This window comes from Brevundimonas intermedia, assembly GCF_027922165.1.
Classification (GTDB): domain Bacteria; phylum Pseudomonadota; class Alphaproteobacteria; order Caulobacterales; family Caulobacteraceae; genus Brevundimonas; species Brevundimonas intermedia.
The window spans coordinates 766,960-822,195 of record NZ_BSFD01000011.1 but is presented as its reverse complement, the minus strand read 5'-3'; the positions used below and the strand labels follow the sequence as shown (position 1 = coordinate 822,195).

The window sequence follows — 55,236 nt, the reverse complement described above, 5'->3', positions numbered from 1 at the left end:
CGGACGGTTCACAGCATAGTCACGCTGTACGCGAATTAAAAGGTGTTCGGCCTTAACCCCCTGAATACGAGCCTCTGGCATTATGGGGTTCTAGTTTGCGTAGGATGGGTTCGACGGCGTTATGGGCGGTCGCTTTTTGACAGATGTGGTGCGCTGGGGCGCGAGGGAATGGGCGATGACCGCCTTGGCCTTCGTCGTCATATGCGCTGTGGCGCTGTTCGCGACGCGTGGTTTCGCCTGGGGCGCCCAGGGTGATGTCCTGGGAATTCGCTTCGGCGCCGATGGCGACCGCACCCGGGTGGTCATCGATCTGGACAAGTCGACGCAGGGGCGGGTGATCGACGCCGGCGCCGACGGCCGTGTCACCCTGGCCTTGAACGGCGTCGCGCCGGGCCGGGGTCTGAACGGCGGCGGGTCGGGCCTGGTCCGGTCTTATCAAGTCAGCGCGGCGGGCGGCGCCTCGCGCGTTCAGCTTGAGCTGGCGCGTGGAAGCGAGATCGAACGCCGCTTCCTGCTGCCGCCGGGCGACGGGGTGGCCCACTATCGTTACGTCGTGGATCTGAAGGCCGTGGGCGGGGCTGTGCCTGCGCCTCGAGCCGCGCCGCGTTCGACGCCGACGCCGCGTCGGGCTGAACGGCCGCTGATCGTCATTGACGCCGGCCATGGCGGACGCGACCCCGGCGCCAGCGGCGCCAAGATCAGCGAGAGCCAGGTCACGTTGGCCGCCGCACTGGCCCTTAAGGCCGAGCTCGAGCGGACCGGCCGTTATCGCGTGCGTTTGACGCGCGAAACCAACACCTATGTCGATCTGTACCGCCGCGTATCCATCGCGCGTCAGGCCGACGCCGACCTGTTCATCTCTCTGCACGCCGACGCAGGGAGCGATCCGGCCGTGCGTGGGGCCAGCGTCTATACTCTGTCCGAACAGGGCGCCGGCCGGGCGGTGCGTGAGTTCACGCGGACCGACAACTGGCACCGCGAATTGCACCTGCCGGGCCGCGATCCCTCGGTAGACCGGATCCTGCTGGACATGACCCAGCGCGCCACTCAGAATCGCTCGGCCCAGTTCGCGCGCGTCCTGCTGACCCATCTGGAAGGTTCGGACCATCCGCTGCTACGTCGTAGTCACCGCGATGCGGGCCTGGCTGTGCTGCTGGCGCCAGACGTGCCGGCGGTGTTGCTGGAAATGGGCTTCATCACCAATCCAGAGGACGAGCGGCTGCTGACGGACGAACGCGCCCGTCGTCGTCTGATGAAGTCGGTCGCCGACGGCATCGACCGTTATTTCCGCGAGCCGGCGGCCCCGCTGATGACCGCATCGAACGATGGAGCGGGACAGCCCTGAGGGCGCCCCGCTCGACCTGTTCGGGATCGGGCTTCAGGCGGCGATGACGCCAGCGTCTGTTCTTTGGGCGACCGGTGTTGACAGGCTTCGGATCGCAGCCCTTGGCGTTTCGATCCAACGTTCCAACATGGGGAGAACGTCCGGGCAGGTCTCCTGGTCGAACTTGCGCGCGAACAGGGATGGGCTGGCCTTCAACGCCGCCGTATCCGCGATCGTGTAAGTCCGCGGCCGCAACTTGATGTCGCCGTCTGGAATCCAGTCGATCATCCGCATGTCGTCGTTGACCATCGGCCCGTGGACATCGGTGTTCTTCATCACGGTCTGGAAGAAGCCCTCGTCGGCGATGAAGGTGTGGCGATAGAAGGCCTTGAACCGGTCCACCGCCTTGTCGTGGCAAACGAATTCACAGAAGCGCCGGCTGACCATCATCCACTGATTGCCGATATAGGGGGTCGCGCCGCGCAGGAACGGACGGCGCAGCAGGGTTCGGACAATGCCCTTGGGGCGCTCGAAGACCAGATTGCGCACCCGGTTCATGGTGTCGGGCCGGACCTTCTTCTGATCGACAGCGCGAATGAACTCCTGACCGGGATGGCGAGCCAGGAAGGCCTTGATCTCTGCCTGGGACTTGAGGGGGAAGTCCTGGCCACTCAGGTTGATGAACACCGACCAGTCGTCGCTCATTTCCAGTAGGCGTTTCATCCCACGCAATTCGGCGTCGATCAGGCTGTACCCGCCCCACAGGGCGCGGCGGCTCTCGATCACGGCGGCGTTGGCGTAGGGCGCCAGGAGGTCCCGAATCTGCTGTTCCAGCTCAGGGCCGGAGTTCCGATCCACGTGGACGACATACTGGTTCGCGGGGTCATAGACGGCTTCGAACAGGCGTTTGAACTGTTCGGGATAGCGGTGGACCAGGATCAGATAACCGATCATGCGTTTTCGCTCCCCTCGGATGAAAGAGAAAGCGCCGTCGCGACGTGCGTGACGGACAGCTCGATGAGCCATGTCATGGGGAAGGCTGGTTTCGCATGGTGGTCAAACCGGATCCGATCAACCGCCTGACGGCGGTTCGCGCCTCGGCGACCATCCTCCTATTTGGGAAGTCCTGGCGAAAACGCCATGGGCGAGAACGCGGCTCGGCCTCATTTGCCGGTCGGGCGGCTGTTAGGGTGGGTCTTTGAACAGGAAGACCGACCCGCATGAAAGAGAGCAAGGGCAAGACCAAGAAGGCGGCGCCGCCCAAGAAGAACGCGTCACAGCCCAGCCTGAAAAATCTGACGCCCGTGCCCGGGCGACCGTCGAAATAGGCGCGACGCCGCCTTAGGCCAGTCCGGCCTTCTTCAACGTCTTCCAGGCCTTGATCACGCGTTGAAGCTTGGCCTCGGCGCCGCGGTCGCCACCGTTGGTGTCGGGGTGAAACCGTTTCAGCAGGTCGTGGTACTGGGCCTTGATCTTGACCTTGTCGGCGCCGGGGTCGAGATCCAGGTCGGCCAGGGCGGCGCGTTCCAGCTTGCCGATTCGGCGGTCCTCGGTCGGCGATTGCGGCGCCTGGTCGCCCCGGCGGCCGAACAGGCCGAAGCTGTCGCGCCAGGAGCCGGCACCGGTGTTGTTGGCCGTGCCCATCTTGGCGGAGAAGGCGGCGGCTTCGCGCGTGAACTTGCCGGCTTGCATCTCCCAGGTCGGGCGGCCGCCGGTCATGGCTTCGTTCTCCTGAAGAGTACGGACCTCGCCCTCGCTCATGCCGGCATAGAAGTTCCAGCCCTTGTTGTACTCGCCCGCGTGGGCCTGGCAGAATTCGTAAAAGTCGTTCAGCCGCTCGCGCGACTTGGGGGCCTTGGCCGTTGCGGCCTTGCGGCAGTCAGGCCATTGGCAGGGTTTTTCGCCGGGCTTGAGGTGCAGGACGTCGGCCTTGGCGGCTTCCTCCTCGGCCTTCGGCGGTTTCACCCGGATGTCGGTGAAGCGCGGCTTGTATTGAAAGAAGGCGGACATCACACGAAGTGTAGTGCGGATTTGGACCTCTTCAAGGAAACGATCATGTCAGACGGCCCCGTGGCGAAGATTATCCGCGAAAAACTGAGCGCCGCGCTATCGCCGCAACGGCTGGAGATCGAGGACGACAGCTGGCGGCACGCCGGCCATCACCATGAGGGCGGCATGGACGCCCAGCCGGGAGGGGAAACCCACTTCAATCTGACGGTCGTGTCCGCCGCGTTCGAGGGGCAGTCCAGGGTGCTGCGGCAAAGAACGGTCAACGGACTGCTTAGGGATGAACTGGCGGGGCCGATTCACGCCCTGTCGATCAAGGCGCTCGCGCCGAGTGAGATTGTCCACAGTGCGTGATTGCGCAAAAACCAGCGTTCACTCCGTCTTAGAACCTTCGCCCTAGCGTCATGCGACCAAACAGAACGTGGGGACGGCTGGGACATGGTGGAATCTGACGGGGTGGCCAAGGCCTTTGCCGGTGATCGACGCGCGGGCGACCCCGCCCAGGCCCTGACGGCGATCCTGCAGACGCAGTATCTGCGCTACATCATCATCGCCACCTGGGCCCTGGGTTTGCTGGGGACTGTGGCATGGTGGCAGGCGATGCTGTGGTTCGTCATCACAGTCGCGGCTGGTTCCATCCGTGGCGTCGTCGAACATAAGCTGAGCCACAGGGTTGATGTCGGTTGGGGCATGGTTTTCCCCGCCGTCGGCGCCGCTACGACCGCGGCATGGGCCATCGCCCCATTGATGGCCTGGTTCTCCGACGCTGCGTTTGGCCGTCCACTCGCCATTGCCCTGATCATTTCGGGCTTCGTGCTGGTCTTCGCCCAGTTACGCAGTTCGCCTCGTCAGGCCATGATTATCTCGTCGCCCTATGCCGGCGCAGCGGGGATAATCCTGCTCAGCCTGTGGGGCAAGCCCGAGTTCTGGTCGATGCTGGCGGTGTTGCCATTCACGGCGGCATGTCTGTTCGTTCTCGTCACCATGACCATGCTGAGGGAAGGGCGGATTGACGCCTTCCAGGCCCATCAGGCCCATCTGATCGAGGAGTTGGAGGCGGCGCGTGACAAGGCGAACGCTGCTAATGACGCCAAGTCGAACTTCCTGGGCGTCATTTCGCATGAACTCCGCACCCCGATGAACGGGGTTCTGGGCGCCGCCCAGTTGCTCAGCGCGACCCGTCTCGAAGGTGCGCAGCGCGAATATCTGTCGATCATCCGCAATTCGGGCGACAATCTTCTGTCGCTGCTGAACGACATCCTCGACATGACCAAGATCGAGGCAGGCAAGATGACCTTCGAGGTCGTCGATGTCGTCGTGGAGGATCTGCAGCGCCGGATCACCGGTCCGTTCGAAGCCCAGGCCGAGGCCAAGGGCCTGACCTTCGTTTCAGAATGGGAAGGCGAAATCCCCTCGGTCGTGCGCGGCGATCCCCTGCGAGTTTGCCAGGTGGTGCAGAACCTTCTGTCCAATGCGGTCAAGTTCACGGACGTCGGCGAGATTCGCTACGTGGTTCGAGGGCATCGCATTTCCGACCGTAGGGTTGGTTTCGAGTTTTCCGTAAAAGACAGCGGCGCGGGCATATCGCCGGCCGATCTTGAGCGGCTGTTCCAACCCTTTACCCAGGTCGATGCGTCCTCGACGCGCCGGTTCGGCGGCACCGGGCTGGGCCTTACCATTGCACGGCGAATGGCCAACATCATGCACGGCGACATCGCTGTGACCTCGACGGTCGGCGAGGGCTCATGCTTCACCCTGACTGTGGAAGCGGACGTCGTGGAATGGGCCCGTCCCGCAGCCGCCGAAGTCATCGAGGCCCCGGCTGAATGTGTCGAGCGCCTGCGGGTGCTGGTGGTTGAGGACCACCCGGTCAACCGCATGATCCTGGAAGCCTGGATGAGCACAGCGTCTCATGTCACCGTTACGGCGGAGGACGGCCGGCTGGCTGTCGAGGCGGCGCAGACGCAGCCGTTCGACCTGATCATCATGGACGTCAATATGCCGGTGATGGACGGCCTGACGGCGACTCGCCTGATCCGGGAGGGCGGAGGAGCGAACGCCGAGACGCCGATTGTCGTGCTGTCCGCCTCGGCCCGCAAAGAAGACCATCAGGCGGGGTTGAACGCCGGTGCGGACGCCTATCTGACCAAACCCATCGATTTCGGCGCCCTTGCTGAAATGATGTGCCGCGTCCCCGGCGGAAGAGAAGCCGTGGGCCGTTCAGGCTCGAGCACGGAGCAGTCGGTCGCCGCCTGATTGAGGCCGAAACCCGGTCCTGGTCTGAACGGGAGGCGACCCGGACGGTTCAGCCCAGCCTCAGTCGTGGATCTTCATAGTGCGGGCAAGTCGAATGGTTCGACCGCAGATGGAGACATCACGATGAAGAAGATCCTCACCGCCACTATGGCCGCGGTTCTGGCCACCACAACACTCGGCGCGGCCGGCGCCGCATCGGCACAGTCCCGCGATGATCGTCGCTATGAGCAGCGTCAGGACAGACGCGACGATAGGCGAGATGATCGTCGTGACGAGCGGCGCGACTATCGCCAGGAGCAGCGCCAGGAAGCGCGTCAGGATCAGCGTGCTTATGCGCGCTGGCAGCAGGCCCAGCGCCGCTACAATGCGCCGCGGTATGCGCCTCCCCGGGGTTATACGGTCCGGACTTGGAGCTACGGCCAGCGGATGCCGTCCTACTATCGCACCAACGCCTATGTGGTGAACGACTACGGCCGTTACGGTCTGCGCGCGCCGCCGCGCGGCTATCAATATGTCCGCAGCGGAAACGATGTGGTGCTGGCGGCGGTCGCCGGCGGTCTGATCACCGCCGTTATCGCCGGTCTTTTCAACTGATCCTGGTCTGATCGAAGACGCCCCGAAGGGAAACCTCCGGGGCGTTTTTCGTTCTGGGTGACGGCGACGCTGCGGACGCCCAAGATGGACCATCATGCGCGCTTTCGCCGAGCTTCTGGATCGTCTGTCGCTGACCGCATCGCGGAACGCCAAACTGGTGCTGCTCAGGGATTACCTCAGGGCGACCCCCGATCCTGACCGGGGCTGGGCCTTAGCGGCCTTGACCGGGGACCTGACCTTCGACGCGGCCAAGCCCGCCATGATCCGAAAGGCGGTCGAGGCGCGGGTGGACGGGGTGCTGTTCGGTTGGTCCTATGACTATGTCGGCGATCTGGCGGAGACGGTCGCCCTGATATGGCCGGCTCCGCCCGACCTAAGGCCAAACCGCGAGCCGGAACTGGCGGAGGTGGTTGAGGCTTTGCGCACGGCAGGCCGGTCCGAGGTCAAGGGACTGCTGGAGGGCTGGCTGGACACGCTGGAGCCGAAGGGCCGTTGGGCGCTGCTGAAGCTGATGACCGGCGGCCTGCGCGTCGGCTTGTCGGCGCGGCTCGCCAAGACGGCGGCGGCGATGATCCGGCCCGCGGAAATTACCGTTGCTCCCTCCCCGGATGGGGCCGAGGCGACTGTGGTTCTCGATCCGGTCGATGTCTCGGCCATCGAGGAGGTCTGGCATGCGGTCCCGCCACCCTATGGCGACCTGTTCGCCTGGCTGGAGGGCAGGGCGGAACGGCCCAGCCCGGATGCGCCGGGACGTTTCCGGCCGGTGATGCTGGCGGTCGCTGTGGACGAGGCGGTCGATTTTCCGAAGATGAACCCGGACGACTATGCCGCGGAATGGAAGTGGGACGGCATCCGCGTTCAGGCTGTGGTCGAGGGCGATGTTCGCAAGCTCTGGTCCCGCACCGGCGATGAAATATCTGCCGCCTTTCCTGATGTGGTTGAGGCGCTGACCTTCGAAGGCGCGCTGGACGGCGAACTGGTGGTCTGGCGCGAAGGCGTGATCGCGCCTTTTGGCGATCTGCAGCAGCGGCTGAACCGCAAGACGGTTGACGCCAAGGCCATGGCGGCCTTCCCGGCGGCGGTGGTCGCCTACGACATCCTGGCCGAGGGGGCCGAAGACCTGCGGGCCTTGCCTTTGCGGGCTCGGCGGGCGCGCCTCGAGGCGCTGGTCCAGGGGCATTCCGGAACGCGCCTACACCTGTCGCCCCTTGTGCCTTATCAAGACTGGGCGAAGCTGGCCGGGCTGCGGGCCGATCCGCCGGTCGGGGCGGCGGCCGAAGGCCTGATGCTGAAGCGTTGGGACAGTCCCTATCTGGCGGGACGTCCCAAGGGGCCGTGGTTCAAATGGAAACGCGATCCTCACGTCATTGATGCCGTGCTGATGTACGCCCAGCGGGGGCACGGCAAACGATCCAGTTTTTATTCCGACTACACCTTCGGCGTCTGGACCCCGGAGGGCGCGCTGACTCCGGTGGGCAAGGCCTATTTCGGGTTCACCGATGAGGAACTGAAGCAGCTGGACAAGTTCGTGCGGGACCACACGGTCGAACGGTTCGGACCGGTGCGATCCGTTCGGGCCGCGCGCGACTTCGGCCTAGTTCTGGAGATCGCCTTCGAAGGCTTGCAGAGATCGACACGTCATAAGTCAGGCGTCGCCATGCGCTTTCCGCGGGTCAGCCGGATCCGCTGGGACAAGCCCGCGCGCGAAGCGAACACGATAGAGGACGTGATGGATCTGCTCGACGCCATAGAGGGCGGCGGCGGCCGGATCGCCAAGGCCTGAGGTTTAGTCCGGGCGAACGACCATACAGGTGACGCGGCGTTCGGACAGGGCGTCGCAAGCGGCCTTGGCGGCGTCCTCGGTGAGACCCGTGAAGCGCGACCGGTACCAGTCGCCGGCCGTCTGCACATTGCGTTCGGCGCTGGCGAACTGGGTGCGGAAGCGGCGATTGACCTCGGTCAGCCAGTCCGTGGCGACTTTCTCATCCCTAAAGGCGCCGACCTGGACCGCCCAGCGGCCGGCGGGGCGGGCGGTGCGGGCCGGCTCGCGTGCGGGCGGGAGCGTCGCGCGGCGCGGAGTGGTGGAGGCGGCCACCGCGGCGCCGGTGGGGGCCCCGTTCAGAGAAGCGGTCACATTGGCGGGTGCGCGCTGGGTCGTTCCGGCCGCCTGGGCCGTGGCCGCCGCACGCTGGCTGGCGGCGGCGCTGCGTTCGGACGGGAAGGGGGTGACCCGTGTGGGCAGAACCGTCGGCGCCGCAGCCGCCGTATAGGCGACGGCGCTGGATTCCGCCCCCATGCCGTCCTCGTCGTCATTGGCGAGCGAAGCATAGGCGATCGGCGCGCTGGTCTCGCCCAGGCCGAAGCCGCGTTGCTCGAAGAAGGACTGGGCGATCTGAATATTTTCGCCCTGGCTGCGGCGGCGCTCGACCTCGAAGCCCGTGTCCATCAGCTCCGCGACATGGGCGTTGCGGCTGGCGCTGGAGCGACCGCCCAGCACGATCGTGATCAGGCGACGGCCGTCGCGCACCGCCGAGGCCGCCAGATTGTAGCCCGAGGCGTTGGTGTAGCCGGTCTTCATGCCGTCATAGCCGTTTCCGGTCGGCAACAGGCCGTTGGTATTGCGATAGTTGCGACCGTTGTAGGCCCAGTCGTGCAGGCCGAAATAGCTGTAATACTGGGGGAAGTCCCGCATGATGGCCCGCGCCAGGATGGCCTGGTCGCGCGCCGTCGTGACCTGCCGTGCGTCGGGCAGGCCATTGGCGGTGTAGTAGCGGGTCTGGCTCATGCCCAACTGCGACGCCTTCTGGGTCATCAAGGTGGTGAAACGGGCTTCCGACCCGCCGACATGTTCGGCGATGACGACGGCCATGTCGTTGGCGGACCGCACGGCTGTGGCGCGCATGGCGTCGTCTAGGGTGATGGTCTGGCCCGCCGCCAGTCCCAGTTTGGACGGCGGTTCCGAAGCCGCTCGTGAGGACACGGTCAGAACGTCTTCCGCCTTGACCTTGCCCTGAGAGAGAGCCTCGAAGGCCAGATACAAGGTCATCATCTTGGTCAGGGACGCCGGATAGCGGCGGCTGTCGGCGTGGCGTGCAAACAGGACTTCGCCCGAGGCGGCGTCGATGACAATGGCGGCGTAGCGGCTGTTTTCCTGCGACTGCGCCTCGATCGAACGGACGTTGGCGCCCAGGGCTATGGAAAGCGCGAGCAGGGCGAATAGGCCACGACGGACGAAGGAAATCATGGGCGGTTACGACCCTCGCTTGAACTCAGGGTGCGACAGGCCCCCCGGCCGACGCGATTGAAGACCTAACATAAGAACGTGGGGTTTCATGGTGGTTAACCGGTCGTCAACGCGAATTTGAAGCGGAGAACGGGGTTATCGTTGTTCATATGTTGCGGCGCACAAAATTAACTTGATTGGTCTTCGCGCTTGCAGCATAAAGCGGCCGAACGAGGTTCGCCTCGTGATTGAATGCCGCCGTGCCTTATTCCCCTGCAGGCTCATAACTCTGGAGACACGACCATGGCCGACAGCGCCGAAACCGTGAAGAAGACCGTCGAGCAGACCGCCGCCAAGGCGAAAGCCCAGGCTGAGACCTTCCAAGTCGCCGGCGCCAAGGCGCTTCGCGAAGGCATCGACAAGTCGGTGGCCTCGCTGAGCGAGTTGAACGCCCACGGCAAGAAGAACCTGGACGCCATGGTCGAGTCGGCCACGGTCGCTCAAAAGGGCGCAGAAGCCCTTTCGCAGCAGGCTCTGGGCTTCGCCAAGACATCCTGGGAAGACGGCGTGGCCGCCAGCAAGGAACTCTCGACGGCCCGCTCTGTGCAGGAGTTCTTCGAGCTCCAGACTAACTGGGCCAAGAAGTCCATGGAACGCTACATGTCCGAGCTGACCAAGACGAACGAGATCCTGACTTCGACGGTTAAGGACAGCCTGAAGCCGATCAACGAACGGGTGACCGAGTCGGTCGAGACCTTCCAGGCCGCCCGCTGATCGCCGCATCGCCGACTATCTGAAAAGCCCCGGGGTTCGCCCCGGGGCTTTTTTCATTTTGGCGACAGGGGTTTGGGTTTCACGAAACCTGTGACTGGACGCCGCTTCAATTCAGGCCATCATTCCCTATCTGATAGCCAAGACGACTCCCCGATTACGGAATACGAATGCCCATACAAAGGCCCGGTGAAACCGGGGGCGGCGCAGGCGCCGCCACCATCACTGAAACAAAGCCGAAGCTTCAGAAGCCCTCGTTGTACCGGGTGCTGATCCTGAACGACGACTACACGCCGATGGAATTCGTCGTCTATGTGCTGGAGCGGTTCTTCCAAAAGAGCCGGGAAGAAGCCACCCGCGTCATGCTGCATGTGCATCAGCACGGCGTGGGGGTGTGCGGCGTCTTCACCTACGAGGTCGCCGAGACCAAGGTCGCGCAGGTCATCGAAACCGCGCGCCGCCACCAGCACCCGCTGCAATGCACGATGGAAAAGGACTGAGAGGAACCTTCCGATGCCTTCATTTTCCCGTCCTCTCGAAGAAACCCTGCACCGCGCCGTCGGCTACGCCAACGCGCGCCGGCATGAGTATGCGACGCTTGAGCACCTCTTGCTCGCGCTGATCGACGATCCTGATGCGTCAGGCGTCATGCGCGCCTGCAACGTGGATTTGACCGCCCTGAAGGCGGCGCTGACCCTCTATGTCGACAATGATCTCGCCGCCCTGGCCACGGCTGACGGCGAGGACGCCAAGCCCACGGCTGGATTCCAGCGGGTCATCCAGCGCGCCGTGATACATGTTCAGTCTTCCGGTCGCGAGGACGTCTCCGGCGCCAATGTGCTGGTCGCCATCTTCTCCGAGCGCGAAAGCCACGCCGCCTACTTCCTGCAGGAGCAGGACATGACCCGCTATGATGCGGTCAACTTCATCGCCCACGGCATCGCCAAGAAGGCGGGGGCGGCCGAGACCCGTCCGGCAAAGGGATCTTCGCCCGAAGAAACCGAGGACGCCACGGCCGTTAAATCCGGCGGCGAAGCGCTGGAAGCCTATTGCGTCGACCTCAACGAGAAGTCGCGCCAGGGCAAGGTCGATCCCCTGATCGGTCGTCAGGCCGAGGTCGAACGTTCGATCCAGATCCTGTGCCGGCGGACCAAGAACAACCCGCTTCTGGTCGGCGATCCAGGCGTCGGCAAGACTGCGATCGCCGAGGGCCTGGCCCGCAAGATCGTCAACGGCGAGGTGCCCGACGTCCTCAAGGACGCCACCATCTATTCGCTGGACATGGGCGCCCTGCTGGCCGGTACGCGCTATCGCGGCGACTTTGAGGAACGCCTGAAACAGGTGGTCAAGGAGTTGGAGAACCACGAAAACGCCGTGCTCTTCATCGACGAAATCCACACGGTGATCGGCGCCGGCGCGACCTCGGGCGGCGCCATGGACGCCTCGAACCTGCTGAAGCCGGCCCTGGCTTCGGGTTCACTGCGGTGCATGGGTTCGACGACCTACAAGGAATATCGCCAACACTTCGAGAAGGATCGCGCCCTGGTGCGTCGCTTCCAGAAGATCGACGTCAACGAGCCGACGGTCGAGGATACGGTGAAGATCCTGAAGGGTCTGAAGACCTATTATGAGCAGCACCACAAGGTCCGCTACACCGACAGCGCCATCCGCACGGCCGTCGATCTGTCGGCCCGGTATATGACCGACCGCAAACTGCCGGACAAGGCGATCGACGTGATCGACGAGGCCGGTGCGTCGCAAATGCTGGTGGTCGAGTCCAAGCGCAAGAAGGTCATCGGTCAGAAGGAGATCGAGACCGTCATCGCCAAGATGGCTCGGATCCCGGCCAAGTCGGTGTCCAAGTCCGACACCGAGAGCCTGCGCGAGCTGGAAGTTGATCTGAAACGGGCCGTCTTCGGTCAGGAACAGGCCATTGAACAGGTGTCGGCGGCCATGAAGCTGGCGCGAGCGGGTCTGCGCGATCCGAACAAGCCGATCGGCAGCTTCCTGTTCAGCGGTCCGACCGGCGTGGGCAAGACCGAGGTCGCCAAGCAGCTCTCGGCCACCCTGGGCATCGAGATGCAACGGTTCGACATGTCGGAATATATGGAGCGCCACACGGTCAGCCGTCTGATCGGGGCCCCTCCGGGTTATGTCGGCCATGACCAGGGCGGGCTTCTGACGGACGCCGTCGATCAGCACCCGCACTCGGTGGTGCTGCTGGACGAGATCGAGAAGGCGCACCCGGACGTCTACAACATCCTGTTGCAGGTGATGGACAACGGCATGCTGACCGATGCGGTCGGCAAGAAGGTCGATTTCAGGAACGTCATCCTGATCATGACGACCAACGCCGGCGCCGCCGACAATGCCCGCGCCTCCATCGGTTTCGGCCGGGGCAAGGTCGAGGGCGAGGACGACAAGGCCATCCAGCGCCTGTTCGCGCCGGAGTTCCGCAACCGTCTGGACGCCATCGTGGCCTTCAAGCCGCTGCAGGCCGACACGATCCGTTCGGTCGTGACGAAGTTCATCCTTCAGCTGGAGGCCCAGCTGGCGGATCGCAACATCACCATCGAGCTGACCGACGAGGCGGCCGACTGGCTCGCCAAGAACGGCTTCGACGAACTGTACGGCGCGCGTCCTCTGGCGCGGGTCATCCAGGACTCGATCAAGAAGCCGCTGGCCGACGACATCCTGTTCGGGCGTCTGACTCGCGGCGGGCACGTCAAGGTCCAGCTGAAGGACGGCAAGATCGACTTCGACATCAAGAGCGCGACAGGCGTTACTGCCAAGTCCGAGGAAGAAGAGACGGCCTGATCAGGCCTGATCCAAGACGAGTAGAAGGCCCGGGTGGAGACGCCCGGGCCTTTTTTCATGCGCGCGGCGCGCGACGACGGCATACTGGGCCGATGGGGCAGGGGAAACAGATCGATGAGGCGCAGGCCTTGCTCGCCGAGGCGGAGCAGCGGCTGGCGGACTGGGACCTGCACGGGGCCTTTGCGGCCTACAAGGCGTGCCTCAAAGCGGCGCCGGGGTTCGCGCCTGGACTAGCGGGGATGGGCTTGTTCCTGGCCGACCACGGCGATCCCGGAACGGCGGCTCAACTGCTGAGCCAGGCGATGGCGGAAGGGGATGCGGCCGTGCGATTGCGGGTCTTTCCGGCGTTCGCGCGCCTGCTGGAAGGGCTAAAGCCCAGCGCCTGGGATCCGGCGCTGGGCCGCGATCTGCTCGTTTGTCTGACCTCGCCCACCGTAGATCCGCAGACCCTGGCGCGCGTCACGGCGGAGACCCTGCTGTTAAAACAGGGGCGGTTCGACGGAACGGCGGTGATGCTGCAGGCCATGGCACGTGACCCCTTGTGGCTGGCCTTCCTGTCGCGGTGCGTGAACGTCAGCGCCGCCATGGAGATACGTCTCGACGCAGTGCGGACGGCGGTGGTCGAGGCGGCCGACGCATTTGAATCTCCTGTCGGAGACCTGGTCGCCGCCCTTGGGATCAGCGGCTTCGCATCCGAATATGTTGCACCGGTACAGGCAACTGATGGCGCGGTCGCCATGCTGTTCCGGTCGCCCACCCTGTCGGAGGCCACGGCCTTGGGCGAGGGTGAGATCCAGGCTCAACTGATCCGCCGTGCCATTGACGAACCCGCGCGGGAGCGCGCCCTGGCCCAGTCCGTGCAGGCTTTGACGCCCGACGGCGCCGACGCCGTGTCCGAAGCGGTGAAGGATCAGTACGAAGCGAACCCCTATCCGCGCTGGTCTGCGCCTCCCGCGCCTACGCCGCGAAGACTCTCAGATGCGATCGCGGCCCTGCCGGCGCTTGATGGCAAGGCCTTCGGCGGGCGGGCGGAGGCTGTCCTGGTCGCGGGTTGCGGCACAGGATTTGAGCCTATCGACATGGCGCGGATGGACCCCTCGCTGGCGATTACCGCCATGGACCTGAGCCGCGCCAGCCTGGCCCACGGCATGCGTGTGGCGAAAGACCTCGGGCTGACGCGGGTGCAGTTCGTCCAGGGCGACATCCTCGCGTTGGACAAGGTGCAATCGTGGTTCGACGTCGTCACCAGTACGGGCGTGATCCACCATATGGCGCGGCCTGAGCATGGGCTGGCGCGGCTGGCGGGGGTTTTGCGGCCGGGCGGCGTGTTACGGCTGGGCCTTTACAGCGAGCGGGCGCGGGCGGTGGTGAGGGCGGCGCATGATCTGATCCGGGAGCGGGGCTGGACGCCGGTCGAGGCGGACATTCGGGCGTTTCGCGCCCATGTCCTGGCCCTGCCGGAGGGCGAGCCTTTGGCCGCACTGAAGGAGAGCGCCGACTTCTACAGTCTCAGCGGCTGTCGCGACCTGGTCTTCCATGTTCAGGAGCATCGTTACACGCCGCCCCAACTCGGCGAACTGATGGCCGGAGCCGGGCTTCGACTGGTCGGGTTCGAGGCGTCGCCCGAGGCGAGGGCGGCGTTTGCAGGGGCGTTCGGGCCTGCCGATCCGCTGGACCTCGGCCTGTGGGACCAACTGGAGGAGCGACGGCCCGAGCTGTTCGCCGGCATGTATCATCTCTGGGCGCAGAAGCCGGCCTGAGGAGGGCGTCAGCTCTCCTTTTTGAAAGGGGACAGTTCCTCCGTCATTTCCCGTCGCTGTGCCTCCACCGCGGGGCCCTCGCGCCGAAGATAGTCCGCGACCGGTCCTCGCAACGCCGGGTCGGCAATGAAGTGGGCGGAATAGACGGGAGAGGGCAAATAGCCGCGCGCGATCTTGTGCTCGCCTTGCGCCCCCGCCTCGACGCGGGACAGCCCGCGCGCGATGGCGAATTCGATCGCCTGATAATAGCAGAGCTCGAAATGCAGGAACGGCACCTCTTCCAGCGTGCCCCACTGGCGGCCATACAGGGCGTCGCGGCCGATGAAGTTCAGGGCGCCGGCGATGGGCGTCTCATGCCGGAAGGCCATGACCAGGGCGATCCGATCGGCCATCGTCGCGCCGACACGGGTGAAGAAGTCCCGCGTCAGATAGGGGCGACCCCATTTGCGATCGCCCGTGTCCATGTAGAAGGCGAAGAAGGCGTCCCAGTGGGCCTCGGTGATCTCAGCGCCGGTCAGGACGCGGATGTCCAGATCGGCTTGGGCGTCGCGGCGTTCGCGGCGGATCGTCTTGCGGCGGTTGGCCGACAGGGCGGCCAGGAAGTCGTCGAAGGTTTGATAGCCGTCATTGCGCCAGATGAACTGGATGTCCTGGCGCGGCAGCAGGCCGGCCTGGGCCATGTCCGTCCATTCGACCTCGGTTGGGAAGTTGACGTGCAGGGACGACACCCCCAGCCGCTCGACCAAGGTCAGAGCGCCTTGAAGCAGGGCCTGGCGCACGGTGGCGACGTCTGTATCGGGATGGCTAAGGAAACGCGGGCCGGTCGCCGGGGTGAAGGGCACGGCGCCCAGCAGTTTGGGATAGTAGCGTCCGCCGGCGCGCTCATAGGCGTCGGCCCAGCTGTGGTCGAAGACGTATTCGCCCTGGCTGTGGCCCTTCAGATAGAGGGGCATGACGCCCAGGACGCCGTTGTCCTCGTCCCTCAAAGCCAGATGACGCGGCGCCCAGCCTTCCTGCGGCGCGGCGCTGCCCGAGGCTTCGCAGGCGTGCAGAAAATCGTAGGAGACGAAGGGATCGCCGGTGGGACGCGCGCAGGCGTCCCAGGCCTCGCGGCCGATATCGGCGATCCCGTCGTGGACCGAAAGGGTGAAGGTCAACGGATCTCCACGATGGCGTCGATCTCCACGGCAAAACCGAGGGGCAGTTTGTAGACGCCGACGGCCGAGCGGGCGTGGCGGCCGGCGTCGCCGAACACCTCGACCATCAGGTCCGAACAGCCGTTGATGACGGCGGGAATAGCTTCAAAGTCCGGGCCAGCCTGAACGAAGCCGCCCAGTTTCACGATGCGAACGACCCGCTCCAGGTCGCCGTCGCAGGCGGCCTTGATCTGGGCTAGCAGGTTGACGCCGCACAGGCGAGCGGCGGCGTTGGCCTGTTCCGGCGTCACGTCCACGCCGACCGTGCCCTTGACGCCGCCAGAGGCGTCGTTCGACAGCTGGCCCGAGATATGGACTACGCCGCCCGTCTGAACGAAGGGCACATAGTTGGCCACCGCCTTGGCGGGTTCCGGCAGAGTGATGCCGAGTTCGGCGATGCGGGCTTCGATGGTCATTGGGGCTCCTTGATCTGGTCGGCGGTTTAGCGCGGCGCAAGGGCGGCGTCACCCGTTTGGCGTCTTAAGCCTTCGCCAATCGGGGCGTGGCATAACAGCGGCCATGGATCTGCACCTGACCCCCGATGTTGCCGCCTTTCAGGCCGTGCTGGCGCGCCTTTCCTCCGAGGACTGGGCGCGTATCGACTCCGCTAGTCAGACAGCCGCAGCCAAGGCCGCAGAGGCCGCGCCGCACTGGGATTTCGAGATGCCGGCCAAGGCGGTGGACGCCGTTCTGGGCGCAGGCGTCTCGGACGAGGTCCGGCGTGGTCTGATCGCCTCCTGGGCCTTGCAGTTGCCAGATCGGGTCGCAGCCATGGCGCTGCCGGCCGAGGTCTTGGCCCTCTATCCCTATTGGATCGAACAGCTTGCCGCCTTCCTGACCAAGGCCGAGGGCGACTACGTGTTTGATCACTGGGCTAAGGATGTTCGATTTACTCTGGGGCTCAGCGTTCCGGCGGCCAAGAGTCAGGTCATCGACCTGAGTTCGCCGGTCGGCCCTGGGCAAATAATCAAACATGTGCGCGACGGTTGGGGCTTCGGTCCCCTGTTCCGCTATCTGGCGGCGGGCGCCAAGCGCGAACCGTGGCTGGAGGTCCATACCGAGAGCCGCTGGCTGCGCGGCTTTAACGAGGACGGTTGGAACGAGGCCTGGGCGACGGCGGCGGAACTCTGCCGGACGCGGCCAGAACTGGCGGGAATGATCGGCTCCAGCTGGTTCTATGATCCGCCCCTGACCGAGATCAGTCCGCGCCTGGCCCACCTGAGGCTCAACCCGCTGAAGGGCGGCGCCTTTATGGTTCATCAGGGACCGGGCGAGATCCACACGGAGCGGGCGGGAACGGCCTCGGCGTCGCGAAAAGCGTTGATCGACAGCGGCGACTACACCGCGCGGTCGTGGCTGATGGTTTGGCCGAGGAAAGAACTGATCGCCTGGGCGGATAGCAGGAAAATGGGAGAGGCTGGATGACAGCGGGGGCCTAATACGCCGCCATTCCCCACGCCTCGGCGACGGGCAGTATGTCTAGATCAGCGGCCTTGGCCAAACGGATCAGGCGGTCGATGTCTTCGGGGCGGCAGCCGTAGGGTGTGGGGGCGTCGCTGACGTCGTGGCCGTAAGCGATCAGCCAGCCCTTTGACGCCGCCGTGTTCGCGACCAGTTGCTCCAGATGATAGCCGGGCAGGCGCCGGCTCTCAAGGCCGATGGCCTGCAACAGGTTGCGATCTGCACGGCCGGCGTTGACCCCGTCGCGCACGCCACGTCCGCACAGGAAACGGCGGTCGATGATGGCCTTTGAGCCCAGGGCGCAGTCGCCGAACGGATAGGCGAAGCTGAGCATCTGATAGTCGTCTAGCCGTTCCGATACCCAGGCGGCGTTGCGGGCTAGGCTGGCGTCCAGTTCGGCGGGCGACAGGGTCAGGGTCGAGACATGTTCATAGGTATGGCAGCCGACCTCGTGCCCGGCCTCGTGCAGGGCTTGCAGATGTTCGGTCTCGAACTGGGGCAGGTCCAGATTTCGGCCGCCCTCCAGGCCGCCGCAGACATAATAGGTGGCCTTGACGCCGTGCTGCGCCAGCACCGGCCCGGCTTCCAGCCAGGCGGAGGCGGGGATGTCGTCGAACGACAGGCTCAGCACGCCTCGCGCGGGCTGGATCGTCGCGGGGCGGACGTCCAGATAGCGGCCGGCGCGGCGGCGCATCTTGTCGATGAAGGCGTTCATGCCGCCCTTATGGCCGAATGGACTTAAGGTCGGGTTTCACACGACTACGGGTCGGGCGGTCTGGCCGCGCTCGCCAAATACGCGGCGATAGCGCGCGATCTCGGCCGGGTCGCCGACAGCCTTTTCCGGATTGTCCGATAGTTTGACCGCCGGCCGGCCGCCGGCCTCGATGACCTTGCAGACCAGGGAGATGGGCTCCAGTTCCGGTGCGTACGCGGGCGAACAGTCACGGAAGTCGTTGGTCAGATTGGTGCCCCAGCCGAAGCTGAGGCGGGCGCGGCCGTGGAATTGGGTGTGGGCGGCTTCGATTCCGTCGATGTCCATGCCGTCGGAAAAGATCAGCAGCTTCTCCTTGGGGTCACGCCCGCGCGCCCGCCACCAGTCTATCAACCGTTCGCCCGCAGCGATGGGCGGGGCCGAGTCGGGACGGAAGCCGGTCCAGTCGGCGACCCAATCCGGCGCCTGATCCAGAAAGGCCTCGGTGCCGAAGGCGTCGGGCAGGACGACCAGCAGGTTGCCGCCGTAGTGTCTGCGCCACTCGTCCAGCACCGCATAGGGCGTCTGGGCCAGGGCCGCGTCATCGGGCGCCAGGGCGGCCATGACCATCGGCAGTTCGTGGCCGTTGGTGCCGATGGCCTCTAGGTCGTTCTCCATGGCGTGGAGCACGTTGGACGTGCCGATGAAGGACCGGCCCAGGCCTTCCTTCAGCGCCTGGATGCACCAGCGCTGCCACAGGAAGCCGTGGCGGCGGCGGGTGCCGAAGTCGGACAGGGCGAGATCGGGCAGGGCGCGCAGCCGCTCCACCTTGGACCACAGCCGGGTCTTGGCCCGGGCATAGAGGATATCGATCTCGAACCGCCCAAGGCGACGTAGTCCGACCCGGCATCGCAACTCGTTCAGGATCGCCAGAGCCGGGATCTCCCACAGCGTCACCTCGGCCCAGGCCCCGGAGAAGGTCAGGACATACTGGCCGTCCTGGACCGACAGGTCGTAGTCGGGCAGGCGGTAGTCGGTCAGCCAGGCGATGAAGTCGGGCGAGAAGATCTGTTTGACGCCATAGAAGCTGTTGCCCGCCAGCCAGACCAGCTCCTTGTTGGTGAAGCGCAGTGTGCGGGCGTGATGCAGCTGGTCGCGCAGGACTGCGATGTCGATCTCATCGGCGAGGCGGACGGACTTGGTGCGGTTGATGACTTGGAAGACCACCGGCGTATCGCGATGTTCGCGCCAGATCATCTGCAGCATCAGCAGCTTGTAGAAGTCGGTGTCCAGCAGGCTGCGGACGATGGGGTCCAGGCGGAAGCCGTGGTCGAAGGCGCGTTTGGCGAGGTCCATGCCGCTTCCTAGGGCTTCAGTGCGCGTCCCGCCACCACGGCGTCCTTGCCGAACTTCTCACGCAGCTTGTCGATGGCGCGTTCGGTCTTCAAAGTGCGGGTCTCGGTGGTCTGGAACAGGCTGGCGGGGGCGTCTTCGGCGTCCTGGATGTCGGCCATGCCGATGCCGATCAGTCGATACGGCGGACCCAGTTCAGGTTTCAACAGGTCGCGGCCCGCGGCGAACAGGGCGCGTGCGGTCTGGACCGGGTCAGGCAGGCTGATGCGGCGGGTCACAATCTTGAAGTCTGTGCGGCGCAGTTTCAGCACCAGGACGCGGCTGGAGACGCCGTCGCGGCGGGCCTTGGACGCCAGTTTCTCGCACAGGGGCCACAGCTCGGCCTCCAGCGCCTCGGCCGTGATCAGGTCTTCATTGAAGGTGGTCTCGGCGCTCATGCCCTTGCGGTCCCGATCCGGGTTCACGGCGCGGGCGTCGCGGGCATGGGACAGGTCGTGGAGGCGCAGGCCGGATTCGCCATAGCGTTTGACCAGATCGCGGACGTCGGCGTGGGCCAGGTCGCCGATGGTGGCGTAGCCGTCGCTGCGCAGGGCCTTGCCGAACACCGGCCCGACGCCAGGTAGGGCGGTGACGGGACGAGGCGCTAGTAAGGCTTGGGCATTGGCGACGCCGACGACCGAAAAGCCGCGCGGTTTGTCCATCTCCGAGGCCATCTTGGCCAAGAAGCGGTTGGGGGCCAGTCCGATGGAGACGGTCAGGCCGGTCTCTTCCTCGATCTGCTTCTGGAAACGGATCAACTGGAAAGCCGGCGGGCCGCCGTTCAGCCGGTCGGTGCCCGCCAGATCGACCCAGGCCTCGTCGAGCGATAGAGGCTGTATCAGAGGTGTCAGTCGGGCGAGGGCGCCCAGGATACGTTCCGATTCGAAGACATATTTGGCGAAGTCTGGCTTGATCACCACGGCATCGGGACAGGCCTTCAACGCCTTGAACATGGGCATGGCGCTGCCGACGCCGTACTGGCGTGCGACATAGCAGGCGGTGGAGACCACGCCCCGCTTGCCGCCGCCGACGATGACGGGTTTGTCGCGTAGCTCCGGCCGGTCACGTTTCTCCACGGAGGCGTAGAAGGCGTCGCAGTCCATGTGGGCGATCGAAAGCTGATCCAGTTCCGCGTCCGCAACGATGCGGCGTGACCCGCACGACGGACAACGTCGTCCAGGCGGCCCGGCGGGATCGTCGCCGGTCCACAGGCAATCGCGACAGACGGCCTTTATGGCCACGCTTAAGGTCTCCGTAACCTTGGCTTCACCCCAACTTAAGACTGGGACGGGCAGTATCGTACACAACGAGGCGTCGCCAATTCGCAGGCGACGCAGGTCAGGTGACGATGTCCAAAAAAGTCCTCATCGTCGAGGATAACGAGCTGAACATGAAGCTTTTTCATGATCTGCTCGATTCCCAGGGCTATGAAACCTTGCAGACCCGAGAGGGCCTGCAGGCGTTGGCCCTGGCGCGCGCCCATCATCCGGACTTGATCCTGATGGATATCCAGCTGCCCGAAATCTCGGGTCTCGAAGTCACCAAATGGCTGAAGGACGACGAGGAGCTGAACCATATCCCCGTCATCGCCGTGACAGCGTTCGCCATGAAGGGCGATGAGGAGCGCATCCGCCAGGGTGGGTGCGAGGCCTATATCTCAAAGCCGATCTCGGTGATGCACTTTCTCGACACCATAAGGCAGCATCTGGGATGAGTGCGCGGATCCTGGTGGTCGACGATGTGGACGTGAATGTTCGTCTGCTCGAAGCCAAGCTGACCATCGAATATTACGACGTCCTGACCTGCAACAGCGGGGCGGCTGCGCTGGAGCTGGCGGCTGAGCATCAGCCGGACCTGATTTTGCTCGATGTCATGATGCCCGGCATGGATGGGTTCGAGACCTGTCGCCTGCTTAAGGCGCGGGCTGAGACGCGGCATATACCGGTGGTGCTGGTTACGGCGTTGGACGGTCGTGAGGACCGGATTCGCGGCCTTGAAGCGGGGGCCGACGACTTTCTGACCAAGCCCATCGACGATGTCGTCCTGTTCGCGCGCGTCAAGTCGCTGACGCGGCTGAAGCAGGTGATGGACGAACTGCGCGAGCGCGAGGAAAGCAGCCGGCGTATGGGTGTGGAAGGCGAGGGCGCCGCGCGGCTGCGTAGCGAAGGCGGGCGTGTCCTTATAGTCGACGACAACGCCGCCCAGGCTGAAAAGATTGCAGCAGAACTGGGGCGTGAGCATCGCGTCGCCATCGAGACCGATCCCGAAGCCGCGATGGCCGCCGCCAAGGGGCCGCTGGATCTGATCATCGTCAATGTGGCGGCCGAGAGTTTTGACGGTCTAAGGGTCGTGGCCCTGGCTAAGTCGGGCGACGCGCGTCGCGCGCCGATCCTGGCCATCGTCGAGCCGAGCGAGCGACCGCGCATGGTCAAGGCGCTGGAGCTGGGCGCCACCGACATCCTGCCACGTCCCGTAGATCCCGAAGAACTGTCGGCGCGGGTCCGCACCCAGATTCGTCGCAAGCGCTACACCGATTTTCTGCGCCAGAAGCTGGACAGCAGTTTGGAGATGGCTGTCACCGACGCCCTGACCGGTCTGCACAATCGGCGCTACATGACCGGGCAGTTGCAGGCTCTGGTGGGGCGCGCTGCGCACGGTGGTGCTCCGGTGGCTGTGCTGGTGCTCGACATTGACCACTTCAAGTCGGTCAACGACGGCTTCGGCCACGACGCCGGGGACGAGGTGCTGGCCGAGTTCGCTGTGCGTCTGGCCACAAATGTGCGCGCCGTCGATCTGCCGTGCCGCATGGGCGGCGAAGAGTTTGTGGTGGTCATGCCGGGCGCCAGTTTGGACGACGCGCAGATGGTGGCGGAGCGAATCCGTCGCGACATCGCCTCCGCCCCCTTCCGGGTGATGGGCGGCAAGGAGCAACTGACGATCACCATTTCGATCGGGGTTGCGGCGACGACGGGCGACGGCGATACGCCTGAAGGCCTGCTGAAGCGTGCCGATGAGGGCGTTTACGAGGCCAAGGCCAGCGGTCGGAACAAGGTCATCACCAAGGCCGCCTGAACGTCGACCAGGCGCCAGACAAACGAAAACGCCCGGCTGGGACCAGCCGGGCGTTTCGCGTATCTCAGCTGACCAAGGGCTTACTTGATCTTGCCTTCCTTGAAATCGACGTGCTTGCGCACGACCGGGTCGTACTTCTTGACGACCATTTTCTCGGTCATGGTGCGGGCGTTCTTCTTGGTGACGTAGAAGAAGCCGGTGTCGGCCGTGGAGTTCAGGCGGATCTTGATGGAAGCCGGTTTGGCCATCGGAATTACCTCTGCGACGGCGAAAGCCGCTTAAAATAAGAGGCGCGGAACATACTCTGGATCGCCCCAAAGTCAACGGGCGCGATGTCACCTTGATGCGGTGCGGCTCACATATAATCTGAGCGTATGAAAATCGCATCCTTGCTGGCCGCAGCGGCCCTGATTTCCCTGTCGTCCGTCGGCGTCGCAGATGCGGCCCCCGCTCCGGCCCAGAACGATTTCCTGGCGCGGCTGAACGCCCTGTGTGGCCAGAGATTCGAAGGTCGAGTGGTCACGACCGACGCCGCCGACGCCAAGTTCGCCAGCGAACGGCTGATCATGCACGTCCGCGACTGTTCGCCGGACGAGGTGCGGATCCCGTTCGCGGTGGGCGAGGACCGGTCGCGGACCTGGGTGGTGACGAGGACGGACTCGGGTCTGCGGTTGAAGCATGATCACCGGCACGAGGACGGCACGACCGACGTGCTGCACTGGTATGGCGGCGATACGGCGAACCCCGGCACTGACGAACGACAGGAATTCCCGGTCGACGGCGAATCGATCGCCTTGTTCAACGCCAACGATGCGGGGGTCTCGACCACCAATGTCTGGGCGATGGAGGTCCATCCGGATCGAATGTTCGCCTATGAGCTGCGGCGGTCGAACCGGCATTTCCGCGTCGAGTTCGACCTGACAAAGCCGGTCGCCGAATAGGTCAGACGGCGCGCCAGGGCTGGAGCGGTCGCACGGTGGCGCAGGCGGGGCCGCCGTCGCGGGCGCGGCCGGGTAGGGCGACTTCCAGCACGCGCCCTTCGCGCGCCAAGCCAAGAAGGTCGGCGGGAATGTCGTGAACGTCGATCTTGGCGCGACGGCTCCATTCGCTGTGCTGTCCGGCCGATGTGCCGATGGCGATATAGACGAAACGTCGCGACGGTCCTTCGCGTCGCACGAAAGGGCCGGTCAGCCGCCCGTCGTCGGACAGGGTGACGGGGACGTCGAAACTGATCGGACCATCGCCGGCGACACGGGGATCGACCGGCGTGTTGGCCTTGTCCTGCAGGCTGTAGGCGACGCCTGGGACCGGGTCGGCGGTGGTCAGGCGCAGGGTGATGGCGCTGGGCATGGTCAGTCCCTGTGATCGACGACGTGGCGGCCGCGGACCATGCGCACGAAGGGCAACGGGCGATCTGGGCGTTCAAACCGCTCGGCCAGTTCTCCCAGGACGAAGCGGGTGATGGCGGGCAGATCAAGGGCGCGAGCGTCTTCCAGCGGCAGCCAGGCGATCTCGTCCAGTTCACCCGAGCCGGCGGTCGGTTCGGGCGTCAGCAGTGCCTCCGCCGGCGCCATGAAGAAGCGGGCGTCGAACCGCCGCGTGCGGCCGGGCGGGGTGATGGCGCGGGCGATGTAGGACAGGGCCGACAGATCGGGCAGGGCGCCAGCCTGTCGATACTCGCGCCAAGGCCCGGCTGTGTTGGCGGGCGGCGCGGGGCGGCCCAGGATCAAACCGGTCTCCTCGAAGGTTTCGCGCACCGCCGTCAGGGCCAGGGCGCGGGCGCGGTGGGCGGGAACCTCGGCCTCCAGCCGCCGTGCGACGTCGGACGTCAAATCGCCCGTTGAGGCGGCGGTGAAATCCGCCCGGTCGATCCGCCCGCCCGGGAACACCCATTTCGACGCCATGAAGACATGCCCTGGCGCGCGTCTTCCCATCAGCACCTCAGGCCGCGACCCGCCCCGTGTCACGATCAATGTCGCCGCGTCCTTGGGCCGTTGGGCGCCGCCGACGCGGGGAGCGTCGGCGAGGTCTTGGGCGGCGTCGAAGGGGGGATCCTTCATTCCGCTCATCCCGCGGTCATTTCCGCTTGCCCTTGCGCACACCCTTCAGCCCGCCCGCCGGCTTGGAGCCGTTGCGAGGCTTGGGACCGCCCGGCCGGCCCTTGCCGCGCATGGGCGGGCCGTCGCCGCCGCGCCCGCGAATGCCATAGCGCGGGGCCGGGGCGTTGGGATCGCGGGGCTCCGGTTCGCTGAGCATTTCGAACACCAGGCCGCCGGTGACCGGGGTGGCCTCCATCAGCTTGACCTCGACCTTGCGGCCCAGGGTGAACCGCTTGCCGGTGCGTTCGCCGACCAGGGCGTGGGCGCGGTCGTCGTGGCTGAAATATTCGCTGCCCAGGGTCGAGACGGGGACCAAGCCGTCAGCGCCCGTCTCGTCCAGCCGGATGAACAGGCCGAAGCGGGTGACGCCGGTGATCCGTCCGGTGAAGGTCGCGCCGACGCGGTCTTCAAGGAAGGCCGCGATATAGCGGTCCATGGCGTCCCGCTCGGCGGCCATGGACCGGCGCTCGGTCATGGTGACGCCCTCGGCGATGGCCGGCAGTTCGGCGATCTCGCGATCCGTCAGCCCGTCCTTGCCGAGGCCCAGAGCCCGGATCAGGCCGCGGTGGACGATCAGGTCGGAATAGCGCCGGATCGGCGAGGTGAAGTGGGCGTAGCGATCCAGGTTCAGGCCGAAGTGGCCGACATTGTCCGGCGAATAGATGGCCTGCATCTGGGTGCGCAGGACCACCTCATTGACCACATCGGCGTATTCGCCGTCGCGCGTCTCGTCCAACAGCTTGTTGAACCGCTTGGTCGTGCCCGGCTCGCCCTTGTTCCACGGCTTGCCGATGGTCGAGAGGAAGTCGGCCAGGTTGAAGATCTTCTCCTGGCTGGGGGCGTCGTGGATCCGATAGATCAGCGGCGTTTTCTTCTGCTCCAGGGTCTCGGCGGCGCAGACGTTGGCCTGGATCATCATCTCCTCGATCAGCCGGTGCGCCTCCAGCGAGGCGCGCTTCTCGATCGAGGCGATGCCGCCATCTGGAGCCATGCGGATGCGGCGTTCAGCGGATTCGATCTGCAAAGGACTGCGCTTCAGCCGGCCCTTCAGCATGGCGTGATAGGCGTTCCACAGCGGATAGAGGATCGCCTCCATGATCGGGCCGGTAGCGTCGTCGATCTGGCCGTCAATGGCGGACTGGGCCTGTTCGTAGCTGAGCTTGGCGTGAGACCGCATCAGGCCGCGCATGAACTTGTGGCCGGTCTTGCGGCCGTCCTTGTCGAACACCATCCGCACGGCCAGGCAGGCGCGGTTCTCGCCCTCCTTCAAGCTGCACAGGCCGTTCGACAGAACTTCCGGCAGCATCGGCTCGACGCGGTCGGGGAAATAGGTCGAGTTGCCCTTGTCGCGGGCCTCGCGGTCCAGATGGGTTCCGGGCCGGACGTAGGCGGCGACGTCGGCGATGGCGACCCAGACGATCCAGCCGTTCGGGTTCTTCGGATCCTCGTCACGGGCCGCATAGACGGCGTCGTCGTGATCGCGCGCATCGGCGGGGTCGATGGTGATGAAGGGGACCTCGCGCAGGTCCTCGCGCCCCTTCAGTGTCGGCAGGGCCTGATCCTCGGCCTCGCGCTCGACGGCTTCGGAGAAGCCGGTCGGGACGCCGTGGGCGTGGATGGCGATCAGGGAGGCGGCGCGGGGATCGTCCTCCTTGCCAATGTGCTCGAGGATCTTGCCGCGCTTGGGCCCATAGCGCTGCTCGCCCTTTTCGATGGCGGCCAGGACCAGGTCGCCGTCGCGCAGATCGCCGGACTGGGCCTGGGGCACCAGCAGCACGTCCTTGGAGCGGCGATCGACCGGCTCGACGCGGGTCTCGCGCGCCGACTTGCGGATCACGCCCAGGACGCGGTTCGTGCCGACGTCCAGTTTCTTGATCAGCCGGGCTTCCCAACCCTCGCCGCCACGCTGGAACTTGACCAGCAGCCGGTCGCCCAGGCCGGGCGCGGGGCCGGGCTTGCCCTTGTCTGGCATTAGTAGAGCACGGGGGGCGTCGGCGCTGGCCTCGACCAGGCGAACGTAAAGTTCGCCGTCGCCGTCGCGTTCGATCACATCGGCCACGCCGACGGGGGGCAGGGCGCCGGCTTCGGCGAAGCCCTTACGACCGCGCTTGCCCAGTTTTCCTTCTTCTTCGAGTTCGCGGATCATTTCGCGCAAGGCCCGGCGGTCGCCGCCCTTCAGCCCGAAGTGGCGCGCGATGTCGGTCTTCTCGGCCGAGCCGGCCTCGCGCAGGAAGGCGAGGAGGGTGTCTTTGTCGGGCAGGCCGGCGGGCGGACGTTGGGTGGGTTTGGTCATTTCGTCTTTCAGACTGCCGAACTCTCGGCAGGATTCATACAGGGCAGGCCGACGGCTTGGGCGGCGGCGGCTAGATTGTTGTCGAGCGTGATCAGCCGGGCGTCGATGCGTCGGCAGATCGCGATGTGGAGCGCGTCGGGCGCGCGGAGTTTCAGGTCGAACTGGCGCACGAGGGCGGTCGCCTCGCGCACGTCGGTCGGATGGATGTCGATGAGGTCGCCAGAGGCGTTGACCCAGTCGTCGAGATTGCCCAGCAGATGATCGCCCTGATCAGCTGTGCGCGCCCGCATTCGGACCAGGCGAGAGATGGCTGAAGAGACCTCTGCCACGACGAAGTCGCTTACCAGGAGGTCGGCCTCTGTGGCTGTGGTGTGATCAACGACCGATTGGCCGGCCGGTTCGCTGAACAGGATCGCCGCCAGGGCGCTGGCGTCGAAATAGTCGATCATTCGACGGGCTCGTCATACATCCCGTTGATCAATTCGACCGTGGTCATGCCCAGGGGGGGCTGGGACAGGCGACGGTTGGCGATCTCCAGCAGCCTGGCCTTACGCTGTTCCGGCGTCAGGCTCGGCAGAGAGCGGATTTCGGCGACGGGTTTGCCGTGGCGGGTGATGATCACCTTCTCGCCCTCGATGGCCTTATCGAGGAGGCGCGGCAGGCTGTTCTTGGCTTCGGCGACGCTATAGGCGGCCATTATGTCTCTCCAAATATGGCCATAAATATAGCCATTCTGCCGTGATCCCGCCAGTCATGCCCTTTAGAGGGATCGGGAACTGTTCACCGCGGTCAAATCTTGCGTGAGTTGACCGAGTGAAGGCGGGGCTTCAGCTTCCGCCAGATCCTCAACGGAGTCGTCCATGACCCTTTCCGCACCCGCCCTGAGCGCGACCGTGAAGTCGCCGCTGGATCTGATCGGCAAGACGCCGATGGTGGAGGTGACGAAGATCGACACCGGCAAGTGTCGGCTGCTGTTGAAGCTGGAGTCCCAGAATCCCGGCGGCTCGATCAAGGATCGGATCGCCGTCGAGATGCTGGATGCGGCTGAGAAGGAAGGCTGGCTGAAGGAAGGTGGCACCATTGTCGAGGCGACGGCGGGCAATACGGGCCTGGCCCTGACCCTGGTCGGCCGGGCGCGAGGTTATAAAGTGCTGCTGGTCATTCCGGACAAGATGTCGAAGGAAAAGATCCAGCATCTCAGGGCCATGGGCGCCGATGTTCGCCTGACCCGTTCGGATGTGCCGCACGGACACCCGGAATATTACACCGACATGGCCGAGCGCCTGTCCCAGGCCATTCCCGGCGCCTATTACGTCAACCAGTTCGCCAATCACTCGAACGCCGACGCCCATGTGAAGACGACGGGGCCGGAGATCTGGGAGCAGACGGGGGGCGACATCGACGCCTTTGTCGCCGGTATCGGCTCGGGCGGGACGATCACCGGCGTGGCGCGCTACCTCAAGAGCGTCGGCTCGAACGCCGAGATCGTTCTGGCCGATCCGGTCGGATCGACCCTGGCCGGCATCGTCAACGACGGCGTGCCCGGTCCGGACGGCAGCTATACAGTCGAGGGCATCGGCCAGAACTTCGTGCCCGATACGGCGGACATGAGCCTGATCGACAAGGCCTATTCGATCCCGGACGCGGAGGCGATCGCCACGGCGCGCGAACTGCTGCTGAAGGAAGGCATCCTGGCGGGGTCGTCCTCGGGCACCCTGATCGCCTCAGCCCTGCGCTGGTGCCGCGAACAGACGGAAGCCAAGACCTGCGTCACCTTCGTCTGTGACACCGGGGCCAAGTACCTGTCCAAGGTCTATAACGACGCCTGGCTGGCGGATCAGGGCCTGGGCGAGCGCGAGCTGCACGGCGACCTCTCGGACCTGATCAACCGCAAATACGAGAAGGGCGACGTGGTCGTGGCTGGGCCGGGCGACACTCTGGACACCGCCTTCAAGCGGATGAAGGGCGCTGACGTGTCCCAGTTGCCGATCATAGAGGATGGTCGTCTGGTCGGCATCCTGGACGAGAGCGATCTGATCCAGGTGATGAACACCGACGAGATCACCCGCAAGGAACGGTTCGCCAAGCCCGTCGCCGACGCCATGACGCGCGATCTGGACACGCTTCAGGTCAAGGAGCCGCTGGACGCCCTGATTCCTGTGTTCGACCGCGACCGCGTGGCCATCGTGCTGGACGGCGAGCGGTTCGTGGGCCTGATCACCCGCACCGACCTGATCAACCACCTCAGCCTGAACCGGTAATCCCATGGCCGACACCAAGAACAGCCAGGGTTTCTCGACCCGCGCCATCCATGCGGGCCAGCATCCTGACCCGACGACCGGGGCGGTGATGACGCCGATCTACGCCACATCGACCTACGCCCAGGAAAGCCCGGGCGTGAACAAGGGCTATGAGTATGCGCGGGGCAAGAACCCGACGCGCGAGGCGTTCGAGGCCTGTATCGCCGACCTGGAGGGCGGCACGCATGGGTTCGGCTTCGGCTCGGGCATGGCGGCGACCTCGACGGCGCTGGAGCTGCTGGACGCGGGCGATCACATCGTCACCGGCGACGACCTGTACGGCGGCTCGTGGCGGCTGTTCGAGCGGGTGCGTCGGCGCACCATGGGGCTGGACTTCGCCTATGTGGACCTGAGCGACATCGCCGCGGTCGAGGCGGCGATCACGCCCAAGACCAAGATGCTGTGGGTCGAAACGCCGACCAATCCGCTGATGAAGCTGGCCGATATCGCCGCCCTGTCGAAGGTGGCCAAGGCGCACGGTCTGCTGCTGATCGTGGACAACACCTTCGCCACCCCCTTCTGCCAGCAGCCGCTGAGCCTGGGGGCGGATGTGGTCATGCACTCGGCGACCAAGTATCTGAACGGCCATTCGGACATCATTGGCGGGGTGCTGGTGACGGCGGATCCCGAGCTGGCGACGCGGATCAAGTTCCTGCAGAACTCGGTCGGCGGCATCATGGGGCCGTTCGACGCCTTCCTGGCCAACCGGGGCCTGAAGACCTTGGCCCTGCGGATGAAGGCTCACTGCGAGAACGCCCTGACGGTGGCGCGCTGGCTGGAGACCCGCAAGGGCGTGTCCAAGGTCATCTACCCCGGCCTGATCGCCCATCCGCAGCACGCGTTGGCGGCGCGGCAGATGTACGGCGGCTACGGCGGCATGGTGACGGTGGTGCTGGAGGGCAACCTGGAGCGGACCAAGCGGGTGCTGGAACGGGTGCAGGTCTTTACGCTGGCGGAGTCGCTGGGCGGGGTCGAGAGCCTGGTGAACCACCCGGCGATCATGACCCACGCCAGCGTGCCCAAGGAGGTCCGCGAGGCGGGCGGCGTGACCGACAACCTGATCCGGCTCTCAGTCGGCGTCGAGAACGTCGAGGACCTGATCGCGGATCTGGATCAGGCCCTGGGCTGATCTCAGCTGGAGGGCAGGGCGGTCTGGTGGCCGGTGACGGGCGGCAGCTTCTTCTTGGGGGCGGCGCGCTTCACCGGCGCCTTGGCGGCCTTGGGCAGGGCGGCGCGGCGGGCGACCTCGGCGTCAATGATCGGCAGGATGTCAGCGGCGGCCATCACCTGGGTCGAGGCGCCGGTTTCGGCCAGGCGCGTGGCGTTGGCGCGCAGGCTGTTGAGGTCGGCGTCGGTCATCGCGGGGATTTTGTCGGCGAGGGTCGTCATGGGGCGCGTCCTGATTGAACGGGCTTCAGGGCCGGCGCGCGAGGCGCCAGCCCTTCAGCTGATTGAAGGCGATCTCGACCACGACCTGGTCGCCCAGCCCGGAGACGCCGTTGGGCGAACCGAGCGTGGGCAGAACCGTTACGACGTGACCGTTGTCCAGGCGGACCTTGCGGCCGCCCAGCGGCAGTAGCTTCGTCACCTCGCCGTCGAAGGCGATGGTGTTGAGGCGCGTGTCCTACTCCGCCGCCGTGAGGCGACCGGCGGATTCCTTGCCGGAGCGCTGGTCGCGCTCGATTTCGTAGCCGATCTTCTGGCCTTCGTTCAGCGAGCCGAGGCTCGAGGTTTCGACGGCCGAGGCGTGGACGAAGACGTCCTTGCCGCCATCATCGGGAGCGATGAAGCCGTAGCCTTTGGTGGGGTTGTACCATTTAACAGTGCCGGTAGCCATTTGGAGACCTCCGTCTGGCGTTGACCGCAGGGAGGGATCCCTGGTCGGCCTGTCGGGTCTGAATGGGATCGGCTTTTGGACCTCGGTGCGTGATGCAAAGGGAGCAGCGGCGTTACGCAGAGAGATCGACCCTCTCCATATGGGCCTCCCGCCCCTCAGGCGCAAGGGCGGGGGGTCAGAAGGCGTAGGCGACCTTGGCCACCAGGGCGTCCTCGTACTGCTCGCCGAAGGTGTCGGCGTTGGTGTCGTAGTAGCGCAGGTCGAGGTCCAGCGCGTCGGTCAGCGCATAGGTCACGCCCGCGTTCCAGCCGGTATAGTCGGGGGCGCCGGTCTGTTGGCGACGTCCCACGGCGGCCGAGCCGTTCAGGCGGTCGTTGAAGTCCCAGCCGACCTGGCCCTCGATCCAGGTGAAGGACTGGGTCGAGCCAGCGGCGTCTGGCGAATACTGGACCTGGAGACGCGCCCTGGCGGGGCCGATGGAACGGCTGATGTTGCCGGTCAGCTCCCAGCCGTCCTCGTCATAGCCTGCCTCGGCGTCGAGGCGGTTCTTGTAGGCGGCGTTGAAGTCGAAGCTGTAGCCGAAGGCCTCGGGCTGGTAGCCGATCACGAACTCGGCCTCGACATTGGAGCCGCCCGCCTGGATCGTCTCGAAGCCAGGGGCGACGTAGAAGAGGCCGTCCGCGCTTTCCCAGGTCGCCGAGCCGAAGACGTAGCCGTCATTGCCGGACTTGGACGCCGCCTTGGAGCGGTTGTCCGTCCCCGCCCCCACCTCGAACGACCAGGCGTCCCGCGACGCCGATGGGCCTGAGGCGGATTGGGCCGCCGCAGGGGTGGCGAGGACGGCGGCGGCGAGGACGGCGAAAGCGGTGCGGATCATGAGGGCTCCAACGCGCGAGAGGCGAGTTGGAGCCGCCCTTAACTCGCTCTGGTCTTGATGGCGAATTCTTCCGTGGCCTGAGCGAACTCTTGTCGCAGGCGGGCGACCAGTTCGGCGGTGGGCAGGACGTCGTGGATGGCGCCCGCGCCCTGGCCGGCGGACCAGACGGTCTTCCAGGCCTTGGCCTCGTCGCCCATGTCCAGCTTGTGCTCGGGCAGGTGTTTGGGGTCGATCCCGTTCTCGATCAACGACTTGCTCATGAAGTTGGCCGGAATGCCGGAGACGGCCGGGGTATGGACGATGTCGGTCGAGCCGCTGTCGATGATCATCTGCTTATAGGCGTCGACCGCCATGGCTTCGGTCGTGTTGATGAAGCGGGTGCCCATATAGGCGAAGTCGGCGCCCAGCATCAGGGCCGCCGCGACATCTTGTCCGGTCGAGAGGGCGCCGGACAGGATGATGGTCCCCTTGAAGAAGCTGCGGACCTCGTTGACCAGGGCGAAGGGGTTGATGATCCCGGCATGGCCGCCGGCGCCGTTGGCGACCAGGATCAGGCCGTCGACGCCCGCCTCGGCCGCCTTCCTGGCATGGCGGATGTTGGCGATGTCGTGGAAGACCTGACCGCCGTAGCCGTGGACCGCATCCACCACGTCGCGCACCGCGCCCAGGGAGGTGATGATCAGCGGCACCTTCTCCTCGACCGAGACCATCATGTCGGCCATCAGCCGGGGATTGGTCGGATGGACGATGTGGTTGACGCCGAAGGCGGCGGCCTCGGGCTTCAGCCGGCCCTTGATCTCGTGAATCCAGTCGCGATAGCCCTCGGTCGTGCGCTGGTTCAGCGACGGGAAGGTGCCGATGATCCCGGCATTGCAGGCCTCGACCACCAGATCCGGGCCGGAGACCAGGAACATGGGCGCCGAGATGATCGGCAGGATCAGGCCTTTTTGAAGCGAAGCGGGAATGGCCACGAGCGTCTCCTGGGTTTTGTTTCGCTACGCTTAGCGGGGTATCGCGGGGGAAGGCAATCGGGCGAAATGTACGGTTTCCACCCGAAAAAAATGGAGTCTATTTTCGTCCATTCTGGAAACTGCACTCCGGAGAAGCGGGTGCAGTATGCAAAAGAGTGCAATTTGGCGGTCGTGGTCGGATGCGGTCTCCGAAGCGCCCCCAGGGGGCAGGGACAGCGATTATAGGCGGGTTTGCGGGCGTGATGGGTTGAAGGCCGATTTTGAAGATCAAGCGGTTGATTTGACGACCTAAATGTTCGGAAATTGGGATAGCTGGCCGATGCCGTTCCTTCTCCCCTTGCGGGAGAAGGTGGCCCGAAGGGCCGGATGAGGGGGCTGCCGGTGGGCCAGTTCGCGACACCGTGCCCCTCACCCTTGAGCGCCAGGACGACGGCTGCGCCGCCGTGCGCTCAAGCCCTCTCCCGGCGGGAGAGGGAGATCGGTGAGGATTTTCTTACGCGCCGCAAACGCCTAAATGCGCCCCATGACCCACTACACCGACAACCTCAGCCAGCTCGGCGCCCAGACCGCCGCCCCCACCAGCCCCGAGACGGCCGTGTTGGAGCGGGTGCCTAACCCGCATGCGGATACGCTCTATCTGGCCCGGTTCACGGCGCCCGAGTTCACCAGCCTGTGCCCGGTGACGGGCCAGCCGGACTTCGCCCATATCGTCATCGACTATGCGCCGGGCGACTGGCTGGTCGAGTCCAAGAGCCTGAAACTGTACCTGACCAGTTTCCGCAACCATGGCGCCTTCCACGAGGACTGCACCGTCGCCATCGGCCGGCGGCTGGCGGACCTGCTGGCGCCGAAATGGCTGAGGATCGGGGGGTATTGGTATCCGCGCGGGGGGATCCCGATCGATGTCTTCTGGCAGACGGGCGTGGCGCCAGAGGGGCTGTGGCTGCCGGATCAGGGTGTGCCGACGTATCGCGGGCGGGGGTGAGGGCTTGCGTCCTTCTCCCGCATGGGGAGAAGGAGCCTCCATCCTCTTTCGTCATTCCGGGTCTACGCTGTGCTTTGCCCGGAATGACGAAAGGTCGTAAGCGGGCTGATGTCTCGCGGTCAGTTGGGAAAGGTTGCGCCTTCGCGGCGTCCGTGTTCGGTCATGGCGTCGTATTGAGCGCTGGCGGCGTTGATCTGGTCATTCGTGGCTGAGGCCGCCGCACGACCGGCCTGGCAGTCTGCGGCGGATCGGATGCTGGCTTCGTAAAGTTCGGCGCCGTGTTGCGCGATCCGGGCGTGGTTGAGTTCGTGGGTCTTGAGGGCTGCGAAATATTGATCCCAGGCCTGTCGGTCGCGTGAACTCAATCTCTCGCGGTTCTGAAGGTCGGGCAGGGTGATCGCGATTGTGTAGGTCACTCTGACGGAGCTGGGATCGCATCGGCCGTCAACGGTGGAAAACTGGGTTGTGTATTTCCATACGGTCGTGGCGTCGTGGCGGTTTCCATCCAGGCTTGGACGGATACGGTTCATTTCGGTTCTGATCGCCCGCGCATTCGTCGCATCAACGACGTAGCCGTAGAGGGTGGTGTTGGGAAAGGCCGCCGCTTCGGGCGCGGCGAGCCGCAGTCGTTCGGACGCTTCCGGTACGGGCGCTACCGCATCCGTCGCCTGTAACGCCAAGACCAGTAGAAGGTGCAAGATCATGGGCCGCCCCCGGTTTCCAACATGGTCTCATCGAATGCCATGGGACGCCAGTCCGCCGACATTCACTTCGAGGTTTGTGTGTCCCCTCATCCGCCGGCCTGCGGCCGCCACCTTCTCCCGCAAGGGGAGAAGGAGTGACCCAACGTCTTCTCCAAGAAGTCCTGGGGGGCGTCGTCTTCTCACGGGCGCCAAGACCTGGTGCACCGGCCGGAGAAAGAAGGTTCAGGCGGTGCGGGCCAGTGAGGTTGTCGCGCGAGGCCAGGCGACCGGGGCCAGGGCCTCGACCGCCGGCTTGGCTAAGAGATAGCCTTGCATAAGATCGACGCCCAGGTCGCGCAGGACGTCGTGTTCGGCCAGGGTCTCGACCCCTTCGCAGACCGGCTCGACGCCCAGGTCGCGCAGCATGTTCAGGGTGTTGCGCACGATGGTGCGCTTGACCGGGTCGGTGTCGATGTCGCGGATCAGGGCCATGTCCAGCTTGACGATGTCCGGCTGGAACAGGGCCAGCAGACCCAGGCCCGCATAGCCGGCGCCGAAGTCGTCGATGGCGGTCTTGAACCCCATGGCCCGATAGGAGCGCAGGATGTTCAGGATGTGATCGGCGTCCATCGCCTCGCTCTCGGTGAACTCGAAGATGATCCGGTTGACCGGGAAGCCGGTGCGCATGGCGGCGGCCAAGGTGGTGCGGATACAGGCGCGCGGTTCATAGACGGCGTTAGGCAGGAAGTTGATCGACAGGTTCGCGCCCTGGGCGGTCATGTCGAGGCCTGCCGCCAGTTCGATCGCGGTGGTGCGGCAGACCTGGTCAAAGGCGTAGCGGTTGTCGGCGGAAATCTGCGCCAGGACCTGACCGGCGCCGGCACCGTCCTTGCCGCGCACCAGGGCCTCGTAGGCGAAGACCGTCTGGGTGGCCACATCGACAATGGGCTGAAACGCCATGGTGATGGGCAGGTCGAAGCCCGCTCCGTCTTTGCAACCCACACAGGACATCGGCCGTAACGTCTCCAGTTAAGGCGCTGATGTTAGAGAGGAAAGATTAATATCCGCCACTGCTCCGCTTAGGGCAGGCGCGTAACCTTGGCGGCCATGTCCGGGCGGGGGCGTTCCAGGGCGGGTTCGGTCAGGGTGCCGATATGGATGAATCCGGCGACGGTTTCGCCTTCGGTCAGGCCGAACAGAGCGGTGGCCTGGGGGTCATAGCTGTACCAGTCGGTGATCCAGCTGGAGGAATAGCCGAAGCCGCCGGCGGCGTGTTCCAGGTTCATGCAGACGGCGCCGGCCGACAAGTGTTGCTCCCAGATCGGCTTGGCGTTGGGAACGGGGGCCGAGACGACCAGGATGGTGACAGGGGCGGCGGTCAGCTTGGCCAGGACCGCCTGGTGCTTGGCCGGCCGGTTGTGAAGTTCGGCCAGGACGGTCAGTTTTTCGGCGATCTCGGCGCGGCTGAGGGGGCCCAGGACCACGAACCGCCAAGGGAAAAGCTTGCCGTGGTCGGGGGTGCGGGCGCCCAGGGTCAGGATTTCGTCCAGTTCCGCGTCCGTAGGGCCGGGGGCGGCCAGGGCCTGGGCTGGGGCGGAGCGGCGCTGGGCCAGGCGGTCGCGCAATTCCTGCGACGGGACGGGAGCGGGCAGGGGCTGGTTCAGCTCGGTCATGCCGCCTAGCTAGGCTTTCGAGGCCGCATTCGCCATAGTTCGGGCATGAGCAATTCCGACGAGCCGAAATGGGCTGCGGGTCTGGCGAAACCGCCGGCCTGGCGCGCCGAGACCGAGGAGACGGTGTTCGAGAACCCTTGGATACGCTTGACCCGGCACAGGGTCCTCGCCCCGACCGGCAATCCTGGCGACTACGCCGTGATGCGGCCCAAAAACGCGGCGACGGGCGTACTGCCGGTGCATGACGACGGGACGGTGGTGCTGGTGGGGCAACAGAGGTTCGCCCTTGGGAACTACTCCTGGGAAATGCCCGAGGGCGGGGCGCCCCTGGGCGAGGATCCGTTCGACGGGGTCCGGCGCGAACTGGCCGAGGAGGCGGGGCTCGAGGCGGCGCAGTGGGTTCCGGCCCTGACGATGGAGCTGTCGAACTCGGTCACGACCGAGATGGCCCACACCTGGATCGCCTGGGGACTGAGTCCCGTGCCGGTGGCGCCGGACCCGACCGAGGTGATCGCCGTGGTGCGGGTTCCCTTCCTCGATCTCCTGGAGGAGATCGGGCGCGGGACGGTGCGCGACAGCCTGACGGTGGCGACCGCCTACAAGGCCTATCATATGGCCCATAACGGGGAACTGCCTCCGGCGCTGGCGCAGGCCATGCTGGGGCGGGTATGATGTCGTCGAAGGAGCCCGGCATGGCCAAGCTTGAAATCGTCGCGGACACCGACAGCGTCTGGCGCCAGCTGCGCGCATCGGCCGAGGCCGCCTCGCGCGAGGAGCCCCAGCTGGGCTCGCAGATGAACGCCGTCATCCTGTCGCACGACGATTTAGCCGGCGCCCTCAGCTTCCAGATCGCCCGCAAACTGGCCGACGGGGAAATGAGCGCCATGTCGGTGCGCGAGGTCTGCCTGTCGGCTTTCGTCGCCGACCCGGCCATGGTCGCGGCGGCCGAGGCCGATCTGCAGGCGGTGGCCGAGCGCGACCCTGCCATTCGCAACCTGTTGCAGCCCTTCCTGTATTTCAAAGGCTTCCAGGCGCTTCAGGGCTGGCGCGTGGCCCATTGGCTGTGGGGGCAGGGGCGCGAGACCCTGGCCTTCCATTTCCAGAGCCGGATCTCCGAACTGTTCCAGCTGGACATCCATCCGGCCGCGCGGCTGGGCAAGGGGCTGTTCCTGGACCACGGCACCGGCATCGTCATCGGCGAGACGGCGGTGGTCGGCGACGACGTTTCGATGCTGCACAACGTCACCCTGGGCGGCACGGGCGCCGAGCGCGGCGACCGCCATCCCAAGATCGGCAAGGGGGTGCTGCTGGGCGCCGGGGCCAAGGTGCTGGGCAATATCCACGTCGGCGACTACGCCAAGGTGGCGTCCGGCTCGGTGGTGCTGAAGGATGTGCCCTCGGGCTGCACCGTGGCGGGGGTGCCGGCGCGGCTGGTCAACTGCCCGACCAGTGCGGAACCGGCGCGGACGATGGACCATACGCTGGCGGACGTGGTGTACGACTTCGTGATCTGAGGGGAAGAGCGGCTCTTCCACGGAGGGCTATTCCTCTATTGCTGGGCGACGGTCCGCGTCACGGTGCGGGCGAAAAGCGGGACCAAGGCCATCAAGGCCGCCAGGATCCAGAAAGCCGCTTTCAGGCCCGTGAGATGGGCGACGAAACCCAGGCCTGCCGGTCCGATCAGAATGCCGGCGTAGCCCGTGGTCGTGATCGCCGCGACCGCCAGGCCGGAAGGCATGACGGTCTGGCGGCCGGCCAGGCGGAACAGCACCGGCACGATGTTCGACGCACCCAGGCCGATCAGCACGAAGCCGCCTATGGCGACAGGCGCGGCCGGCGCCAGAAGCAGGAGGGCGAACCCGCTCAAGGCGATCAGACCGCCCCAGAACAGGGTGCGGAAATCGCCCAGACGCGCGGTTACGCCGTCGCCGACGAAACGTCCCGTCGTCATGGCGATTGAGAACACGATATAGCCGATCCCGCCCTGCGACAGGGCGACCAAGCCGGCGTCAGTGATCAGTAGGGCGCTCCAGTCCAGTATCGCCCCTTCGGCGAGGAAGGTCGCAGCCGCCAGAGCGGCCAACACCAGGACGACGCCCCGTGGAGCCGCGAACAGGGGCGTGTCCAGGGCGACTTTGGCTTTCAGCAGACGGGGCCAGGCGAACAGAATCGTCGCGCCCACGCCGACGGCCCCGGCGAAAGCGCAGGCCACTGGCGCGACTCCCATCGACAGCAGGGCGGTGACGAAGGCCGCACCGGCGAAGCCGCCGATGCTGAACAGGGCGTGGAAGCCGGACATCAGTGGACTCGGCGCATCCTTCTCGACATCGACAGCATGAATGTTCATGGCGACGTCCAGCGAGCCGAGACCCGCCCCGAAGACGAACAGGACAAGGCCCAGGGTCAGGGGCGTTGATGCGAGGGCCAGGAAGGGCAGGGCGGCGGCCATCAGCAGGCCACCTAGCACGATGACTGGCCGCGCGCCGTAGCGGGCGCTGGCCACGCCGGTCAGGGCCATGGCCAGGACAGAGCCCAGGCCGAGGCACAGCAGCAACAAGCCCAATGCGCCGTCATCGACACCCAGCCGCGCCTTGGCGAAGGGCACCAGCGGCGCCCAGCTGGCCAGGCCGAATCCTGCCGCCAGAAAGGCGAGACGGGTCGCCAAACGCGTCTGCGGCCGGTCGTTCGATGTGATCATTTTCGTCTTTCTACCCGGCGTGACGCGGCATGAGGTCCAAGGCGCGCGCTGCCCGGATCACGGTGACGCCGGCGGATTGGAAGCCGGCGCACAGGGCGTCTGGCGCGTCATGTTCAACGATCAGCGTGTCGAGGGTCGCGCAGGAGGCGACGTGGTGGGGGGCGACCCGGCCAAGCTTGTCATTCGTGACCAGGGCGACCAGTCGCTGGCCGGCGGCGGCGGCGGCCCGTTTCAGTTCGGCCTCCCGATCATCAAGGGCGGAGATCCCCGCGCTTGGATCGGCGGCGCAAGCGCCGATAAAGGTCAGCGCCGGTCGATACTGCGCCACCTGGGCCGTCGCCGTGGCGCCGAGCGCGCCGTCAAGGTCTGGGTCGACGTGGCCGCCGATCAGGAACAGTTTGACCTCGGGCCGCCGATAGATGGCGGCGGCGACGGCGACGGAATTGGTGACGACGGAGACGGGCTGACCGCGCACCAGGGACTCCGCCAGCAGCAGGTGGGTGGTGCCGGCGTCGATATAGACGGTCTGGTCCGGCGCGATCAGCGACGTCGCCGCCCGGGCCAGAGATCTTTTGGCGGGGAAGTCGCGGTCGACCCGGTCGATGAAGGGCGGGGCGTCGTTCAGGGGCAGGGCGCCGCCATAGACGCGGCGGCATTTTCCGGCCTCGGCCAGATCGCGGAGATCGCGGCGTATCGCGTCCTCGGAGACACCGAATTCTTCCGCCAGCTGATTGGCCATGACCGGCTGATCAGCGGCCAGGCGTTCGAGTATGATATCGCGTCGCCGCTCGGGTGCCGTTTTGATGTGCATAAACGTGCATATACTTTTGCACGTTCTGAATTGCAAATGCGCATTCTTGCACGTTTTGGATGGAGCCTGATTGGTGAACGCTTTGTTGGCGGGGCGGCGTTGTACAGGGACTAACCCCGCTGCTGCGGAAAATGTCCGGCGCTGGTTTCCCTTCAGGCCCGACTTCTCTAGGGTCCGCCGCCAACCCAAGACTATGAGGCCCCCTGTGAAAGACACCGACCTGAAGCGCATCGAGGCCCACCTCAAGCGCACCTTCAACACCGGCGGCATCATCGTGAAGGCCCGTCCCAAGCAGAACGACTCGGCCGAAGTCTATGTCGGCGACGAGTTCATCGGCATCGTCTTCGAGGACGAGGACGAGGAAGGCTCGTTCATGTTCGAGATGGCGATCCTGGCCGAAGACCTGCCGGAATAGGCTGTCGTCCCATTCGTGATCGTCCGGCGTAGACCGGGCGATCACGCACGACGGCGGGCGGGGGCCTCTAGAGCCAGCCCGCCGCTTTCAGCACGGGGCCGTGGGTCCGGCTGACCGGCGCCGTCAGGCCGCCGACGAGGCGGATTTCGCCCGTCCCGCGCCGCCAGCGCACCTCTTCCACCGCATCGGCCGCCACCCACCATGAGCGGTGGACCCGCCATCCGTGCGCGCGTGACAGCTCGTTCAGCGCGTCGGCGAACCGCAGGGTGATCAACTCTGCGCCGGCATCGGTATGGACCCTCAGATAATGGTCGTGCGCCTCGATGGCGATCAGTCGGGCGCTGCGGCGTCTGGCCGAGAGTCTGCGGCGGAAGACCGCCTCGGCCTCAGGCAGGGGCAGGACGACGAGGGTGCGGGTCTCGACCCGCGTGGGAAGCCGACGCCAGACCAGGGCCCTGACCGCCATGGCGGCCAGCATGATGGGCCAGACTTGCCAGAGCAGCGGCAGATAGATCGACCAGCGCCGCTCTGCGAACATCAGGTGCTGGGTCACGACGACGAACAGGGTCACCAGCGGCGTGGCGAGCGCCGAGGTGACGACAACCCGTCTCCACAGGGCGGGCAGGCGCCGGCCCAGGCTCTCGTCCACCGCGACCGCGATCAGCCCGCCGCCCAGCATACAGGTCAGCCAATAGGCGTAGCGGGGCGCGAGGGGCGTATCGTCCGAGTCGAAGGGGCCGAGGAAACCCAGCAACAGCCCCATGGCGGCGAGCATGACGGCGTCGACGGCCCAGCCTCGCGCGGACTTCGCTCCGATGATGCTCTTCGCCCTGTGGCCCATGCCGTCCCGTTCGCGCACCCACGGCGCCGTTCGCGAAGTCGGGCCTAGCGAGCCGACGGCCGCGCGGCAATGGCGTTGGGCGAGAACCAACCCCTGATCGGAACACCCATGTCGCAATCCTGGCTCATCGCCGCCCTGACCCTCATCGTCTCCACCGTCGCCGCCCCAGCCTTGGCCCAGGCGCCGGGAGCCGACGTCGATGCGCGGCCCGATCCGGCCGTGGTCTGTCATGTCGGCGTCTATCGGCTGGGCGACGGCAGTTGGGTGGATGTCGCGCCGCTGGCGGACGCGGGGCTGAGGTGGCGTCGGCTGGACGGGTCCACGGCCAGGATGATGCTGGACGCCCAGGGTCGTTGGATCAGCACCCTGGGGTTCACCGATCGCGTCGAAGGTCCGCAGCCTCAGCTTGGACCCTGCGAAGAGGGACGGATTGCTTTTGAGGGTCAGACCGGCCGCTGGCTGGCTCTGGATGTGCGCGAGGCGCGTTTCGTCGGCCATGGCGGGACGCACCTGAAAGGACGGCTGATCCTTCCGCCGGGCGACGGGCCGGTCCCCATCATGGTCGAGGTGCATGGTTCGGAAGGCGCCAATGCGCTGGACTTCAACGCCTTCCAGCGGTTCGCCCCCGCCGAGGGCGTGGGCGTCTTCGTCTACGCCAAGCGGGGCTCGGGCGGATCGGAGGGGCGTTACACCCAGGACTTCCATGTGCTGGCCGAGGACGCCGCCGCTGCTGTGATCGAAGCCCGTCGGCTGGCCGGAGATCGTGCGGGCCGTGTCGGCCTTCACGGCGCCAGCCAGGGCGGCTGGCTCGCGCCGCTGGCCGCCAGCCTGACGCCGGTGGACTTCGTCACCGTGGGCTTCGGCCTGGCCTATGGCGCGCTGGCCGAGGACAGCGACCAGGTGATGCTGGACCTGAAGGCCAAGGGCTGGGGCGCCGATGTGCTGGAACAGGCGCGCGAGATCACCGATGTGACCGGGGCCTTCATCGCTTCGCACGGCGCGGTCGGCTTCGACGGTCTGGAGGCCGTTCGGGCCAGATATCGCGGCCAGCCCTGGTTCGCCGACATCAGGGGCGAGTTCACCGGCTTTTTGCTGAACACGCCGAACGACCAGATCGTCGCCATGGCCCCGGCGCTCGATGTCGGAACCTCGTGGGACTATGACCCGCTGCCGGTGCTGAGCCGTCTGGACGCGCCCATGCTGTGGATCCAGGCGGAGGATGACACCGGCGCGCCGCCCGACGCCACGCGGCAAAGGCTGATCGACCTGGCGGCCCAGGGGCGGCCGGTCACCCTGCTGGAATACCCCGACACCGACCACGGCATTGTCCGGTTCGAGACGGCGGCGGACGGCAAGCGCACCGCGATCGGCTATGCGCCCGGCTATTATCGGGCCGTGCTGGATTGGGCGCGGACGGGGCGGCTGGGCGGCGTATATGGCGAGGGGCGTCTGCTGGCGACGCCCAGCCCGTGAAATGCGGTTCGGGCTCGCCCTGCGACATCGTGCGCGGGGCGATCCTGAGAACGTTCTCAAAAATGGCTTGACGGTTCGCCGCGTCCCGTCCCTAATCTGCGCCGAAAGGGCGGCGGATCGATCGCTCGGGAGCAGACGCACAGGGTGAAGGGTCGGAACGTCGTCGTTCCGCCGCGCCTGTCCGCCTGTCTTCCGATCCGTCAGACGCACGCCTCCTGGTTCATCCTGCGAGGAAAATCCGATGCGCGCGACTGTGTCCCTGATGGTGCTGGCCCTGGCCGTAGGCGGCAGCGTCCCTGCCTTTGCCCAGACGGCTGCGGTTCCCGAGGCCTCGCGGGCCCATCCGGCCCTGTGGCCCCATGCGGCGACCCCGGCGGCGATCAGCGACGCGCGGACCGAGGCCTTCGTCACCGAACTGATGGCCAAGATGACGCTGGAGGAGAAGGTGGGGCAGTTGATCCAGGCCGACATCGCCTCGATCACGCCGGACGATCTGAAGACCTATCCGCTGGGCTCGATCCTGGCGGGCGGCAGCTCCGGCCCGTGGGGGGACGACAAGGCGACGGCGCAGAAATGGCTGGACCTGGCCCGCGCCTTCCGTGCCGCCAACGAAGCGCGCGGGGGAACGACCATTCCGCTGATCTACGGCATCGATGCGGTGCACGGGCACAACAACGTCCCCGGCGCGACCATCTTCCCGCACAACATCGGCCTGGGCGCGGCGCGCGATCCGGACCTGATCCGGCGCATCGGGGCCGCGACGGCGCTGGAGGTGGCGGTCACGGGGGCGGAATGGACCTTCGGCCCGACCCTGGCCGTGCCGCGCGACGACCGCTGGGGTCGGTCCTACGAGGGCTACGCCGAAGACCCCGAGGTCCAGCGGTCCTACGCCGGGCCGATGACCCTGGGGCTTCAGGGCGAACTGCAGCCGGGCCGGCCGCTGTCGCCGGGCCATATCGCCGGATCGGCGAAACACTTCCTGGCCGACGGCGGCACCTTCGAGGGCGAGGACCAGGGCGATTTCCGGGGCACGGAGCAGGAGCTGATTGACGTGCACCTGGGCGGCTATGTCCAGGCCATCGACGCGGGCGTGCTGTCGATCATGGCCAGTTTCTCGGGCTGGAACGGCTACAAGCACTCGGGCAACCCGACCCTGCTGACCGACGTGTTGCGGGGGCCGCTGGGGTTCAAGGGCTTCGTCGTGTCCGACTGGAACGCCCATGGGCAACTGCCGGGCTGCACCAATGAGAGCTGCGCCCTGGCGGTCAATGCGGGCATCGACATGCTGATGGCGCCCGACAGCTGGAAGCCGCTGTACGCCTCGACCCTGGCCCAGGCCAGGTCGGGCGAGATCCCGATGACGCGGGTGGACGAGGCGGTGCGCCGCATCCTGGTCGCCAAGGTCAAGACCGGCCTGTTCGAACCTACGCGGCCGATGGAGGGCCGGTTCGAAGAACTGGCCTCGCCCGCGCACCGCGCCCTGGCGCGCGAGGCGGTGCGCAAGTCGCTGGTCCTGCAAAAGAATGACGGCGTCCTGCCGGTCCGGGCCAATGCGCGGGTCCTGGTGGCGGGCACAGCGGCCGACGACATCGGCCAGGCCTCGGGCGGCTGGACCCTGAGCTGGCAGGGGACGGGCAATTCCAACGCCGACTTCCCCCAAGGCCAGTCGATCTGGGGCGGGATCGAAGAGGCGGTCAAGGCCGGGGGCGGAACCGCGACCCTGAGCGCGGACGGGAGCTTCACCCAGAAGCCAGACGTCGCCATCGTCGTCTTTGGCGAGACCCCCTATGCCGAGTTCCAAGGTGATGTGGACAATCTGGACTATGTGCCCAGCGCGCCGCTGGAGACGCTCAAGCGATTGAAGGCGGCGGGGATCCCGACCGTCTCGGTCTTCCTGTCGGGGCGGCCGATGTGGACCAATCCGGAGATCAATGCGTCGGACGCCTTTGTCGCCGCCTGGCTGCCGGGGACCGAGGGCGGCGGGGTCGCCGACATCCTGGTGGGCGGGGCCGACGGCAAGCCGCGCAACGACTTCATCGGCAAGCTGTCGTTTAGCTGGCCCAAGGATGCGACGGGGACGCCGCTGAACCACGGCCAGCCGGGCTATGACCCGCAGTTCGCCTATGGGTATGGCCTCAGCTACGCCGCCCCGGCGACGGTGGGGATGCTGTCGGAGGAGAGCGGGGTCTCGGCCCAGGCGACCAATCTGGACCGCTATTTCGTCGACGGCCGGTTCGTGTCGCCGTGGAGCCTGCTGCTGAACGACGCCGGGGGCCAGACCCGACCAGGCACGGCCAAGACGGCGACCAGCCCGCGCGCCGGCGTGGCCTCGCGCCCGGTTGACGACCTGGCCCAGGAAAGCGGCCAGCAGTTCGCCTTCGCCGGCGCCGGCGTCGCCAGCATCGAGATCTGGGGCACGCCGGTCGATCTGACGCGTCAGGCCAATGGGGCGGTGGCCCTGGGCTTCCGCTACCGCGTGGACGCCGCGCCTAGCGCGCCGGTGGCCTTCAAGCTGGGCGGCGGGGCGGTGGACCTGACCGGCCTGCTGCGCGCGGCGCCAGTCGGTCAATGGCGCGAGGCCCGCATCCCCCTGACCTGTTTCCGCACCGACGGCGGAGATCTGTCGAAGGTCGAGGTTCCGTTCCACATGGCGACCAGCGGGAGGCTGACGGTGTCGGTGTCGGAGATCAAGCTGGACTCCAGCCAGACGGAGACGCGCTGTCCGGCGTGAGGGCTGGCGGCGGTCGCAAGGCCGCCTGTGTCGCCTGAGGAAAGGCTAAGCCGTCCCGACGCACCGTGCCAAGGTGTCACGCAGCCATTGCTGGGCCGGATCGCTTTGAAGGCGTTCGTGCCATGTCAGGATTTTGGTGAAGCCGGAGACCGTCAGGGGCGGCGGTTGGATCACCAGGTCCGTCGCGTCTGCCACCAGCCGACTGGGGACCATGGCGGTCAGGTCCGAGTGCCGAACCAAGTCGATCAGCACGAGAAAGCTTGGCACGACCGCGGCCACGCGGCGGCTGCGCCCGACGGCGGCGAGCGCCTTGTCCGTCGCGCCGCGAAACTGCGATCCGTCGTGCGACATGAGGGCGTGATCCAAGCTGCAGAACGTCTCCAGATCCAGCGGCGCCCCGGCGGCGGGATGGCCTCGCCGCATGACGCAGACATAGTGCTCCTCGAACAGGGTGCGGCTGCGCATGGTGTCGAGCGCCATATCCGGCGTCACCAGCGCCATATCCAGATCGCCGCTCTCCATCTGCGGCCCCAGGCTTGCGAGATCGACAGGGCGGACCGAGGTCCGCACCTGTGGCGCGGCGCTCCGTAGCGCGGCGACGAAGGGGACGAGCACGGCCTTCTGCGCATAGTCGGTGGCGGCGATCCTCACCGTCAGAGCCGCCTCGGCCGGCCGAAATTCCTTTGGCGTCAGCATAGCTTCGATCCCGAACAAGGTCTCTCGAAGCGGCGCCGCTAGGGCTTCGGCCCGGGGCGTGGGCAGGACGCCGCGCTGGGTCCGGACAAACAGCGGGTCGCCGAACGTCTCCCGCAGCCGCGTCAGCATCCCGCTCACCGCCGGCTGGGTCAGGCCGAGCCGTTCCGCCGCCCGGGTGACGGATCGGGTTTCCAGCAAGGCGTGAAGCGCCTTGAGCAGGTTCAGATCGACGGTCTTGATATCAGTCATAATGATAGTTGGGATACATAATGGCGATTGGTTTTATATGTGATGCGCGCCCATTCTCCCACCACCAAACGCCGCAACGGCGATGAAAAGAGGAGATCGACATGAGCGACATCATCTGGCCTGCCGGCTATGTCCCGGGCTTCACCGACAACTACTGCTCCAACGAAGTCATCGTGACGGGTCTGACGACGGCGGACATCTGGCCCTTCCTGAACATTCCGACCCGGTGGCCGGACTATTACAAGAACAGCGCCGACGTCCGCTTCTACGACGACAAGGGGCCCGAGCTTGAGAACGGCGTCCGCTTCTTCTTCAGCACCTTCGGCTTCCCGGTCGAATCCCAGGTCGTAGAACATGTCGCTCCGGTCAAGGGCCAGCCGGCCCGTGTGGCCTGGCACGGCTGGTCGGGTGAAGAGGGTGCGGCGGACCGCCTGGATGTGCATCACGCCTGGCTGATCGAAGACCTCTCAGGCGACCGTGTCCGCATCCTGACCCAGGAAACCCAGAACGGCGCTCCCGCCAAGGATCTGGCAAAGGCCGTCCCCAACCCGATGATCAACGGCCATCAGGAGTGGTTGGACGGTATGATCGCCGCCGCACGCGCCGCTAAGGCATAGCGCCAAAGCGAGATGTCCAAGCGCCTATCCGCAATCCGATTTCACCAAACCCCCGCCACCCTAATGTTCGGTCGTCATAAGGAGGCGGCGACAGTCGCTCTACCGCCATCAGGCGATGCTGGTCAGCGGCTCGGGCTTGGCGGCCGGCTGTTTCGAACGGCGCCGCGCCTAGACGCCCGTTTCTATTGCGCCGTCTTGCGCCGCGCCTCGAAGACCTCGAACTTCTCGCCCACGTCGATGTCCAGCGCCTTGGCGCGGTCCAGGTCGTCCTGCCCGCCCGTGTCGCCCAGGGCCTGTCGAGCCAGGCCGCGGCCGTAGAGGGAGGCGGGGAGGTTGGGCAGGGTGGCGAGAACTTGGTCGTAGGCGGTCTTGGCCTCGTCGAAGCGGCCCAGGTGGAGCAGGGCCATGGCGCGGCTGTCCACGAAGGCGGCGACGCCGGATTCGGCGGCGATGTCGCAATCGGCCAGAGCCTGGTCCAGGTCGAAGCCGCTGATGGCCTGACTCCAGCACACGCCGTTCATCAGGGCGGAATCGCCGCCGGCCAGTCGGCGCATGGCGTCGAAGTCCGACCGGGCGCCGGCGGCGTCGCCCAGGGCGGCGCGCGCTTCACCGCGCAGGGACAGAAGACCGAAGTTGTCGGGGGAGGCCGTCAGGCCGGCGTCGAGCGCGGGCAGGGCCTCACGCAGGCGTCCGTCGGCCTTGCCTAGGGTGAGCAACCGATCCAGGGCCGCATAGCTTTCGGGCGTGTCTTTCAGCTTGGCGGCGATCTGGGTGCGGGCCTCTTCGGCGCGACCCAGGCGACCCAGGGCCCGCGCCTCGCCCCACAGGCCGCTGTCGTCATCCGGGCTTGCGGTTTTCAGGGCGCGGTAGTCGCCAAGCGACCGGTCGAACCGGCCCAGTTGGTAGTAGGCCTCTCCACGACCGGACAGGGCGCTGGTCTGAGTCGGATCCAGGCGCAGGGCCACGGTGAAGCTGACGACGGCGTCGGGGTATCGCCCCTCGACCAGGGCGACCCGGCCCTGACCCACGGCGGCGTCGACATCGGCCGGGTCCAGATCGACGGCATGGTCATAGTCGGCCCGGGCGCCGGCGTAGTCTCTCTCGTACAGGCGCACCTCCGCTCGTTTGCGACGCGCCTCGGCGTTGTCGGGTTCGGCGGTCACGGCCGTGTCCAGCAGGGCCAAGGCGCCTTCCGCGTCGCCGCTCTGGCTGAGGTTTTCTGCCCGTTCGATCAGCTCGGCGACATCGTCGTCGCCCGGGGCCAGACGGGCGCGGTCAGCGGCTGTGGCCTGATAGCCGGCGGGCGCGCGCAGGCGCAGCACCGTGTCGACCATAGCCTTGGCGCGGGTGCGGGCCTGGGCCATGTCTTCGGCCGTGATCTCTGGTGTCAGGCTGGTGATGGTTCGCACAGCCTCGACGACGCCGTCATTCAGGCTGGCCTGACGAGACACCCGATAGCCGCCGCCTTCCACCGTCTGGTCGCCGCCTTCCAGCCTGAAGCCCACGCCGCCGTTCGGCAGGAGGACGCGCACGGAGGTGCGGTTCATATAGGGGTGGGAAATGGCGTAGGGCTGGTCCTTGTATTGGGCCAGCAGGCCCGTGCGTTCGTCCTGATGGGAGATGAAGACGGAGACCTCGGGCAGGCCCATGACGCGTCCGCCGCCGACGCCGTTGACCCAGGTCATCCGGATCTTACCGCCGATCAGGATGTGAAAGACGTTGGAGTCGTCGTCGTAGCGGGTGTCGACGGTTTCGACCTTCACGGCGTCGTTCTTGTCTTCGACGGAGGCGGTCATGGCGGTTTGCAGTTGCTCGCGCGTGACGGCGCTCATCTGGCGGCGCATCTGCAGGGCGGCGCCGCCATAATAGGCCAGGTCCATGGTGAAGGGCGCTTGGGCGTCCAGCCCGGCTGTGGCGTCCAGGGTTGTCGTGGTCTCGAAACCCGGCGTCCTAAGCAGCGGCTGGACGATGGGCTCGAAGGCGGCCCCTTGCGCCTTGATCGGCAGGGCCCACCGATAATCGGGCGGGGTCAGGTCCTCCAGCGTCCGGTCGCCGCTCGAAGCGCCGTCCATCCAGTAGGGTTTCCCGTCGATGATGGCCCGAACGAGAACGTGATCGAACCAGGCCATGGCGGGCAGCCGCTCGGGCAGGCCGTCGCCGTTTTCGGTGCTGACCAGGACCGCTTCGGCCTCGATGCCCAGGCCGTGCAGCAGGGCGAGCAGGAGCACGGTCTTGCCCTTGCAGTCGCCGTAGCGGCTGCGCCAGACCTCGTCGGCGGCGGTGGGCACATAGCCGCCTTCGCCCATGGACAGGGCCAGGTAGCGCACCTCGTCCTGGACCAGACGAAGGGCGGCTGCGGCGCGCGCTTCAGGCGTGGCCTGGGCGGCGCGGATTTCCTCGATCAGCGCCGTGAGGGGCGAGCCCGCCTCCAGAGTCGAGGCGCGTTCATAGAGGGGCGCCATCAGGGCGGAGGGGGCGCTCCAGTCGGCGAAGTCCGTGAACTGAACGATGCGCGGCATTCTGAAACGACCGGGCAGGTCGTCCGGCAGCCGGACCGGCGCGAGGTCGCGCGCGTCGATTTCGAAGACCTGGTTTCCGCCGATCCGCCGCGGTTGGATATCGGCCCAAGGTTCGGCGGCCTCGACCCTGAGCGGGCTGCCGACGGGCCAGCTGGCGCGCAGGCGATAGTGATCGATCTTCAGGCCAGAGTTGGCGTTGACGAGGTCTTCCTGGTGTGGGGCGAGCACGCCGCCCGTGTCGTGAATGGTGAAGGCGGTCTCCAGAATGTCCCCGACCCGCAGGTCGCGAGGCTGGAGGGTGGCGGTCAGCCGGCCGTCCAACATCGAGGATTCCAGATTGTTCTCGCGCTGGATGATCTGGAAGCTTTGATCCTGAAGCACGTCGATGACTTGATCGCCGCGCAGGATGCGCACGGCGTGAACCTGAACCGTCTCGGACGACGGGTCCCAGGTCGCGGTCACATTGTTGAGGTTCGAGAGGCCCTGGGCGGTCTGCACCAGGGAGCGACGGCCGTAGTAAACATGCACGCCGTCGGCGTCGAAGTGGACCTGATCGTCGACGGAAAGAACCCGAATGGGAGCGTCGTCAGTGACCGCCGGACGCGGGCTGGGCGACGAGGCGACAACCCAGACCGGCGCCGGCGCCCGCTCGACTTCCTGCGCCCACGTCGGCGCCGCAGCCGAAATCACCCACGCGGCCGCAGCCGCCATCAAGAACCGTCTCATGCCCAAATCCCCCTGGTCGTCCGATGCCTAGCACGACGACCGCCGGACGCCATAGACCACAGGTTTCATTCAGGAGTCTCTGACGAACATCGATCAGGCGAGGGCGCAATCACCCCGCGTCGGCGATGAAGGTCAGGGTGTGGGTGTAGCTGCGGTAGGGGGTGAGGCTGCCGGCCGGGGCGGCGGTGCGGTGGCGGACCTGGGTCATATAGGCGCCGGGGGCTGAGACGCGCAGGGTCACGACACCCGAGGCGTCGGTGGCGGTTTCGGCCTCGATCTTCTTGCCGTCGTACAGGCCGGCTTCGCGGAAGACGGTGACGGGGGCGTTGGCCAGGGGCTGGCCGTCGAACAGCAGGCGGAAGCTCGCGTCTTCGCCGGCCACGATCGCGTTCGGCTGGATCAGGGGCTGGAGTTCAAGGCCCTGGCCGGTGGGTTTCAGGGCGGCGTCGTCGGGGGCGCCGCGCACGACATAGACCTCGGCGACGGTGATGCTCTGGACATCGACCAGTTCGGCGTCGGGCGGGGGCGGCGTGTCTTCCTCTCCGACCATCTTCCAGCCGGAGGGGGTGTTGTACATCTTGGCTGCGCGGCCGGCGCGGGGGCCGGACGACAGGCGGTACAGGCCGTCCACCGGGGTCGGCGCCTCGAACACCGCCAGGTCGCGCAGATAGGTGACGGCGCTTATCGGCGCAGCGCCATTGGGGCCGACGACGTGGAAGCTGTCGGAGCGCATGACCACTTCGGCGTTGAAGACATCCTCGGTGAAGGCGGCCTCGACCGTGACGTGGTCACGCCGACCGGCGTCGAACAGGTTCGGCCGCAGATAGGGGGAGTGGGCCTGGGCCGCCCCGGCGCTCCAGACCGCCAGGAGGGAGGCCAGCAGGCCGGCGTGGATGGTGGGTCGGGTCATGGGGCGTTCCTCCGCTTTCGGGCGGGAGATTATAAGATTGAGAGTCGTTTGCAATTCATTTCAGCTTGCACGACCGGGTCGTGCGCGGGCAGGCTGGCGGTTCAGACATCCCCGCTTTTGAGGTTTCCATGCCCGTCAAGACCGTCGCCGAATTCGTCTCCGCCTATAGGGAGAAGGACGTCAGCCCCGAGGCCTTTGAGCTGGAGAACCCGTATCTGCTGGAGGTGCGGCTGAACGGGTCGGTCTGGGCCAAGTCCGGCGCCATGGTGGCGCGGACCGGTCAGGTGAAGTTTACGCGCCAGGGCCTGATGGAGCAGGGGCTCGGCAATCTGCTGAAGAAGGCGGTCAGCGGCGAGGGCATGGTGCTGATGAAGATGGAGGGCCAGGGGCGGGTCTATCTGGCCGATACGGGCAAGAAGATCACCCTGCTGCGGCTCGACAACGAGACCATCTTCGCCAACGGCAATGATGTGCTGGCGCTAGAGACCGGCGTCAGCAACCAGATCACCATGATGAAGCGGGTCGCCGGAATGATGTCCGGCGGCCTGTTCAATGTGAAGCTGAGCGGCAGCGGCATTGTGGCCATCACCTCTCACTATGATCCGCTGATCCTCAAGGTCAGCGCGGCGACCGGGCCGGTGTTCACCGATCCGAACGCCACCGTGGCCTGGTCAGGCGGCCTGTCGCCGGAGATCGCCACCGACATCTCGTTCAAAACCCTGATGGGCCGGGGCTCGGGCGAGAGCATCCAGATGAAGTTCGAAGGCGAGGGCTGGGTCGTGGTCCAGCCCTATGAGGAAACCTATATGCAGGCCAGCAGCGGGGGCTGACGGGCGGCAGGCGGCCGCTTCTCAAGCCGTCATCGTCGCCCTTGTGGCGAGGATCCAGACTCCCGGTGTATCCGTAGCATGCGCCGCCGTTTGATACCGGGCCTATGGATCCTAGGGACAAGCCCTAGGATGACGGAGATGAAGGGGTAGGGGCGACGACTTGGCTCTACGCCACCTCGGCGAGCGCCTCTTCCGCCGCGACCCAGGCGGCTTCGGCCGTTGCGAGGTCGGCCTCGGTCTTGGCGCGGGCGCGGGTCAGGCCTTCCAGGGCCTTGGGATTGTTGACCGAGGCGGTGGCCATGTCGTCGTCGATGCGGGCGATTTCGGCGGTCAGGCGGGCCATGGTCTCCTCCGCCTTCTTGACCGCGTGACGCAGGGTCGAGGGCGAAGGCCCTGATTTGCGGTCGTTCTTCTTGCCCTTGTTGTTCTGGGCGGCGGGAGCGGCGGCGGCCTCTTCCTTCTTGATCTGGCTGGGCTTGGCGATGGCCTGTTTGGCGCGGTCCAGCACGAACTTGGCGTAGTCGTCCATGTCGCCGTCGAACGGCTTGACCGTGCCGTCGGCGGCCAGCCACAGCCGGTCCGCCACCATCTCCATCAGCGAGCGGTCGTGGGTGATCAGGATGACGGCGCCGTTGTAGTCGTTCAGGGCGTCGAGCAGAGCCCGGCGGCTGTCGATGTCCAGGTGGTTGGTCGGTTCGTCGAGGATCAGGACGTGGGGCGCGTCCATGGCCACCATGTTCAGCAGGAGGCGGGCGCGCTCGCCGCCCGACAGGCTGTCGACCGTTGTCTCCTGTTTTTCATAGCCCAGGCCGAACTGGGCCAGTTTGGAGCGGCGGGCGCTTTCGGGCGCGTCCGGCATGGCGCGGCGGATGATCTCCAGCGGGGTGTCGGTGGGGTCCATCGCCTCGATCTGGTGCTGGTGGAACCAGCCTACGCGCATCTTCCTGTCGCGGTGCAGTTCGCCCTCGGACACGTTCAGGGCGCCGGCGATCATCTTGGCGAACGTGGACTTGCCGGCGCCGTTGACGCCCAGCAGACCGATCCGGTCGTCCAGATCCATCCGCAGGTTCAGATTGCGCAGGATCGGCTTGCCGACGTCATAGCCGACATTGGCCCGCTCCAGCCGGATCAGCGGCGGGGCCAGTGGGCGCGGCGGCGAGGGCAGGGTGAAGGGGGCGACCCGTTCCTCGATCGTGGTGGCGACGGGCTGCATCTTCTCCAGCCGCTTCATCCGCGACTGGGCCTGGGCGGCCTTGGAGGCCTTGGCCTTGAACCGGTCGACGAAGGCTTGGAGGTGGGCGCGTTCGGCGTCCTGCTTGGCCTTGGCCGACAGCTGCAGCCGGGCCTTCTCGGCGCGGGCCTTTTCGAAGGCGTCGTAGTTGCCGGTGTAGAGGGTCAGGGTGTGGTTCGCGAGGTGCAGGATATGGGTGCAGACCTCGTTCAGCATCTCGCGGTCGTGGGAGATGATCAGGGCGGTGTGCGGGTATTTCTTCAGCCGCGCCTCGAGCCACAGGGCGCCTTCCAGATCGAGGTAGTTGGTCGGTTCGTCGAGCAGCAGCATGTCCGGCTCGGCGAACAGGGCGGCGGCCAGGGCGACGCGCATGCGCCAGCCGCCCGAGAACTCGGACATGGGTCGGGCCTGGTTCTCCTGGTCGAAGCCGAGGCCGACCAGGATTTCGGCGGCGCGGGCCGGGGCGGCGTCGGCGTCGATCTCGATCAGGCGCGACCAGATCTCGCCCATCTCTTCCGGCTCAGCGGTCTCCAGCCGGCCCAGCAGGGTGTGGCGTTCGACGTCGGCCTCAAGGATGGTGTCGATGACGCTGACGGGGGTGGCCGGGTGTTCCTGATCGACCGAGCCGATGCGGGCGGTCTTGGGCAGGCTGATCTCGTCGCCGGCGGCGTGAAGCTCGCCCAGGATCAGTTTGAACAGGGTGGACTTGCCGATGCCGTTGCGGCCCACCAGACCGACCTTGGAACCGGGCGGCAGGCTGACGGAGGCGTCCACGAGGAATTTGCGGCCCCAGGCGTTGAAGGTCAGGTCGGTGATCTGGAGCATGGGAGGCGCAATGGACTTTCTGACCGGTCATCTCTATATGACCAGTCATGACGTATGATCTTGTTAGCGGCGAGGTCGTCATAACGGCCACGGAGTTCAAGGCCAAGTGCCTGGACCTGCTCGATCGCGTGAACTCGGGCGAGATCCGCAGGGTTCGCATCACCAAGCGCGGCAAGGAAGTGGCGGTAGTGGCGGGTGCTGCTGCGCCAGCGGATAGAGGCGACTTCATCGGCTGGCAGGCTGGAAGCGTCAGTCTGCCGGACGATCTGGACATCGACGGTCCCATCTATGACCCCGAAGTGGATGGCGTCTGTGACCCGATGAGCGGTCTGCGTTGAGCTTGAGGCCGATAAGGGCCGTGGGGCGAGGGCTGGGGGCTATGTCCAAGGCCGGGCAGGCCCAAGCTGCAATTCTGTTGGACACCAATGCGATCATTCGGGCGCAACTGGATCGCGACCTGGGCTCGGAGGCGCGGGCCGCAATACAGTCCGCGCAGGCAGAAGACGGAATCCTCGTGTCTGTGGTCTCCGCATGGGAGATCGGACTGCTGGCGCGCAATCGGCAAAGCCCGACAGGGCGATTGTTTCAACCCGACGCCGCGAGCTGGTTCGACAATGTCCTCAGCGCGCCGGGGGTTCGGATCGCTCCGATGAACCATCAGATCGCGTTTGCGGCGTGGAACCTGCCGGAGCCGATCCATGGCGATCCGGCTGATCGGCTGATGATCGCCATAGCGCGCGAACTGGATGTGCCGCTCGTCACCCGCGACCGCGCCATTCTGGATTATGCCGCCGCCGGTCACGTGCGCGCCATCGCCTGCTGATAAGACGGGCTTGGCGCGGGGGCGGGGCGTCGCTATAAGCCCGCGACCCTTAATCTCCCTAACAAGAAGTCAATTCCCATGACCGAACGCACCTTCTCGATCATCAAGCCCGACGCGACCCGCCGCAACCTGACCGGCGCGATCAACGCCGTGATCGAAGGCGCCGGCCTGCGCATCGTGGCCCAGCGCCGCGTCAAGCTGTCGACCGACCAGGCCAAGAAGTTCTACGAAGTTCACGCCGAGCGTCCGTTCTACGGCGAACTGGTCGAGCAGATGACCGCCGAGCCGGTGGTCGTGCAGGTGCTGGAAGGCGAAAACGCCGTCGCCGCCTATCGTGAAGTCATGGGCGCCACCAACCCGGAACAGGCTGCCGAAGGCACGATCCGCAAGCAATTCGCCCTGTCGATCGGCGAGAACTCGGTCCACGGCTCGGACAGCCAGGACAACGCCAAGCTCGAGATCGCGCAGTTCTTCACCGAAGACCAGATCGTCGGCTAAGGCGCTCAAGCCGCGAGGGACCGCGTCCCGAGCGTAGCGCGAAGATACAGAGGCCCGCGTC

At 66.1% G+C, this 55,236-nt stretch carries 55 protein-coding genes; 26 read left to right on the top strand and 29 right to left on the bottom strand.

The window, feature by feature from the left end; translation table 11 throughout:
- The first annotated feature begins 175 nt into the window (after positions 1-175).
- Positions 176-1,345, top strand: coding sequence for an N-acetylmuramoyl-L-alanine amidase family protein (locus tag PKE72_RS17395; protein WP_271166610.1), 1,170 nt, complete (start codon positions 176-178; stop codon positions 1,343-1,345).
- 33 nt (positions 1,346-1,378) lie between these two features.
- Here PKE72_RS17395 and PKE72_RS17390 read toward each other — a convergent pair whose 3' ends face one another.
- Both PKE72_RS17390 and PKE72_RS17385 read right to left on the bottom strand, forming a co-directional pair.
- On the bottom strand, positions 1,379-2,278 hold the full coding sequence (locus PKE72_RS17390) for a beta-1,6-N-acetylglucosaminyltransferase (RefSeq protein WP_271166609.1): 900 nt from the start codon (positions 2,276-2,278) through the stop codon (positions 1,379-1,381).
- A gap of 387 nt (positions 2,279-2,665) precedes the next feature.
- Positions 2,666-3,334, bottom strand: coding sequence for a J domain-containing protein (locus PKE72_RS17385; protein WP_271166608.1), 669 nt, complete (start codon positions 3,332-3,334; stop codon positions 2,666-2,668).
- A 45-nt stretch (positions 3,335-3,379) separates the two neighbouring features.
- Between PKE72_RS17385 and PKE72_RS17380 the strand changes: the two genes are divergently transcribed.
- The 4 genes from PKE72_RS17380 (at position 3,380) to PKE72_RS17365 (ending at position 7,964) form a co-directional block, all read left to right on the top strand.
- On the top strand, positions 3,380-3,685 hold the full coding sequence (locus PKE72_RS17380; RefSeq protein ID WP_271166607.1) for a BolA family protein: 306 nt from the start codon (positions 3,380-3,382) through the stop codon (positions 3,683-3,685).
- Between the two features lie 84 nt (positions 3,686-3,769).
- Positions 3,770-5,587, top strand: coding sequence for a response regulator (locus tag PKE72_RS17375; RefSeq protein ID WP_271166606.1), 1,818 nt, complete (start codon positions 3,770-3,772; stop codon positions 5,585-5,587).
- A 123-nt stretch (positions 5,588-5,710) separates the two neighbouring features.
- Positions 5,711-6,181, top strand: coding sequence for an RcnB family protein (locus PKE72_RS17370; RefSeq protein WP_271166605.1), 471 nt, complete (start codon positions 5,711-5,713; stop codon positions 6,179-6,181).
- A gap of 94 nt (positions 6,182-6,275) precedes the next feature.
- Entirely contained in the window at positions 6,276-7,964 is a 1,689-nt protein-coding gene (locus PKE72_RS17365) for a cisplatin damage response ATP-dependent DNA ligase (RefSeq protein ID WP_271166604.1), read from the top strand.
- Positions 7,965-7,967: 3 nt separating this feature from the next.
- Here PKE72_RS17365 and PKE72_RS17360 read toward each other — a convergent pair whose 3' ends face one another.
- Positions 7,968-9,425 carry a serine hydrolase gene (locus PKE72_RS17360; RefSeq protein WP_271166603.1) on the bottom strand — a complete coding sequence of 486 codons (1,458 nt, stop codon included), beginning with the start codon at positions 9,423-9,425 and terminating at the stop codon, positions 7,968-7,970.
- Between the two features lie 282 nt (positions 9,426-9,707).
- Here PKE72_RS17360 and PKE72_RS17355 point away from each other — a divergent pair, with 282 nt between their 5' ends.
- The 4 genes from PKE72_RS17355 to PKE72_RS17340 all read left to right on the top strand — a co-directional run bounded on the left by PKE72_RS17355 (position 9,708) and on the right by PKE72_RS17340 (position 14,752).
- Positions 9,708-10,178, top strand: coding sequence for a phasin family protein (locus tag PKE72_RS17355; RefSeq protein WP_271166602.1), 471 nt, complete (start codon positions 9,708-9,710; stop codon positions 10,176-10,178).
- A gap of 167 nt (positions 10,179-10,345) precedes the next feature.
- Positions 10,346-10,675 (top strand): ATP-dependent Clp protease adapter ClpS, encoded by a 330-nt coding sequence (gene clpS / locus PKE72_RS17350; RefSeq protein ID WP_267516200.1) that lies wholly within the window; start codon positions 10,346-10,348, stop codon positions 10,673-10,675.
- A 13-nt stretch (positions 10,676-10,688) separates the two neighbouring features.
- Positions 10,689-12,992, top strand: a complete 2,304-nt coding sequence (gene clpA / locus PKE72_RS17345; protein ID WP_271166601.1) for an ATP-dependent Clp protease ATP-binding subunit ClpA — start codon at positions 10,689-10,691, stop codon at positions 12,990-12,992.
- A 92-nt stretch (positions 12,993-13,084) separates the two neighbouring features.
- Positions 13,085-14,752: a class I SAM-dependent methyltransferase gene (locus tag PKE72_RS17340; protein ID WP_271166600.1), complete on the top strand. Its 1,668-nt coding sequence runs from the start codon at positions 13,085-13,087 to the stop codon at positions 14,750-14,752.
- Between the two features lie 8 nt (positions 14,753-14,760).
- Here PKE72_RS17340 and PKE72_RS17335 read toward each other — a convergent pair whose 3' ends face one another.
- Positions 14,761-15,909, bottom strand: a complete 1,149-nt coding sequence (locus tag PKE72_RS17335) for a GNAT family N-acetyltransferase (RefSeq protein WP_271166599.1) — start codon at positions 15,907-15,909, stop codon at positions 14,761-14,763.
- A complete protein-coding gene (locus tag PKE72_RS17330; RefSeq protein ID WP_271166598.1) occupies positions 15,906-16,364 on the bottom strand; it encodes a RidA family protein in 459 nt (152 codons plus the stop codon). Before PKE72_RS17330 ends, PKE72_RS17335 begins: the two co-directional genes overlap by 4 nt.
- A gap of 103 nt (positions 16,365-16,467) precedes the next feature.
- Here PKE72_RS17330 and PKE72_RS17325 point away from each other — a divergent pair, with 103 nt between their 5' ends.
- The gene (locus PKE72_RS17325; protein WP_271166597.1) at positions 16,468-17,373 is read left to right on the top strand and encodes a hypothetical protein; all 906 of its coding nucleotides are present in this window, start codon (positions 16,468-16,470) and stop codon (positions 17,371-17,373) included.
- A gap of 10 nt (positions 17,374-17,383) precedes the next feature.
- Here the strand turns inward: PKE72_RS17325 and PKE72_RS17320 are convergent, their stop codons facing one another.
- The 3 genes from PKE72_RS17320 to PKE72_RS17310 are packed head-to-tail and all read right to left on the bottom strand — an operon-like array spanning position 17,384 to position 20,733.
- On the bottom strand, positions 17,384-18,124 hold the full coding sequence (locus PKE72_RS17320) for a polysaccharide deacetylase family protein (RefSeq protein ID WP_271166596.1): 741 nt from the start codon (positions 18,122-18,124) through the stop codon (positions 17,384-17,386).
- 36 nt (positions 18,125-18,160) lie between these two features.
- A complete protein-coding gene (locus tag PKE72_RS17315) occupies positions 18,161-19,456 on the bottom strand; it encodes a nicotinate phosphoribosyltransferase (protein WP_271166595.1) in 1,296 nt (431 codons plus the stop codon).
- A gap of 8 nt (positions 19,457-19,464) precedes the next feature.
- Entirely contained in the window at positions 19,465-20,733 is a 1,269-nt protein-coding gene (locus PKE72_RS17310; RefSeq protein WP_271166594.1) for a DNA polymerase IV, read from the bottom strand.
- Between the two features lie 107 nt (positions 20,734-20,840).
- On the opposite strand from PKE72_RS17310, the gene PKE72_RS17305 reads away from it, so the two are divergent.
- Positions 20,841-21,206: a response regulator gene (locus PKE72_RS17305; protein ID WP_166622562.1), complete on the top strand. Its 366-nt coding sequence runs from the start codon at positions 20,841-20,843 to the stop codon at positions 21,204-21,206.
- A complete protein-coding gene (locus tag PKE72_RS17300) occupies positions 21,203-22,564 on the top strand; it encodes a PleD family two-component system response regulator (protein WP_271166593.1) in 1,362 nt (453 codons plus the stop codon). The genes PKE72_RS17305 and PKE72_RS17300 overlap by 4 nt, the downstream gene beginning before the upstream one ends.
- An 80-nt stretch (positions 22,565-22,644) precedes the next feature.
- Here PKE72_RS17300 and rpmG read toward each other — a convergent pair whose 3' ends face one another.
- The gene (rpmG, locus tag PKE72_RS17295) at positions 22,645-22,812 is read right to left on the bottom strand and encodes a 50S ribosomal protein L33 (RefSeq protein WP_008262536.1); all 168 of its coding nucleotides are present in this window, start codon (positions 22,810-22,812) and stop codon (positions 22,645-22,647) included.
- Positions 22,813-22,938: 126 nt separating this feature from the next.
- Here rpmG and PKE72_RS17290 point away from each other — a divergent pair, with 126 nt between their 5' ends.
- Positions 22,939-23,505 (top strand): hypothetical protein, encoded by a 567-nt coding sequence (locus PKE72_RS17290; protein WP_271166592.1) that lies wholly within the window; start codon positions 22,939-22,941, stop codon positions 23,503-23,505.
- Between the two features lies 1 nt (position 23,506).
- On the opposite strand, the gene PKE72_RS17285 is transcribed toward PKE72_RS17290, so the two are convergent.
- From PKE72_RS17285 to PKE72_RS17265, 5 genes are read right to left on the bottom strand one after another with little or no spacing between them, the layout of a single operon-like run.
- A complete protein-coding gene (locus tag PKE72_RS17285; RefSeq protein WP_271166591.1) occupies positions 23,507-23,914 on the bottom strand; it encodes a DUF5990 family protein in 408 nt (135 codons plus the stop codon).
- A gap of 2 nt (positions 23,915-23,916) precedes the next feature.
- Positions 23,917-24,624, bottom strand: a complete 708-nt coding sequence (locus PKE72_RS17280) for an NUDIX hydrolase (protein ID WP_271166590.1) — start codon at positions 24,622-24,624, stop codon at positions 23,917-23,919.
- Between the two features lie 16 nt (positions 24,625-24,640).
- The gene (rnr, locus tag PKE72_RS17275; RefSeq protein WP_271166589.1) at positions 24,641-26,956 is read right to left on the bottom strand and encodes a ribonuclease R; all 2,316 of its coding nucleotides are present in this window, start codon (positions 26,954-26,956) and stop codon (positions 24,641-24,643) included.
- 8 nt (positions 26,957-26,964) lie between these two features.
- The gene (locus tag PKE72_RS17270) at positions 26,965-27,405 is read right to left on the bottom strand and encodes a type II toxin-antitoxin system VapC family toxin (RefSeq protein ID WP_271166588.1); all 441 of its coding nucleotides are present in this window, start codon (positions 27,403-27,405) and stop codon (positions 26,965-26,967) included.
- Positions 27,402-27,653 carry a type II toxin-antitoxin system Phd/YefM family antitoxin gene (locus PKE72_RS17265; protein ID WP_271166587.1) on the bottom strand — a complete coding sequence of 84 codons (252 nt, stop codon included), beginning with the start codon at positions 27,651-27,653 and terminating at the stop codon, positions 27,402-27,404. The genes PKE72_RS17270 and PKE72_RS17265 overlap by 4 nt, the downstream gene beginning before the upstream one ends.
- 163 nt (positions 27,654-27,816) lie before the next feature.
- On the opposite strand from PKE72_RS17265, the gene PKE72_RS17260 reads away from it, so the two are divergent.
- Together PKE72_RS17260 and PKE72_RS17255 are read left to right on the top strand one after the other, a co-directional pair.
- Entirely contained in the window at positions 27,817-29,217 is a 1,401-nt protein-coding gene (locus PKE72_RS17260; RefSeq protein ID WP_271166586.1) for a pyridoxal-phosphate dependent enzyme, read from the top strand.
- Positions 29,218-29,221: 4 nt separating this feature from the next.
- Entirely contained in the window at positions 29,222-30,385 is a 1,164-nt protein-coding gene (locus PKE72_RS17255; protein WP_271166585.1) for a cystathionine gamma-synthase, read from the top strand.
- A 2-nt stretch (positions 30,386-30,387) separates the two neighbouring features.
- On the opposite strand, the gene PKE72_RS17250 is transcribed toward PKE72_RS17255, so the two are convergent.
- From PKE72_RS17250 to PKE72_RS17230, 5 genes are all read right to left on the bottom strand, one after another.
- Positions 30,388-30,645: a hypothetical protein gene (locus PKE72_RS17250; protein ID WP_271166584.1), complete on the bottom strand. Its 258-nt coding sequence runs from the start codon at positions 30,643-30,645 to the stop codon at positions 30,388-30,390.
- Positions 30,646-30,670: 25 nt separating this feature from the next.
- A complete protein-coding gene (locus PKE72_RS17245; RefSeq protein WP_267513732.1) occupies positions 30,671-30,844 on the bottom strand; it encodes a hypothetical protein in 174 nt (57 codons plus the stop codon).
- Positions 30,845-30,880: 36 nt separating this feature from the next.
- Positions 30,881-31,093, bottom strand: coding sequence for a cold-shock protein (locus tag PKE72_RS17240; RefSeq protein ID WP_267513731.1), 213 nt, complete (start codon positions 31,091-31,093; stop codon positions 30,881-30,883).
- Positions 31,094-31,268: 175 nt separating this feature from the next.
- Positions 31,269-31,970 (bottom strand): TorF family putative porin, encoded by a 702-nt coding sequence (locus PKE72_RS17235; protein ID WP_271166583.1) that lies wholly within the window; start codon positions 31,968-31,970, stop codon positions 31,269-31,271.
- Positions 31,971-32,008: 38 nt separating this feature from the next.
- Entirely contained in the window at positions 32,009-32,941 is a 933-nt protein-coding gene (locus tag PKE72_RS17230; protein WP_271166582.1) for an NAD(P)H-dependent flavin oxidoreductase, read from the bottom strand.
- A 523-nt stretch (positions 32,942-33,464) separates the two neighbouring features.
- Between PKE72_RS17230 and queF the strand changes: the two genes are divergently transcribed.
- The gene (gene queF, locus PKE72_RS17225; RefSeq protein ID WP_040349994.1) at positions 33,465-33,926 is read left to right on the top strand and encodes a preQ(1) synthase; all 462 of its coding nucleotides are present in this window, start codon (positions 33,465-33,467) and stop codon (positions 33,924-33,926) included.
- A gap of 119 nt (positions 33,927-34,045) precedes the next feature.
- On the opposite strand, the gene PKE72_RS17220 is transcribed toward queF, so the two are convergent.
- The 3 genes from PKE72_RS17220 to PKE72_RS17210 all read right to left on the bottom strand — a co-directional run bounded on the left by PKE72_RS17220 (position 34,046) and on the right by PKE72_RS17210 (position 36,282).
- Positions 34,046-34,630, bottom strand: a complete 585-nt coding sequence (locus PKE72_RS17220) for a DUF922 domain-containing protein (protein WP_271166581.1) — start codon at positions 34,628-34,630, stop codon at positions 34,046-34,048.
- 222 nt (positions 34,631-34,852) lie between these two features.
- Entirely contained in the window at positions 34,853-35,620 is a 768-nt protein-coding gene (locus PKE72_RS17215) for an EAL domain-containing protein (RefSeq protein ID WP_271166580.1), read from the bottom strand.
- Between the two features lie 68 nt (positions 35,621-35,688).
- A complete protein-coding gene (locus PKE72_RS17210) occupies positions 35,689-36,282 on the bottom strand; it encodes a nitroreductase family protein (RefSeq protein ID WP_271166579.1) in 594 nt (197 codons plus the stop codon).
- Positions 36,283-36,327: 45 nt separating this feature from the next.
- On the opposite strand from PKE72_RS17210, the gene PKE72_RS17205 reads away from it, so the two are divergent.
- Together PKE72_RS17205 and cysE are read left to right on the top strand one after the other, a co-directional pair.
- A complete protein-coding gene (locus PKE72_RS17205) occupies positions 36,328-36,954 on the top strand; it encodes an NUDIX domain-containing protein (RefSeq protein WP_271166578.1) in 627 nt (208 codons plus the stop codon).
- A 20-nt stretch (positions 36,955-36,974) separates the two neighbouring features.
- A complete protein-coding gene (gene cysE, locus PKE72_RS17200) occupies positions 36,975-37,796 on the top strand; it encodes a serine O-acetyltransferase (protein WP_271166577.1) in 822 nt (273 codons plus the stop codon).
- 35 nt (positions 37,797-37,831) lie between these two features.
- On the opposite strand, the gene PKE72_RS17195 is transcribed toward cysE, so the two are convergent.
- On the bottom strand, positions 37,832-38,980 hold the full coding sequence (locus PKE72_RS17195; protein WP_271166576.1) for an MFS transporter: 1,149 nt from the start codon (positions 38,978-38,980) through the stop codon (positions 37,832-37,834).
- 10 nt (positions 38,981-38,990) lie between these two features.
- Positions 38,991-39,791, bottom strand: a complete 801-nt coding sequence (locus tag PKE72_RS17190) for a DeoR/GlpR family DNA-binding transcription regulator (RefSeq protein WP_271166575.1) — start codon at positions 39,789-39,791, stop codon at positions 38,991-38,993.
- A 205-nt stretch (positions 39,792-39,996) separates the two neighbouring features.
- Between PKE72_RS17190 and PKE72_RS17185 the strand changes: the two genes are divergently transcribed.
- Positions 39,997-40,206 (top strand): DUF3126 family protein, encoded by a 210-nt coding sequence (locus tag PKE72_RS17185; RefSeq protein WP_008261149.1) that lies wholly within the window; start codon positions 39,997-39,999, stop codon positions 40,204-40,206.
- Positions 40,207-40,273: 67 nt separating this feature from the next.
- Here PKE72_RS17185 and PKE72_RS17180 read toward each other — a convergent pair whose 3' ends face one another.
- A complete protein-coding gene (locus PKE72_RS17180; RefSeq protein ID WP_271166574.1) occupies positions 40,274-41,065 on the bottom strand; it encodes a LytTR family DNA-binding domain-containing protein in 792 nt (263 codons plus the stop codon).
- Between the two features lie 90 nt (positions 41,066-41,155).
- On the opposite strand from PKE72_RS17180, the gene PKE72_RS17175 reads away from it, so the two are divergent.
- The gene (locus tag PKE72_RS17175) at positions 41,156-42,520 is read left to right on the top strand and encodes an alpha/beta hydrolase family protein (RefSeq protein WP_271166573.1); all 1,365 of its coding nucleotides are present in this window, start codon (positions 41,156-41,158) and stop codon (positions 42,518-42,520) included.
- A 241-nt stretch (positions 42,521-42,761) separates the two neighbouring features.
- Positions 42,762-45,251 (top strand): glycoside hydrolase family 3 protein, encoded by a 2,490-nt coding sequence (locus tag PKE72_RS17170; protein WP_271166572.1) that lies wholly within the window; start codon positions 42,762-42,764, stop codon positions 45,249-45,251.
- Between the two features lie 45 nt (positions 45,252-45,296).
- Here the strand turns inward: PKE72_RS17170 and PKE72_RS17165 are convergent, their stop codons facing one another.
- Positions 45,297-46,196: a LysR family transcriptional regulator gene (locus PKE72_RS17165; protein WP_271166571.1), complete on the bottom strand. Its 900-nt coding sequence runs from the start codon at positions 46,194-46,196 to the stop codon at positions 45,297-45,299.
- A gap of 101 nt (positions 46,197-46,297) precedes the next feature.
- On the opposite strand from PKE72_RS17165, the gene PKE72_RS17160 reads away from it, so the two are divergent.
- On the top strand, positions 46,298-46,813 hold the full coding sequence (locus tag PKE72_RS17160; protein WP_271166570.1) for an SRPBCC family protein: 516 nt from the start codon (positions 46,298-46,300) through the stop codon (positions 46,811-46,813).
- A gap of 182 nt (positions 46,814-46,995) precedes the next feature.
- Here PKE72_RS17160 and PKE72_RS17155 read toward each other — a convergent pair whose 3' ends face one another.
- Entirely contained in the window at positions 46,996-50,058 is a 3,063-nt protein-coding gene (locus PKE72_RS17155; protein ID WP_271166569.1) for a DUF3857 domain-containing protein, read from the bottom strand.
- A 109-nt stretch (positions 50,059-50,167) separates the two neighbouring features.
- The gene (locus PKE72_RS17150) at positions 50,168-50,968 is read right to left on the bottom strand and encodes a DUF4198 domain-containing protein (RefSeq protein ID WP_271166568.1); all 801 of its coding nucleotides are present in this window, start codon (positions 50,966-50,968) and stop codon (positions 50,168-50,170) included.
- Between the two features lie 128 nt (positions 50,969-51,096).
- Between PKE72_RS17150 and PKE72_RS17145 the strand changes: the two genes are divergently transcribed.
- Positions 51,097-51,798 carry an AIM24 family protein gene (locus PKE72_RS17145; RefSeq protein ID WP_271166567.1) on the top strand — a complete coding sequence of 234 codons (702 nt, stop codon included), beginning with the start codon at positions 51,097-51,099 and terminating at the stop codon, positions 51,796-51,798.
- Between the two features lie 166 nt (positions 51,799-51,964).
- On the opposite strand, the gene PKE72_RS17140 is transcribed toward PKE72_RS17145, so the two are convergent.
- Entirely contained in the window at positions 51,965-53,854 is a 1,890-nt protein-coding gene (locus PKE72_RS17140; protein WP_271166566.1) for an ABC-F family ATP-binding cassette domain-containing protein, read from the bottom strand.
- 47 nt (positions 53,855-53,901) lie between these two features.
- On the opposite strand from PKE72_RS17140, the gene PKE72_RS17135 reads away from it, so the two are divergent.
- The 3 genes from PKE72_RS17135 to ndk all read left to right on the top strand — a co-directional run bounded on the left by PKE72_RS17135 (position 53,902) and on the right by ndk (position 55,175).
- Entirely contained in the window at positions 53,902-54,192 is a 291-nt protein-coding gene (locus tag PKE72_RS17135; protein WP_271166565.1) for a type II toxin-antitoxin system Phd/YefM family antitoxin, read from the top strand.
- 41 nt (positions 54,193-54,233) lie between these two features.
- The gene (locus tag PKE72_RS17130) at positions 54,234-54,677 is read left to right on the top strand and encodes a type II toxin-antitoxin system VapC family toxin (RefSeq protein WP_271166564.1); all 444 of its coding nucleotides are present in this window, start codon (positions 54,234-54,236) and stop codon (positions 54,675-54,677) included.
- Between the two features lie 78 nt (positions 54,678-54,755).
- Positions 54,756-55,175, top strand: coding sequence for a nucleoside-diphosphate kinase (gene ndk / locus PKE72_RS17125; RefSeq protein ID WP_271166563.1), 420 nt, complete (start codon positions 54,756-54,758; stop codon positions 55,173-55,175).
- Positions 55,176-55,236 lie beyond the last annotated feature (61 nt).

Coding starts and splice junctions, on each gene's coding strand:
- PKE72_RS17395 (WP_271166610.1), top strand. CDS start 176: ATGACCGCCTTGGCCTTCGTCGTCATATGCGCTGTGGCGCTGTTCGCG.
- PKE72_RS17390 (WP_271166609.1), bottom strand. CDS start 2,278: ATGATCGGTTATCTGATCCTGGTCCACCGCTATCCCGAACAGTTCAAA.
- PKE72_RS17385 (WP_271166608.1), bottom strand. CDS start 3,334: ATGTCCGCCTTCTTTCAATACAAGCCGCGCTTCACCGACATCCGGGTG.
- PKE72_RS17380 (WP_271166607.1), top strand. CDS start 3,380: ATGTCAGACGGCCCCGTGGCGAAGATTATCCGCGAAAAACTGAGCGCC.
- PKE72_RS17375 (WP_271166606.1), top strand. CDS start 3,770: ATGGTGGAATCTGACGGGGTGGCCAAGGCCTTTGCCGGTGATCGACGC.
- PKE72_RS17370 (WP_271166605.1), top strand. CDS start 5,711: ATGAAGAAGATCCTCACCGCCACTATGGCCGCGGTTCTGGCCACCACA.
- PKE72_RS17365 (WP_271166604.1), top strand. CDS start 6,276: ATGCGCGCTTTCGCCGAGCTTCTGGATCGTCTGTCGCTGACCGCATCG.
- PKE72_RS17360 (WP_271166603.1), bottom strand. CDS start 9,425: ATGATTTCCTTCGTCCGTCGTGGCCTATTCGCCCTGCTCGCGCTTTCC.
- PKE72_RS17355 (WP_271166602.1), top strand. CDS start 9,708: ATGGCCGACAGCGCCGAAACCGTGAAGAAGACCGTCGAGCAGACCGCC.
- clpS (WP_267516200.1), top strand. CDS start 10,346: ATGCCCATACAAAGGCCCGGTGAAACCGGGGGCGGCGCAGGCGCCGCC.
- clpA (WP_271166601.1), top strand. CDS start 10,689: ATGCCTTCATTTTCCCGTCCTCTCGAAGAAACCCTGCACCGCGCCGTC.
- PKE72_RS17340 (WP_271166600.1), top strand. CDS start 13,085: ATGGGGCAGGGGAAACAGATCGATGAGGCGCAGGCCTTGCTCGCCGAG.
- PKE72_RS17330 (WP_271166598.1), bottom strand. CDS start 16,364: ATGACCATCGAAGCCCGCATCGCCGAACTCGGCATCACTCTGCCGGAA.
- PKE72_RS17325 (WP_271166597.1), top strand. CDS start 16,468: ATGGATCTGCACCTGACCCCCGATGTTGCCGCCTTTCAGGCCGTGCTG.
- PKE72_RS17320 (WP_271166596.1), bottom strand. CDS start 18,124: ATGAACGCCTTCATCGACAAGATGCGCCGCCGCGCCGGCCGCTATCTG.
- PKE72_RS17315 (WP_271166595.1), bottom strand. CDS start 19,456: ATGGACCTCGCCAAACGCGCCTTCGACCACGGCTTCCGCCTGGACCCC.
- PKE72_RS17305 (WP_166622562.1), top strand. CDS start 20,841: ATGTCCAAAAAAGTCCTCATCGTCGAGGATAACGAGCTGAACATGAAG.
- PKE72_RS17300 (WP_271166593.1), top strand. CDS start 21,203: ATGAGTGCGCGGATCCTGGTGGTCGACGATGTGGACGTGAATGTTCGT.
- rpmG (WP_008262536.1), bottom strand. CDS start 22,812: ATGGCCAAACCGGCTTCCATCAAGATCCGCCTGAACTCCACGGCCGAC.
- PKE72_RS17290 (WP_271166592.1), top strand. CDS start 22,939: ATGAAAATCGCATCCTTGCTGGCCGCAGCGGCCCTGATTTCCCTGTCG.
- PKE72_RS17285 (WP_271166591.1), bottom strand. CDS start 23,914: ATGCCCAGCGCCATCACCCTGCGCCTGACCACCGCCGACCCGGTCCCA.
- PKE72_RS17280 (WP_271166590.1), bottom strand. CDS start 24,624: ATGAAGGATCCCCCCTTCGACGCCGCCCAAGACCTCGCCGACGCTCCC.
- rnr (WP_271166589.1), bottom strand. CDS start 26,956: ATGACCAAACCCACCCAACGTCCGCCCGCCGGCCTGCCCGACAAAGAC.
- PKE72_RS17270 (WP_271166588.1), bottom strand. CDS start 27,405: ATGATCGACTATTTCGACGCCAGCGCCCTGGCGGCGATCCTGTTCAGC.
- PKE72_RS17265 (WP_271166587.1), bottom strand. CDS start 27,653: ATGGCCGCCTATAGCGTCGCCGAAGCCAAGAACAGCCTGCCGCGCCTC.
- PKE72_RS17260 (WP_271166586.1), top strand. CDS start 27,817: ATGACCCTTTCCGCACCCGCCCTGAGCGCGACCGTGAAGTCGCCGCTG.
- PKE72_RS17255 (WP_271166585.1), top strand. CDS start 29,222: ATGGCCGACACCAAGAACAGCCAGGGTTTCTCGACCCGCGCCATCCAT.
- PKE72_RS17250 (WP_271166584.1), bottom strand. CDS start 30,645: ATGACGACCCTCGCCGACAAAATCCCCGCGATGACCGACGCCGACCTC.
- PKE72_RS17240 (WP_267513731.1), bottom strand. CDS start 31,093: ATGGCTACCGGCACTGTTAAATGGTACAACCCCACCAAAGGCTACGGC.
- PKE72_RS17235 (WP_271166583.1), bottom strand. CDS start 31,970: ATGATCCGCACCGCTTTCGCCGTCCTCGCCGCCGCCGTCCTCGCCACC.
- queF (WP_040349994.1), top strand. CDS start 33,465: ATGACCCACTACACCGACAACCTCAGCCAGCTCGGCGCCCAGACCGCC.
- PKE72_RS17220 (WP_271166581.1), bottom strand. CDS start 34,630: ATGATCTTGCACCTTCTACTGGTCTTGGCGTTACAGGCGACGGATGCG.
- PKE72_RS17215 (WP_271166580.1), bottom strand. CDS start 35,620: ATGTCCTGTGTGGGTTGCAAAGACGGAGCGGGCTTCGACCTGCCCATC.
- PKE72_RS17210 (WP_271166579.1), bottom strand. CDS start 36,282: ATGACCGAGCTGAACCAGCCCCTGCCCGCTCCCGTCCCGTCGCAGGAA.
- PKE72_RS17205 (WP_271166578.1), top strand. CDS start 36,328: ATGAGCAATTCCGACGAGCCGAAATGGGCTGCGGGTCTGGCGAAACCG.
- cysE (WP_271166577.1), top strand. CDS start 36,975: ATGGCCAAGCTTGAAATCGTCGCGGACACCGACAGCGTCTGGCGCCAG.
- PKE72_RS17195 (WP_271166576.1), bottom strand. CDS start 38,980: ATGATCACATCGAACGACCGGCCGCAGACGCGTTTGGCGACCCGTCTC.
- PKE72_RS17190 (WP_271166575.1), bottom strand. CDS start 39,791: ATGCACATCAAAACGGCACCCGAGCGGCGACGCGATATCATACTCGAA.
- PKE72_RS17175 (WP_271166573.1), top strand. CDS start 41,156: ATGTCGCAATCCTGGCTCATCGCCGCCCTGACCCTCATCGTCTCCACC.
- PKE72_RS17170 (WP_271166572.1), top strand. CDS start 42,762: ATGCGCGCGACTGTGTCCCTGATGGTGCTGGCCCTGGCCGTAGGCGGC.
- PKE72_RS17165 (WP_271166571.1), bottom strand. CDS start 46,196: ATGACTGATATCAAGACCGTCGATCTGAACCTGCTCAAGGCGCTTCAC.
- PKE72_RS17160 (WP_271166570.1), top strand. CDS start 46,298: ATGAGCGACATCATCTGGCCTGCCGGCTATGTCCCGGGCTTCACCGAC.
- PKE72_RS17155 (WP_271166569.1), bottom strand. CDS start 50,058: ATGAGACGGTTCTTGATGGCGGCTGCGGCCGCGTGGGTGATTTCGGCT.
- PKE72_RS17150 (WP_271166568.1), bottom strand. CDS start 50,968: ATGACCCGACCCACCATCCACGCCGGCCTGCTGGCCTCCCTCCTGGCG.
- PKE72_RS17145 (WP_271166567.1), top strand. CDS start 51,097: ATGCCCGTCAAGACCGTCGCCGAATTCGTCTCCGCCTATAGGGAGAAG.
- PKE72_RS17140 (WP_271166566.1), bottom strand. CDS start 53,854: ATGCTCCAGATCACCGACCTGACCTTCAACGCCTGGGGCCGCAAATTC.
- PKE72_RS17135 (WP_271166565.1), top strand. CDS start 53,902: ATGACGTATGATCTTGTTAGCGGCGAGGTCGTCATAACGGCCACGGAG.
- PKE72_RS17130 (WP_271166564.1), top strand. CDS start 54,234: ATGTCCAAGGCCGGGCAGGCCCAAGCTGCAATTCTGTTGGACACCAAT.
- ndk (WP_271166563.1), top strand. CDS start 54,756: ATGACCGAACGCACCTTCTCGATCATCAAGCCCGACGCGACCCGCCGC.